The following is a 55,840-nucleotide window of genomic DNA, read 5'->3' as shown; positions in this document are numbered from 1 at the left end:
CGACCTCGTCAAGGAGCTTGTTTGCCTGATCCTTGTCATGCGCGATGAACGCATCCGCATATTCCTGCCGGAAGAGCGGGCTGTCGGGCAGTACGGTGTCGGCGCTTGCCTTGCCGAGACCGTAGAAGGCTACCATGTTGATCTCGTGCCGGTCGATCGCGAGCGACAGGGCGCGCCTTACGCGAGTTTCGCGGAAGAGCTTGCGCCAGACATCGTCGGCACAGTTTAGGTTCGGCAGCAGCGCCACGCGCGACCCACGCACCTGCTTCCAAAGGTTGACCTTTACGGGGAACCGCTTTTCTGCATCCTTCAGGAAGGTGTAGTCGTTGAAGTCGACGCCGGTGGCCTGCAGGTCGGATTCACCGGCACCCGCCTTTGCCGCGATGATCGAGGACGAGCTGACGTTCAGGATGAACTTGTCGATATAGGGAAGCTGTACTCCGTTCTCGTCAACCCGGTGGAAGAAGGGATTGCGCACGAACACGAACTGTTCCGAGGGCAGGGGGGTGGTGTTCTGCCATGGATCGAGCGTCGGCAGCTCGGGATTCTCGGGGCGCGATGCCCGCGACATCTTGATGTGCAGGTCCGCCCACTTCTTGACCCGGTTCTGCTTCATCAGCGCCGAGAGACGAAAATCGTCCTGGTACTTCTTGTGAAACTGCTTGAGGTAGTGGCCAGGCCCGAAAATCACGAGAGGCAGCGGGCCGGCGAGGGCCGGCATGAACATCGGGTTCGGCCGCTCCCAGCTGTATCGTACCGTCAGGTTATCGACGACCTCGAATTTCGGCAGGTTGCCATGCGGCCTGAGCTCGAGCGCGCCACCGCCCGGTGTCAGGTTCTTGTCGAGGATCACGTCCTCCCACCAGTATTGGAAATCGTCGACCGTGAACGGGTGGCCGTCGGACCAGCGATGTCCCTCGCGCAGGTGGAAGGTGAAGACCGTATCGTCGGTCGATTCAAAACCAAGCAGGATATCGGGCTGGAACACCAGGTGCTTGTCGTAACCGACCAGGCGGGAATAGCCATAGACGGTCATGTAGCGGATGTCCTTCTGGCTGCCGATGATCGTGCGCACCGTGCCGCCATAAACGCCGGGTTGCCGCCCCGCCGCCCTCATGTTGACGATCCGCGGATGTGCCGGCAGCCGGTCCGCCATGGGAGGAATGCGACCGGCCCGTAGCCAGTCCCGCAAAAACTCCGGCTCTATGTCACGGTCTTCCGAGGCCGCCTTCACGGCAGCGGGAAGGACGGTCGAGCCAATCAGGCCAGTCAGAAATGTGCGTCGCGTTACCATGAGCGGAGCTCCTTTGCGTCCGCACCCTTGCGGGCCCTGACAAGGTGACCGTTGCCGAGATCGGCGTAGTCGAGCTCGGAAGCGTCGTCGTGTTCAGCCGTAAAGGTGACACCCCAGTTCTGCTTGTCGGCGGCGCCGTTCCTTCGCAGCGCCTCGAAGTCGAGTGGCCGGTCGAGGTCGGGGAAGGGAACGGCTGCCAGAAGCGACTTCGTGTAGGGATGGACAGGATCGCGCAGAATGATCGAGCGGGGCGCGATCTCGACAATGCGTCCCTTGCACATGACGGCGATCCGGTCGGCCATGTAATCGACGACCGCAAGGTTGTGCGAAATGAAAAGGTAGGTGAGCCCGAGTTCCTTCTGCAGGTCCTTGAGCAGGTTCAGGATCTGCGCCTGGACCGAGACGTCGAGCGCCGACACAGGCTCGTCGAGGATGATGAGCTTCGGCCCGAGCGCCAGTGCGCGGGCAATGCCGATGCGCTGGCGCTGGCCTCCGGAGAAGCTGTGCGGATAGCGGTTCAGGTAGCGCCGGTCCAGTCCGATCGCCCCCATCAGCGCCTCGACGCGCTGCTTGCGCTCGTCGCTGTTGCCGCGGTCATGGATCTCCAGCGGCTCGCTGAGGATGTTCCGGACCGTCATGCGCGGCGACAGCGAGGACACCGGGTCCTGGAACACCATCTGGACCTTCGTACGCAACTCCTGCAGGTCGTCGCCGTTGACAGAGAGAACATCGATGACGTCCTTGCCGTCGTTGAAGATCACCGAACCGCTATCGGGTGTCACGGCCCGCATCAGGATCTTGCTGACGGTCGTCTTGCCGCATCCGGATTCGCCGACGAGCCCGAGGCATTCACCCCTGCGGATGTCGAAGCTGACATCATCGACCGCGCGGACGACAGCAGCTTGGCGGGTTCCGAACAGGCCGCGATTGCGCGTCTTGAAGCTCTTCGAGAGATTGTTGACCGAGAGCAGCAATTCCGGTCCCTCGGCCTTCACCTTCTTCTTGCCGATCAGGGATTCCAGATTTACGGGAACATCCCTGAGCGCCTTGAGGCGCTCGCCTTCCCGCATGTCGAAATGCGGCACTGCAGCCATGAGCCCTTTGAGATAGGGATGCTGCGGGTTGCGGAAGATCGGACCGACCGGTCCCGCTTCCATGATCTCGCCGTGGTAGATCACCACGACCTCGTCGGCCATGTTGGCGACGACGCCGAGGTCGTGGGTAATCAGAAGCATTGCCATGCCGAGCTTGTGCTGCAGGTCGCGCAACAGCTCGAGGATCTGCGCCTGGATTGTCACGTCGAGCGCCGTCGTCGGCTCGTCGGCAATCAGAAGCGCCGGGTTGCAGATCAGGGCCATCGCGATCATCGCGCGCTGCCGCATGCCGCCCGAAAGCTCGAAGGGATACATGTCGAAGGTTCGCTTCGGATCGGCAAAGCCAACGAGGCCGAGCATTTCCTCGGTCTTCTCGCGAGCCTCCTTCTTGTCGGCTTCCGTATGGATCAGAAGTGCTTCACTGATCTGGTTGCCGACCGTGTGCAATGGCGACAGCGATGTCATGGGCTCCTGAAAGATCGTCGCCATGCGTCGACCGCGCAGGTCACGAATTTCCTCGCTGTCGCGCGAATACCTCAGGATGTCGGTGGTCTTGCCGTTCAGGGGGTCGGTAAACAGGATACGGCCTTCAGCCGTCGCGGCATTCGGGAGGATGCCCATGACGGCCTGGCTGATGACGGATTTTCCAGAGCCGGATTCTCCGACCAGGGCCGTCACCTTGCCTGGCAATATGCGAAGATTGGCGTTTCTTACGACGCGCAGTCGATCGCCGAAAACCGAGAATGAAATGTCGAGGTTCTCGATGCGCAACAGATCCGAGGCGGACGCCATACCAATGATATTCCCCAGTTTTTCTTTGTTCCCGTGCAGGCACACTACCGTACCGCAATGAGGGTGTCCAGTTGATGACGGACACGCAAAAAATGGGGCGTTTCAAGGGATTGAAAAGGCCGGCGACCGGCCCTTTACCGCGCGTCGGGACCCTGCTGGACGAACGTCTCGACAGCCGGCTTCACGGCCTGCCGGCGTGCGTCGCGATGAAGCATGATGACCTGCTCGGCTTCCGAAAGCGCTGCCGGCGCCACCTCGTGAAAGCCTTCCTCGACATGGATCGCCGGTGCCGCAATGCGGGGCTGCAGGACGGTAACCTTCTGGCGGACCCCGCGCAGCTTTTCCTCGCCGAGCGTATGCCATTCGCCGCCGCAGTAGCCGGCAAAAGCCTGGCTCGCCACGACCTCGCTCGAATATTTCTTTGTCAGCGACTGCAGGCGCTGCACTTCGTTGACCGCGGAGCCGAAGGCCGAGAAGGTCAGCCGGTCCTTGAGACCGACATTCCCGAACATCACGTTGCCGACGTGCAGGCCGATGCCGTAGGAAACCTTGCTGAGGCCCTGCTCGAGACGCTCCCTGTTCAGCTCGGCGACACGCGCCTGCGCCTGGTGAACAGCCGTCAACGCCGCCTGGCAGGCAATCTTGGAGGGGTCCTTGTGCCGGCCACAGGGATAGACCGCCAGGAACCCGTCTCCGAGGAAGCTCAGGATTTCGCCACCATTGCGGTTGAAGGGCGCGGCGATTGCGTCGAAGAACTGGTTCAGCGTGTCGATATAGGCCTGCCGGCCCTCCTTCTCGGCATAGACCGTCGATTGCCGCATGTCGCCCATGACGAGCGCGGCGCGGATCGTCTCGCCGTCGCCGCGCCGGATCTGGCCGTTCAGCACCCGCTTGCCGGCATCGCCGCCCAGGTAAGTGGTCAGCATGTTATTGGCGAGCTTGCCGAGGACGGCCATCTTCGCTGCGACGGCCAGGTGGTTCTGCATGCGCAGGAGCGCCTCGATCATGTCGTCGGAAAAGCCGACATGGCTGTCCGTCGACCATGACCCCATCATCCCCTGCACCGACCCGTCGCCGAACGGCTGGACGAAGGCGAGGTAGTCGGTGATCCCCTCCTGCCTAAGGTCGTTGAACACCGGAAATTCCGCCGGACCCTCGGCCGGGATGCGGCGTCTTATGTGCTGCAGGTTGTTGTCGAGGAGATAATAATACGGGCTCTGCAGAAAGCGGTCCGGTTTCTGGCCGACGGTGTGGCGATAGCCTTCGATCGTGACGCCGCTCGCACGCCGCCAGGTAAAGCTCAAGGCATCGTAGAGCGGGTGCAGCATCGAGAAGGTCAGGTGCACACGCGCGATCGGCAGGCCAGCGGAGGCGATCCGCTCACAAAATCCGCGAACGATGGTCTCGAGATCATCGCCGGCAAGGGAGGAATTGGTCAGCCATTCGGCAACCCGGTCCAATAAAATAGACGAGACGCTGGATTCGATCGTGCCCATTCTCGGTAATATCCTCATAGAGCACGTCCACCCAAAAAAACGCCAGAAACCCTGCCTGCAGCATCTTTTGCGCAAGAGGGGGAGGAGGATGGACGAGCGGTAATATAGTGTCAACGATCTGCCGGGAGCACGGCAGTGGCACCTGTCAACCCGTTGATGTGATGGGCAGGGCAGGCAATCCTTTCTCGTTTCGTTACTCCAGGTAAATAGGCAGCGCGCAGGTTTCGAACAATGGTCTTGGCGCAGTTTTTGAGGCCCGACCGAATCTCCCGGGACGGGCTGAGTCATTTTTGTCACACTCACCGCAGGCGACAGGATCATCTCGCCGCCCCGGCGCAAGGCCTGTCAGAGTGGCTCTGTCAAAGCCGGTTTCCGGCATCGAACCATGTCGATTGAAGGCGGGTTTCAATTGCCACGGTCTTCCATTAGATCAGGAGAACCTTCAGCATTCACGCGAGATCTTCCTTGCCACGTTCCCCCGCCTATGACGCCCTTTCACGCAAGATTGAAGCACGCACCGCCCGGGCTGGTGTCATCGGGCTCGGCTATGTCGGCCTGCCGCTGGCGATCGCCATTGCCCGTAGCGGCTTTGCCGTCACCGGTTTCGACATCGACCCCGCCAAAGTCGTCTCGCTCGACGCGAAACGCTCCTATATCGATGCCGTCACAAGCGGCGACCTTGCGCTCGCGATCGACGAGAAGCGCTTTTCGCCCACCACAGATTTTGGAGAGCTTGCCGGCTGCGACGTCATCATCATCTGCGTTCCGACACCGCTCACCCGCCACCGCGATCCTGATCTTTCCTTCGTCGAGGCAACGGCCCGGTCGATCGCAGTGCATCTGAGAAGCGGCCAGCTCGTGGTGCTGGAATCGACGACCTATCCCGGCACGACCGACGATGTCGTCAAGGTGATCCTGGAGACCACCGGCCTCAAATCGGGCACCGACTTCTTCGTTGGTTTCTCGCCGGAACGCGAGGATCCGGGCAATCAGCACTTCAACACAGCGACCATCCCGAAGATCGTCGCCGGCGACGGCGCGGATGCCCTCTCGCTGATGGTTGGGTTCTACAGCGCCGCGGTCAAGACCGTCGTTCCGGTCTCGTCCAACGCAACGGCCGAGGCGGTCAAGCTGACGGAGAACATCTTCCGCTCCGTCAACATTGCCCTTGTCAACGAATTGAAGACGGTCTACGCCGCCATGGGGATCGATGTCTGGGAGGTCATCGACGCGGCCAAGACCAAGCCGTTCGGCTACATGCCATTCTATCCCGGCCCCGGCCTCGGCGGGCATTGCATCCCGATCGACCCCTTCTACCTGACCTGGAAGTCGCGCGAATACGAACTGCCGACCCGCTTCATCGAACTTGCCGGCGAGATCAACTCGGCCATGCCGCGCTACGTGGTCGCCAAGCTCGCCGAGGCGCTCGACATGCGTGCCGGCAAGGCGCTCAGCCGCTCGCGGGTGCTGGTTCTTGGTCTCGCCTACAAGAAGAACGTCGCCGACATCCGCGAAAGCCCGTCGCTGCGCTTGATCGAGGTCATCGAGGAGCGTGGCGGGAAGGCTGACTATCACGATCCGCTGGTCGGCGAGATTCCCTCGACACGCGAATACCAGCATCTGAAGGGCCGCGCGTCGGTCGACCTCACCCCCGAAACCATCGCGTCCTATGACGCCATCCTCGTCGCGACGGATCATGACCAGCTCGACTATGCAGCGATCACCCGCAACGCGCCGCTGATCGTCGATACGCGCAACGTCTTTGCGCGGCTCGGCCTTGCCGGAGACCACATCATCAAGGCGTAATGTCGGCGGGGGAAAGCGTCTTGCCTGAGATCTGGCTTGCGGCGACAGCGTAGCCGCCGCTGGCCCCATCGATGAAATGCACGTGGTCGTGCGACATCGGCGTCGGCACGAAGCAGGTCATCAAGGCGGAGGACTGGCGATGCAGCCCATAGCGGGCCACGCCCTTTGCCTCTCCCTCCTCGAGCAGCGCCTCGATCCGGGCAAGGTGCGAAGCATCGACGTCGATCGTCATTTTCAGGCCGTCGTCGAACTTGCGGAAATCGGAATTGCCGGACACCTCCTCGGTATAGCGGCGGGCGTCGAAACGGCCAAGCTTCAGGCCGAACGTGTGCAGCAGGACGATCATGATACTCTGGAACAGGATGAAGAGCTTCGTCCAGAGCCGCTTTCCAGGCGCTGCCAGGGCACGTGCCTCGCGATCGAAACCCTTGAACGAAAAGGAAAACTCGGGGCCACCTGATGGAACCGGGTGGCCGCCGCGCCCCTGTTCTGCCGCCAGCGCAATCACCTCCGTCACGAGCTTGCGGAATTCCGGGCTCGGCCTGCCATCTTCTGCCGGTATGGCTATGATCGAGACGATCTCGCCGTTGTGGGCCTTGATCGGATTCCACCGGCAGGACAAGCCGGTCAGATCGGGCCGAGCCCCTGATGGCGCCGGCTCGATGCCATAAAGACCGTTCTTCATCTGCCGCTCGGCCCAGGACGCGCCGCCGCCGGCAAACATCGCATAGGCGACGTTTTCGCTCGCCGCATGGCGCGCCACACGCACGTCGAGACCCTCCTTGCGAATATCCGCAAGCGGCACGATCGCGATTCGCAGCGCAAGGTCGAGTTCTTCATCCACCCATCGCTGCGTTGCCGCCAACGCGGCGCGCGCTGCCGTCTCGAACTCCTGTGGGAGTGCGACAACGGCACCGTCGCCGCCGAACACATAGGGATAGTCGCCCCTGTCCACCGCGTTCAGGACCGCGGAAATGACGCTGGCGCCGGCCATGTTCACGTCCTTGTAGCGGCCAGCGCCGATGGCCTTGGTCGATCCGACAATGTCGGCAACCGCCAGGAACCAGCCCTCCGGCAGCGGCCGGTAATTGCTCGTGTCGGTCACCCGCTCGAAGTCGGCAAAGACTGGCACGTCGGCGTAGAATCGATCGTTGGAGAGGTCGCTCATCTTCAAAAACCTAGCACAGACCCATGCTCTCACCGCAATGCGATTTTGCATCTACGGCAATCGACGGCCTGGGGTTTCATATGATAGCACCAGACCGAAAATTTAAGTGAATGGACAAGGGCATAGATGAGCCGCCTGGACAGTTTCATCCGCCGCCTGACGGCTCAGCGCGACATTTTGAATGCCGTGGTCGACCTGGTGAACGGGGCACAGGGCCCTGTGCTGGAATTCGGCCTCGGCAACGGACGGACCTATGATCACCTGCGCGAGCTTTTCCCCGACCGGCGCATCATCGCCTTTGACCGCGAGGTCCGCTCCTATTCCTCCTCGACACCACCGGAAGAAAATATGGTGACGGGCGATATCCGGGAGTCCGGCCAGGCCTTTCTCGGCATCGGCGCAGCACTGGCGCATGCCGACATCGGCACCGGGCATGACGAGATCGATGCCGTCACACTGACATGGCTGCCGCAGCTGATGGTGGGCGTGCTTGTCAAAGGCGGGATCGCTGTGAGCGGCCTTCCGCTTGACCGGCCAGAACTCGAGCCCATCGCACTGCCGACTGGTGTCAAAGAGGGGCGCTACTACCTTTACCGACGGATCTAATTAGCGCTGCTGGTTTGAATCTGTCGAGACGCCGCCGGATCTTTGCCATATCTGATGCCCGCCGAAGGTGTTCGGCGAACTCGCAAAGCGCAGCCGCGAGGGTATTACTCAAGTTCCAGCGTGGCAGCACGATGCCACTTACAATCAAGATGAGTTTGCAGGGTAGTTCGCAACATCCACAATCGCCCCGGCACCGGTCTTAACCAAACGCACCGGGAGCGTCGATCGCTCGTTCTGGATCAGGGAAGGAAGAGTACGTCGTACTGCTCGACGCCGCCGGGGAGATCGACGACACGCATCTCGCGGGGCAGTTGCTCGTCGTCGAAGAAGACGAGGCAGGTCTCGTAGTAGCCTGCGAGCATCTCTACGAATTCTCCAGTCTGCTGCGGGCCGTAAAAGAGCGGCGTGAACTCCATGTAGAATGGCACGCGCCGGGACAGGAGAGGTGTCATGGACCGGCAGGCGACAGGTTCGTAGCCTTCAATGTCCATCCAGACGAGACCGACATCGGCAGGATTGATCAAAAGCTCCTGGAGAACCTCAGTCACCGGCCTCACCGGGACACTGATTTTTCGGTCGCTGGGGCTTTTCCTGAAGGCACTGCTCTTGCCGTGGTTGTTTTCGTTCATGAAGAAGTCGATCCGGCCCGTGGTCGCTCCCGCGGCACAGTTGACGACCGTCACCGTCCCATCGAGGCCGTTCTGGTCGATATTCTTCCGAAGCAATTCGACGTTGCGCGGGTCGGGCTCCATGCTGACGATGCGCCGGTAAGCCCCGCTGAGCGCGAAGTAGACGGTCTGCGTGCCGATGTTGCCACCGATCTCAAGCAGACAGCTTGGCTGGTGCGAAAGTCCGCGTTCCCGCAGCACCGCCAGCAGCCGGTCGACATGCTGGCGCTCGAAATGTCCCTTGCGAAACACCTTCCGCCCGATGTAGTCGGCCGGCGAAAACGTCATCAGATGATCGCCGGCATCAACCGTCATCGACACCACTCGCGGGCCGATGTTCTCGATCAGCAGCCGCCGTCCGGTGCGGGTGTCGAAAAGCCTGGTCAGGACAGCATTGCGCGCCTTGCGAAGGCGCCTGCTCCAGAATTTCGCCGTCAGCCAGACGCGGCCGCTCATCTGTCTTTTCCTTCGATGAGGTTGACGGCCTTGTCGCTCGAAATGACGTAGACTTTCAAGGGCAGGGCGCGGCCGCGGACGCTGATTTCGCGGCTTTCCGCATGGGTGGTGTCGGCACCCGCAAGGCTTGCGACCGCATCGGAAATGACGATCGCAGCGTTGAACTCCTTGGCAGCAGTCTCCAGGCGGCTTGCGACATTGACCGTATCGCCGATGGCCGTGACGCTGCGCGTGCGGCCATAGCCAAGGGTTCCGACAACGGCGGGCCCGGTATGAATGCCGATAGCAATGTGAAGTGGCATGATGAGCTCGTCTCTCAGCTCCGCATCGAGCTTGGCGATGTCACGGACGATCGTGGCAGCCGCTTCGATCGCCTGGCGACACGCGTCCTCGGCCGAGTTGCCGATGCCGAAAAGCGCCATGGCGCCATCGCCAATGAACTTGTCGATGCGCCCGCCAGCCTTTTCGACGGCATTGCCGACCAGCGCGAAATACCGGTTGAGCAGAAAGACGATATCGAAGGGAAGCCGTGTCTCGGTGAGCGAGGTGAAGTGGCGGATGTCGCAGAAGAGCACGGTGATCTCACGCTCACGCCCCGGGCTCGTCTCCTGGGTGTTGGGCGGTAATGTGTTTTCCGGCGCGGCCACCAGCAACGGCGCGACGGTGATGTCGTGTGTGGGCCGCAACTGGCAGGCAAGACGCACGTCGGAGGCCGCCTTGATCCTCTTGAGAGTCGACTGCTCCAACTTATCGGGAGGCGGCAGGTCGTTGTCGTCGCTGAGGATCTGGACGCGGCAGGTCGAGCATTGCCCCTTGCCGCCGCAGACAGAGTAGTGCGGAACTCCGCCAAGACGGCTGGCCTCCAGAACCGTGAAGCCGCGCGGGACGCTTATCGCCTCGCCACCTGGATAGCGCACGGTGATCTGGTCGACGCGCTCGCGCCACCGTCTCAAGGTCCTGGCACCGACAACGATCAGGAGCGCTGCGGAAAACGAGCCATAGAGACCGGCCCGGATCATGGCGATCGTCTGCTGCGCCTCGGGGTTGGAGTAGTAGCGCGTGTTGAGGTTGTCGCGATAGCGATCGGTATTGACCATGCCCTCGTAGGCCGGCTCGGCGATCGTTCGACCCATTTCGATAAAGCCGAGAATGGCGAGTACCGGCAGCAGGATCGCGACGGCTAGGAGCATCGCGGCGACACGGTCATACCAGGGCCGGTAGCGCAGCCAGAAATGCAGGCCGATGCATCCGTGGGTCCAGACGAAAAGAAGGGCGACGACCTGTCGCCAGCCGGCGCCCGGAGAGGTGACCCAGAGCAGGCGAACGATCGTCTCGTAGTCATCGCGGTAGTGGAAGAGGGTATGGGCGATCCGGGTACCGATCACATGGTCCATCAACAGCAGCGGAATGGCGAGCCCGAGCACCATCTGCGCCATCTCCGCTGCCGGCATGACCAGGCTGCGGCGCTTGTAGACGGAGCGAAGGACAAGGCAGATATGGACGAACACCGCAGTGTAGAACACGAAGGTGCCCACGGGGTTGCGCCAGATCGCCAGGAAGATGCGTCGCCCGTCGTCTGCGGCCGACACTGAAATCAGTCCGAGCGCGTGGTTGGATAGATGCAGCAGGACGAACAGGAACATGACAAGCCCGGAGCCAAGCCGGGCCCTTCTGATCGAGCGCTCTGAAAAAATACCGGTGGCAGCGACTGTCGCCATTCATTCCCGTTCTTGAATACCAGGTGCCAAATACAATAGAGAAGACGGAATTGAGGTTGAATTGCCGCCGCTGCGATTGCGAACGCCTTTCACTCTATCAGCAGAAAGCGGGCATGCTGACAATAACGTATTTTCCGGCGGCAGGCCCGAGCATCTGTTGTAAACAGTGTGTCTCGGCGGAGACATGGTGATGCGGGTTGCATTCTACGCGCCGCTGAAGTCCCCGAACCATCCCGTGCCGTCAGGCGATCGCCTCATGGCACGCCTCCTTGTGCAGGCTCTCGAGCTCCGCGGCCATTCCGTCGAGGTCATCTCCGAATTTCGGAGTTTTTGCGCGACCCCGGAAGAGACCGTCAAGCGTCAGGCTGCCGCGCGCCAGGAGCTGGCGCGATTGCGCAATGTCCTGTCTGGCGGCCTTCGGCCCGATCTCTGGTTCTGCTACCATCCCTATTACAAATCGCCGGATCTTTTCGGACCAGTCCTTTGCCGGGAGTTCTCGATCCCCTATGTCACGGCCGAGGCGTCTTATTCGAAAAAGCGCGACGAGGATGCATGGGCCTCGTTTCAAAGGCTGGTTATCGATGGTCTCGGACAGGCTTCCGTCAACATCTCGCTGACCGAGCGTGACAGGAGGGGCCTGTCGGAGGCTTTGCCCTCCGGTTCGTTTGCCATTCTGAGGCCCTTCATCGATACCGCACTTTTCCAGGGATCGCCGCATGCCCGGGAGCCTGGGCGTCTGATTGCCGTTGCGATGATGAGGAGCGGGGACAAGATGCGCAGCTATGTCATGCTTGCGCAGGCACTGGCCGGTCTGCAGGACCGTCCCTGGACACTGGCGATCGCCGGCGACGGGCCGATGCGCAGCGAGGTCGAGCAGCTGTTTTCCGGCTTCGGTGAGCGCATTGAATGGCTGGGACAGCTTGGAGCCGAGGAAGTTGCCCGCGAACTGTGCCGCTCCGGTCTCTACATATGGCCGGGCGCAGGGGAGGCCTATGGCCTTGCCTATCTCGAGGCACAGGCAGCCGGCCTTCCCGTGGTCGCCCAGAAGACGGCGGGTGTTCCCGAGGTGGTCGTCGACGGCGAGACGGGCCTGCTGACAGCGGACGGCGACATCGAGGCGGTTTCTGCAGCGATCGCAAGGCTGCTCGACGAGCCCGACAGGCAACAGGCGATGGGCGCAAATGCCCGCCGCTTCGTTCTTGAAGAGCGGTCGCTCGAGATTGCGGCGCAAATGCTTGACCAGATCCTGCAGACCTGTTTGACACGACAGTCATGAGCGATGACCAAACCTTTGCGGCCTTGCGCCAGGAACTCGACCGCTGGCGGTCCGCCGGCCGGACAGCGCGCCTGTGGCTGCGGGACGACGATGCCGTCGAGGTTACGGGCGCGCTGGAACAGTTGCTCGATACCACCAGGCAGGCCACCGTTCCGCTGACCCTTGCCGTCATTCCGGCCTTCACAGGCGAGGCGCTGGTGGCACGGCTTGCACGGGAAGATCATGTGCTTGTTGCCGTTCACGGCTGGTCGCATGAAAATCATGCGGGTCCAGACGAAAAGAAGCAGGAACTCGGAAGCCATCGGCACGCCGACGTCGTGTTGGCACAGCTCCGCAACGGTCTGGACAGGCTCCGGCTCCTTCACGGTCCGAAGCTTGTTCCCATGCTGGTGCCGCCATGGAACAGGATCAGCGCGGAGCTTGTCCCGCGCCTTGAAGAGCAAGGCTTCGAGGTGCTGTCTGTGTTCGGCAGAATGAGGGACAATAGCCCGATCCGGCTCCTTAACACGCATGTCGACGTCGTCAATGCCCGGGGCCAGCGGGGCGACCGACCGCATGCGGATCTCGTCAGGGAACTGGTTGGCGAATTGCTGACCCGTTTTGCCGGCGGAGAGGACCCTTGCGCGCGGGAGCGGCCCGCCACGGTTGACGAGCCGATCGGCATCCTCACCCACCATCTTGTCCATGGCGCCTCAGAGCGGGCGTTCCTTGCCCGTCTATTCGAAGAGACGGTGGATCATTCGGCCGTGTCCTGGATGTCTGCGACGGATCTGATCGGCGGGCTGAGCCTTCCACAAGGGCGGGTAGAGTGAAGGGGAAGCCGCGCCCATATCGGCCTTTCTGTCGATGTGCCTTCGGGCATGGGGTAACTATCCGGTCAGGACCGCAGCAGCCTGGGCACTTTGCCGTGCCTTTTTGACACCGGCTCCCGCGGAGTCGGGTCGCAAATGCCACGTGTGTTGCGAACAATCTGCTGAAGGGATCCCGCATTGGGTGAACAGGATTATGTGCTCGCTGAGCTCGGAGGCCGGATAGTCGTCATATGCACAGAAGCAGCCGTCTTCAGAAAACATCTCAATGAAACATTCCCGCAAAAAGCCTTCGTCCTCATTGAGCATCGCTGCAACGTATTTCAGGGTAGGCTCCAGTCGCGGTAGTTCATGCTGCCCTGCTCCTTGAGATTTGATCAGTGCTGCCGGTTTTTGCTCTTCGCGAAACCAGCTTTTCCAAGCGTCCGACGGCGAGCGAGTTTGCCGATTTGATCCTGAACGCGATCAATGCTGATGTCTTTGGGGTCAAAGTCGCCTCCGTACCAGCGCTTCAATCGTCGGTGCTCCGGATGCCTTGGCTTCGCCATCACCTTCAGGAACTCCTCGAACCCTGATGTGCTGCCGACATCCTCGGGTGGCGCTCTGCGCTCTCCATTTATGAAGCGCGGATATTCGAGCAATGGATCAACCTCCTCAACGGCTTCGACCGTGATTGTGTGTTCCCAGTTGTCACCGAAATCATATGTGTAACGAAAGGTCGAAATCCCGCGCTCGATCAGCGCGGCGATCCGGGCGTTACTGGCGGCGTAAGTCTTGCGCCCATAGAACTCTTCCGGATCCGGCACATCGTAATACCGCCCACCAGCCTCGAACTCGAAGAGATGATAGCCTTCGAACAGCATTACCGCTTGAATGACATCATGCAAGGCTTTGAGGCTGCTTGTCAGAGGGACTTCGACCCTTCGCCATATTGGAGGTTCGAGATCGTTCAGCTGAATATGCAGCCTGGCAATTCGATCGGCGCTCATGGTGTCATGGCCGCTTTCTGGCGCAGTTCCTCGCCACGTTGGCGGTCGAGACAAGCCGCCGCAGGTCTTTGTCTACCCCAAGGTTCGTTCGGCAGTTCCGACTCCATCACTGAACTCGTTCCGGTCTTCAGTGCAGGGTACATCGATCGAGTTGACCAGAGAAGACTGGAGCAGAGGGTTGCTAGGCGGATTTGAGCGCACGCTGCATTTGAAGAGGTGAATCTGGTGAAGCGGTGCATCTGGTCTGTTCGCCTGGGCGGCCGCGCAGGTACCGGCTCGCGCCTCGCCGGAAAGTGCGACGCCCACAACCCAGAACGGACGGATTCGGCTGTCCCTTAAGCTTATCCGCATTCACGTTCCAAACGCTCGCTTGCCGCGCGAGTTCAATTAAATAGCAAAGTGATATTCCCGCAGCTCCGCTACTGTTTTAGGAAGCCCCTGGCGCTCGAGGGTTTCCAAATACTCTACTGCAGTCCTCGGTGGATTTTTTAGCCGGGCGCGACAGCGTTGCGCTGCGATTATTACACCAGCATTGTTCAGGCCGAATTGGTGAAAGATAAAATCGTCGGGGTGAAGGACTTCGATACCGTACTTGGAGGCGGCCTTCTTAGGAAAATCAGAGAGATTGAACGTTACGATGGCGTCGCTCGACGAGACTATTGCTGCGGCTAGAATGTGCCGATCGTCGGCGTCGGGAAGCGAGAGAGCGGGTACAAGGTCACCATAACCCTCAACGACACTGTCCGGCACCGCTGAGTTCATAAGTTCCTTTGTGCGGTTGAGCTGTTCGAGCGTTAAATCCTCGCGGTTCTTAAGAACATTGCGGATCCATTCATCATGGATCTGCTCTGACCACTTCGCTCGGAACAGCCCTGCCGCCGCGAGCTCCATGAGGAAATCTCGCAGCGGCGCTGGATAAAGGACGCAAGCGTCCAGGACGACGGTGTAGCTAGACTTCTTAATAGCCCATCCCCAAATCTTGGGCCTGGCTCGTCAGCTCGTCCATGAGCCGCTTTCTTTCGTCTTCGGTCTTTCGACGGTAATCGTCGAGGTCGCTGAATTTAATACGGCGATGGCTTCCGACCATATGGAAAGGGATTTTTCCTTCTTCCAAAAGCTTGATTAGGTAAGGGCGCGACACGTTGAGGTGATCTGCTGTCTCCTGAGTTGTCAGCTCAGCATGTACCGGTATCAAAGTTACAGCATTGCCCTGAGCCATTTCGGTCAGGAGGTGATACAGCAACTCACTGACAGCTTTGGGGAGCTTTAGGAGCTCTCCGCCGTCAACTTGGACTCGAAGTTCGGCACCTTCGTGCTTCGCGCGCGAAATGTAGCGACTAGCCTCAGCGGCCAATTCAGTATCGTCAGCCGACGGCAATATTGGGCGTTCTAGTAGTTGCGACATTGGTGACATCCTTCTTTTAATTTTTAGGAGGATATAGCAGTGTGAATCACTATTCGCAATATCCGCAACGACTGCAATATTCGCAACAAGTAAACTTTTTACGATGATGTTGGTTCCGCGAGCATCACGGCGGCTTTGGCTCCAAACGCGACGTAACGAAACATTAAACTGTCCGGGCCGGAACAGGTCTGGGGTTGCGCACGGCCGGAGAGCGAATCTCGCCCACGCTTCGCCGGTGCTTCCCCGAGAAGATGGGGACCTGACGCCAAGCGGGATCGAACCACTGGCCTCTTGCATGCCATGCAATGGGCCATCGTTTCCGGGTGTTTCCGTATGCCGTCGCACGTTGCCGTAACACCATCCATTTCAATGAAAATCTAGCACCATGCCTCCGTACGTTTCCGCTGGTTCCGATTTCGTGCTGTCGGCGGGATTATGGCTGAGATAGCCAGTTTCGTTCAGTCGTCATAAACCTTGCCCCGAAGTCGGTTGCCATCCACGTCGCTGATCTCGACAAGGTGGCCTCATGAACTCGCACATCCGAGTCCTTCAATTCAGCCGCAAGGCGGTAGCGGCTAAGATTGAGAAACTTATCGCGGCTCCTCGATCAACTCGACGGCGATGTGGATCTTGAACACGGCGCCGACAATGAACCATCTGTCGGCTCTGCATGGGTAGGAAATCGAGTGGTAGACGACATTGAGTTCGACGAGGCGGAGCGAGGCATCGCTGATAAGGACGCGCTTGAACTTTTCCAGAGTGATGGTGGGTTCGGGGAAGGGTTCCACTTCGACGGTTCCGGGCAGGCGATAGCGCGTCAGATGCTTGCAGGTAATCGTTAGCATCAACCTTGACGCCCCTTCCTTTCAGTGTCAGTTCGCTCTGGCGGCACTGAGAGGAACGAATGTCCAAAGACCAGAAGCCGCCGCATATCCACCTTGCCGTCGAAAATGACCGACTTGAACTGAATCGGCGTAATGCTGAGTTTGATCTACGCTGGCCTCTCAAGAGGTTGGCCGCCAACGTCCTTCGGATTGTGCGAGGCGCTGGCCGCCCGGAAGAGCTTGGGCGCCAGTGTGCTGAGGTAGTGAAAGCCTATCGCGACTATCATGATGCCCTGGGCGAATGGCCCAGTTCCTTCCTGATCTCTGACATTCTCCCCCTTCGCCATCGGGAGTATCACGCGCAGACCGACCGAGCGTGGGAATGGGAGGATGGGGTTCGGCAAATGGTCGCCGGGGTCTGCAGATTGCTGCGTCGCAACTGCTGGCTCAGAATACCCAGGAGCGCGCTGGGGAGAGTGAGATGTTTGATAGGCTGCGTATTATCGAAAAGCAGCGAAGTGAGAACGCCGCCGCTCGTACTCCCAAGCTGAGGAAGCCCGCAAAGCTCAAAGCGAAGCCGCAGGAGGGCCGCGGCTCCTAGAAGACCACAGATCGACTAATCCTAGGTTCCTGAAAGTTAAAGGTTATCGGCACTCAGAAACGCGTCCAGATCAGCAACTAGGGACAGAATGGGTGCGCTTTCTGCGTGGTGTTAGCCTGTGGCCTCGTTCAGAGAAGCTGCTATGTCCTTAGTCGGCAGAATGAGACGCCGCTCCATGTTCTTCGTCTCCTGAAAGCCGAATTTTTTATAGAAAGTGACGGCCTCATCATCGAGAGCGTGGATTATCACGGCGCGAAAAGCGACTACTTGCGCGGCGGACACCACACTCATGAGCGCGTTTCTGAGGAGCGCTTTTCCAAGGCCATTACCTTGATATTCGGCATCGACCGCAAGTCGGGCTAGAACTGCAATCGGAATTTCGGTGGGAGCTTTTGACCCCTTCACCGATCGGGAAACATCGCTTCGGTGTATCATGCCCGCACAAACCGAATGGTAACCTACGACTTTGAAGTTTTCGTCCGCAATTACAAATGTACGGGTGTATCCCTGCTCCTGATTATGTAAGGCCATTTCCTTTAGCCACGAATCCAAGGAGGGCTTCCCCGACGAGAAGCCCTCAATGATGTGCTGATTTGCAATAGGGCAAGGTTTCCGATACGGCAAACGTCAGTCCATCCAATCTACTTTGATCTGAAAAAGCTTGACCAAGTTGTCTCTGGCGACGCCTGGAGCAGCAAGCTGCTCACTTACAGCTTCAAACACGTCAGCGGAAACGCCTATGAATCGTTGATCTAGCAACTCTTCTTGCGCGGCATACACAGAGGCTTCGGTCATGAACGCAGTTATGCTCTTTCCACAAACCTCAGCAGCACGTGCAATTAGATCATGCGTTTCCGGTTCAATCCGAAGATTGACGGTTTTGGTTTTCCTAAGAGCGGACATCATACTTCTCCATCAATCGCACAGTTGATTTTGATTTGTGCGACGTACTTGATGAACGTTCGAATACGATCATGTGTAGTCAATGTACACACATTTCTATAATTTTCAATTACTGAAAAGCTTGCATTTCCGCTAATGCGCTGAATCCATTTCTGGATTTTTGTCATTCCGTAGCTTCGCGCGCCGACTATATGAGCACAGAGGAGGATACTGATTTCAGACATCAGCGCTTGTACTTCCCTGGTGCTTCCCCGGAACGAAGTCAATTTTTCGTCACGACCCAAGCCAATCCATATGGAATTGATTTTACAGGCAAGAATTTGGTGGAGCTAAGCGGGATCGAAGTTTCGAGCGGCTATCCCATTGAACGTACTGGAATATAAGGATAAATACCCGTGTTCGTTGGTCAGAATGGTTGGTCAGAATGGCGGGAAAAAGCAATAAAGGGTCTAAGCGTCTCCTCGATCTGAGGGGGCAGACGTGGTGGTTTCGAATAGCCATCCCCGAGGCGTGTCGAAGCTACTTCAACGGCACGACCATGTACCTCCAGAGCTTGGAGACCGGCGACATTAAGTTAGCTATGGCGAAGCGCGATAAGTTGGAACTGGAAGTCAGGGGGCTGTTTGCCCGCGTCAAGGCAGGAGAGGTTATCAGTTCAAGTGAGGAGTTGGCAGAGTTTCGGGGTGAGCTTTCAAGGGCTGCCATCGCTGAGGCGCTGACCGAGGGCGGTGAGGCGTTGGAGGACGCGGTATGGGCCGCAGAGGCTGAGGCTGAGAGCTTACGAGGAAAGGCCCGTGAGCGCTTCACTAGAGCCGTCGCAGGTGATCACTCTGTTGACCATTATCTCGAAGCGTACCTCTCAGCCATCAAGCTCGCTGCTAAGACGACGAATGAGCGGCGGGGCCTGATCAATCGCTTTGCCCGCTGGTGCATAGGCGAGAAGTACCGGCTTCCCGACATCACCCGTAAGGCTGCCGGGCGCTATGTGACCGAGGTCATCGAGCCGATGGATAGAAGCACCGCGAAGAAGCACATGACCGCTCTTCGGGGCTACTGGGAATATCTGATCAAGCGCGACCATGTGACAGGAGCTGTTGAGGATAACCCGTGGCTTGGACAGGAGGTAGCCAACGCACGCCGACGAGTCGAGCGAGGTGACAACGCAACTGAGCGGCCCTTTACTGAGGCTGAGCTGAAGACACTGCTCTATGCGCCGTATCCAAAGGGCATGAAGGAAGGTTTCAAGCAACAGATAGCCGATGCCCTCCGCATTTCATGCTTGTCTGGGATGAGGCTCGCTGAAGTCCTTACCTTGTGGGTTGAGGAGGTCCATGACGGTATCTTCGATATTCAGCAGGGAAAGACTCGCTCGGCGGCTCGAAAGGTTCCCATTCACCCCGATCTGAAGGAGATCATCACTCGAAGGGTGAAGGACAAGCAGCCCAAGGATTGGCTATTCCATGAGCTGACCGATGAACGTGACCCCGGCGACACCTTCGGCAAGCGCTTCAATAACTACCGCGAGAAGCTCGGTGTTGATGACAAGCGACCCGGGAAGCGCAGGAGCCTCGTCAACTTCCACTCGGCACGGCGTTGGTTCATCTCTCAGGCCAGACACGCGGACCAGCCTCTTGAGACCGTTAAGGACGTGGTCGGTCACGTGTCAGACAAAAAGAAGGACATCACGTTCGGCGTCTACACCCAAGGGGCGTCTGAGAAGCAGATGAAGGAATGTGTCGCGGCGGTCGTGCTACCGAAGGAGTAGTGCGGCGTTACTGTGAGTTGGCAGCAAGTTCGATTGCAGAATCAAAGCCTCGCAACTATCACTTTAGCATCTTATGTCGAAGGGGGCATTCAGGTGCAGGCTGTGGGGGCATTGTTCAAGGTAATATTGGGGCTGGTCGGGGGTCTGGTAGCGTTGGCGCTTGGCATCATCTTCCCTGTTGGGGGCCTTTACTGGATGTGGGTCGCTATCCAGATCGGCAGTTTTTGGATGTTTGTCCTTGGGGTAATCCCGCCAGCTTGGCCGGTGACCAGCATCGTGGGAGCGTACTCCCTGTTGTTCGGGGTTCCGCACTGGGTCTTTAACTGGTTCGCTTAGCGGCTAAGTCGCATTGACGAGTTCAAGAGAAGCTGGGGGATATTAGATGAACACTTTTTCTATTTGGCATTGGGCCATCGCTTTGCTGATCGGCGCTGCGCTCGTTTACATGGTCATTTCCACGCGAAAGAGAACGGCAAATATCAGAACGTCAGAGCAATCGCCCGAGCTGTCCGGTTTCGGTGGCTGGCTTATTCTGCCAATGATTGGGCAAACCCTCGCCCCGTTCTATTCCATCGGCACCCTCGTAAACAACGCGAAGATGTACGACCAATTCCTCGCAGTCCCTAACGGGCTGACTGCATTCTACGGTGAGAACGCTTTGACTGTTGGCCTCCTTGCCCTTCAATTGGTCACTGTGGTCGCGATGTACACAAAGCACAGGCTTTTCCCGAAGCTGTTTCTTTACCAGTGGCTTGGGACAATGGCTTTCGCCGTTGCGGACACGGTGCTGGTTTCGGCAGCTCTAAATGTTTCAGCCGCTGAACTCGTCAACCCGAAAGGCGTTGCACCGTTCATCGCCACTGGCATCTGGGTGATCTACATGTTGAAGTCCGTTCGGGTGAAGAATACCTTCGTGAGGGGCGCGACTGCCGCAGAGTTCGCGTAGAGCATCCTTGGTAAGGACGGTACCTTCGAGAGCGAGCGCCTACCCGTTGCCGATGATCTTGCCTGCCTGATGCTCAACAGTGGCGCTCTCAGGCTCCTTAACAGCAGCCTTGCCTTCCGCTGACTTCTCTTCAGCGTGACGCTTGCGCTCTGCCTCTTGGTCGTGGGCCTTGTGCTGATCGTGGTCGTCCTTACTCGGCATGGTGATGTCCTCCTCCTCCGAGAGTACAAATTGTCTCACTACGCGTGGAGGCTGTCCATTCAGTTCGATTGAAGACAGTTGGCGTTCGGAATAGGATATGATCGCCAAAATTTAAACTTAGGGGGGAATGTATGCGTAAAATCTTTGCTGTTATTACTGGCGCGACTGCACTCATTTGTTCTTCTGCTGCCGATGCGGTGGAGCTTAAGATCAAGCCTACGAATGGCATGTGCATGATCACTGGGTCGACCGCTGAAGAAGTTAGCGTTCTTCAGGTATTGGACCGCTCCATCGATAAGAATCAGTTCTACTATTCTGACGTCTTCGTGCCGTGCGAGACGCTAGACGAGCTAAAGGCAGGCAAACGGGATAATTACTATCCGATGTTCATCGTTCTGGCGGGAAAGACGGGCGGCAAGCTGCTGCCGTTTGCAACAATGACCATTCAAAAGCTTAAAGAGCAAATGGAATCGATGCTCAAGCTTTACGATTTTAGCAAAGATGCCGCAAACGCTTCCGCTACGCTCAACGACATGTCAAAGGCCGCGTATCAGTCCACGACTTTCGACATTAAGCCCCATGAGCAAGCGATAGTGGACGTAACCGACACGACGATCTCGGTCGCTCAGAAAAATACCATAACGACCAATGGCAAGCCCCTTGAGGTAACGACCATATCGACCTCCATTATTGTCGATGGCTACGTGGCTACACTGCAAGGTGTGGACCTCGTGATGACAGCGAAAGACTTCTGGCGACTACAGTTTATGACCGAATGGGGCGCACGACAGATAGAAGTGGTCAAATAGCGGGTATCAACGCACTGGGCCTAAACTGCGGCCACGCGCTCGGTAAGGGGAAGATCAGGTCTGGCTCGAGTGAGGCGGGACGGGCCGCCCTACGTTCCGTCGAGTTGCAGCATTCGCGGAAACACTCCTTTAGCGCTTATCATTTTACATTCAAATTGATCGGCATAGAGGCCCCGAAAGAGCAACCGTGGACACCGACACAACAAGCCTAATATCGAGGATCAACGCCACGCTTGCCACAGCCCGTCTCAGCGCTTGGCAGAGGAATTTTCTCACCGATATGCAGTCGCGACTGGCGCGCTACGGCAGTAACACGCGTCTAAGTGAAAAGCAGCGCCGCAAGCTTGAAGAGATCGTCGGGAGCGGCTCCCCGGTGAACGTCGTTGCGTTCGTTCCCAAAGAGACGGTCAAGCAGCCGATACGCTGGCAGCGGCGGAAGAGATCGTTCCTTGTGCGTGAGGGGCGCTGGTGGGCAAGGCGTTTTCTGCGGGACTTTGCATTCGCTGCTGCGCTGGTCGTTGGCTTCCTCATCTACTCTGCTTTCGAGAAGGTACCATTGTCATTGCCATTCAACTCGGGCGAGCGCACCTCCGCCGAGACAATCGATCATCAGACTTTCTCGGTGACCGATGGCGACACGATACGGATCAATGGAGAGGTAAGCGGTACCCGCCTTGTAGGCTTCAACACACCCGAAAAGTTCTCGCCCAAGTGTGATCGTAAACGTGATCTGGGAAACCGCGCCTCTGCTCGGCTGGCAGAGATTGTGAGCAAGTCAAGCATGCAACTGACGAAGGTCCGATGCTCTTGTTCGCCAGGGACCGAAGGCACAGACCGTTGTAATTATGGGCGAAGCTGCGGGGTACTTCGGGCTGACGGACGGGATGTGGGCGAAATCCTGATCTCCGAAGGCTTGGCCGTGCCCTTCAACTGTGGTGCGACAGGTTGCCCCCCAACTCCCAGACCCTGGTGCAATTAGAAACTGGGCCTGCTGGGCTGAGCATTTCAAAAAAAGGTATCCCTCCGTCGCTCCCGGCATGGGGCTGCACGCCAAGTTTAACCGAGACGCGCACCGGCGAAGAAGCAACGGAATTACCACTACCATTCGGAAAGAACGACGCCCAAAAGACGCGGGCGATACTTTTGCTGCTGTCGAAAGGCTGCGGGCGATTACCCCCACCAATCGGATAGATTGGACACCGCTCGCCATTACGGCGCTACGCCGACACGAAGCCCCTTGGCAATTACCGCCCACTTAAGGAGAACCACGCGCCAGCGTTGCGACCCGATCACCGGGAGTTGGTTCTACCGCTCACATTCATCCATGACCTTCCCAGCCCCGTGGCCACAAGCTGCGGGGTTTCTTTTTGGTGCGGTCATGGATGCCTTCAAGAATAATATGACCATGGATGAAACATGAACCTGACAGAACACACGCTGATCCATGACAAGCGGATCGACGATAAAAAATCTCCTTTATTATCAGATGATTGCGAGGAAGACCCTTATAAGAATATCGAAACGTCGGTGATCACTCGGCAGCAGCGACACAAGGTCCAGATCATCGATCGTCCATGTGGAACGGGTAAGACCACTGAAATCCTTGGGTCGTTCAAACAGGGTGAGCGATATCTGGTTGTCGTACCCCTCTTGAGTGAGGTCGAGCGTGTCATCCTACGTGCGGTCGTCAACTTTGTGCAGCCGACACCAGGAGGCGAGAACGACACGAAGTCAGAACATCTGATCACCCTCCTCCGGGAAGGCGTCAACGTTGTAACGACACACAAGCTCTTCACAGAGATTGCGAGTGCTGCGAGCCTCGGTCTTCTCGATGACTATCACATCATTATCGATGAAGTGCTGGACGTAGTGAAGGGAGTGGTAGGCAAGAGCGCCCGAAGCTTCGACCAATTCTACATCGATGACGGCTATGCCACAGAAGATGACGATGGTCTTATCACGCCCACCGTCAAGTGGGATGAACACTACCGAGAGGTCTCCGACACGCTCGACCCTCGGCTCTACAATCTCGCCAAATCCCAGACGCTCTACAGGGTCGACGGCAGCTTCTTCCTACGGGCTTTACCCGCGCCTCTGCTACAGTCTGGTCGTTCTTTCACGGTCTACACCTACATGGCCGAAGGTTCCCTGATGTTGGCGTACCTGAGGAAGATCGGGATCGACTTCCACCACGAGAGGTCCGCTGACGAGGACACCTTTCGAAATAATGCTCGGCGTCTGATAGACGTCCGAACCATTCCCGCCATCGAGGGCCAGCCGCTCAGCTACAGCGGGCAAACTCGCAGCAAGGGCAGAACGCGGAGGAATGAGTCGATAAGCATTGCCTTGAAGAACACGAAGCAGCGTAGCCTAAAGGGGGTCGACATGAACGATGTCATCATCACCTGTGCCAAGGAGAACTGGTTCAAGAGCGGAACCTCAAACAAGGCTGCCGCCTTCGCGTGCGGTTCAAGAATGGTCGATGCAAATTGGCTTCCCAACACAACGAGGGGGACCAACGACTTCGCTCATGCCAGCGTATGCATCTACTTGTATGATCAGTATATTAACCCGTTCATCAGGCGATGGCTCGGCATGGAAAACGCCGCTGAAGCTGACGACCGGTACGCACTGGCAGAACTCATCCAGTGGGTCTACCGGTCGAGGGTCAGGCGCGGGGAGCCAATCACACTCTACCTGCCATCCAAAAGGATGCGTAGGCTCCTCCATGATTGGCTTGAGGGTGGAGCAATCGCCAGCGATTTCGAGACGTTGTCGTTGGCCGCATAAAGGACGCTTGGGTTGCAGATGGGGCGGAGCGCCTTTACCCCGAATGTTTGACGACAAAACGTGAGACGACATTTGAGAAAAGAGGCTGGCGGAATTCCCCCCGCCGGCCCCTCCTGCTCGTAATCGTATTTCAGCCTCGTGCCGTGTTGTCCTTCCTCAATGCGAGGTACGCCAAAAGGGCGGCGACAGCCAGGTCAATAGGAAGCCACAGAAGCCTGCTAAGGGCCACAACGATGAACGGATTGAACAGGAGCGCCACCAGTCCAAGAGCCACGACCTCATAGCTCAATGACTGCTTGGCTTTATATATTGTCAAAGCAGTTAAGGCGGATGCCACGGCTACAACGAGACGAAGAAACATGTAGTAGCCATAGGGGAACGGGAGGACAGCCAGCACAAGCAATCCGGCCGGTATGAGTAGATACCTTCTTGTTTGTGAATTCATGCTCAGCTCCGCACTTTAAGCGCCGAGCAGCGCAAGCACGCCGACTACCGCAAGCAAAATCGCCGCTAACACAAGACGATGAACAATGCTGTACCCGATTCTTCTCCCGATGCTGGCGCTTTCCGCGGTCGGCAAGATTTTCTGCGCCGCTGGGTTGCTGACAAATACTTGAAATAGGGCGAAAGCTATCCCCGCACCCACGATGACCAACAAAACGCCCATGCCAAACTGCTCCCAAGTCCCCAAAAATATTGGATGATTTCATCACATGGCATGTGGCGACGTGTAAGTGGGGACTATTGCTCTCCACAGTTATTTATTCCGTTGCCTTGGTTGTGCGATTTGTACGAAAAGGTATACCACAGCGGACAGGATGAAATAGCCAGCTATTGTGTCCGATAGGGTTGACATCAAGCGTTCGGACACATATTCATTCGGACGCAACCCTATCGGACACATGGAGCGACTAATGGCGACCTTCCTCTACGCCCGCGTATCGACCTCAGAGCAGACCCTTGGTCATCAGAAGACCCAAGCCGAGAAGGCTGGTTTCAGCTTCGACCATGTAGTCGCTGACCACGGTGTCTCTGGGGTGTCAGTCCTCATGAAGGACAGGCCCGAGGGCAAGCGCCTCTTCGACATGCTGAGAGCCGGTGACACACTCGTGGTGCGCTGGGTTGACCGGCTGGGCAGAAACTACGCTGACGTGACTGATACCATCAGGGAGTTCATGCGTCGGGGCGTGTTGATCAGGACGGTCATCAACAACATGACCTTTGACGGCTCGACCTCCGACGCCATGCAGATGGCCGTGAGAGACGCCATGATCAGCTTCATGGCTGCCTCTGCGCAGGCTCAGGCCGAGGCCACGAAGGAAGCTCAGAAGGCTGGTATCGCCAGTGCGAGAGACAAGGGCGACGATAGCTACAAGGGCCGGAAGCCGAGCTACACCCGAGAGCAGTATACCACGGTGACTGACCTCCTCGGGAAGAACGCCAGTGTGTCAGAGATCGCCCAGGCATCAGGCCTAACCCGCCAAACGGTCTATAGGATCAAGGAAGACCCAGCCGCTGCTGAGAAGGCGCTGGCTGTCTGGTCTCTTTAGGCTGGCTTCCTGCGAGGATTTGCGGGCGTTCGTTTCTCTTACCCTGATTATGCTTTTTGGCCTATGAGCGGCGGGTGGCCCTCAGGTTGAATCGCCCCGCCATCCAAGTTTCCGCCTCGCCATTGGGTGGTCCACTTCCAGCTGCACATGGGCTTGTTCCGCACGTAACCGAACATAGCCTCGGATGACCTTCTCGGTGAACTCATACCAGCCGGTCCTGTTGGCTGATAAGATCGCACCCGCACTTGGTTGTTTGAGGCTGTTCATCCTCGTGTTGAACTTATTTCGGTCGAGGGCTTCGATGTTTAGGGCCGTTGTAATTCGCGTGTAGGAGCCGAAGATGTCGGTACTTCTCCGCTGCAGCTCGTGGCCATCGGCAACAGCAAACAGAATGTACTGGTTGTCGTTGCTGTATTTTCTCGTCGCCGTGTCATAAGGAGCTTTCAGCTTCATTTCCATAGCATCACTGGCGTCCCGCATAGCGGCTTCGAAAAGCTCCCCGGTGACCCTGCCCCCATTTTGCGCTTCAAAAACCTGCCAAAACAACTTTTCAGAGATTAGGTGGACGTAGTGCGGGAACCCGTCAGATATTTTGGCGATGCGGTATGCGGTCGTATCGTCGATCTCGATACCGAGACGCTGCGCCGCGACCGACACGATCTCGATCCTCGCGTCCCAACCGAGTCGATCAAGGCTTACGGTGTGGAAATATCGATCAGCGCTGGCATGGGCTGACATGATGGCGTCAACGGTCTCACCAATCCCGCAGAAGATGAAACGAGCCGGGACGCGCTTGTCAGACAGCTGCTTTATGAAGTTAGCAAAATGCTCCTGCTCGACCTTATCCTTGATTTGGTCGAACTCATCTATGACGACAACAAGTTGCTCGCTGTATTTCTCGCAGAGGAAGCCCACAAGCCTCACAGCCTCATTGATGGTGCTTGGTTGCGGTACGGTCCCTTCTTGGGTTGAAACCTTCAAAGACCCTGTAAGCCAGCCGAGGTTCAGGCCACCGCCGCCTTCCCTAATCGTTTTCTCGACTACAGGGCTTCTACCCATCACCTCTTCAAAGAGGTCGCGTATGATGCTCGTGAAGCTATTGCTGTTGTCGCATCCCAGAATAATTGGGTCGTGCCGTGCTGAAGACAGGGAGAAGGCCGCGGTTTGTGCGAGGGATGATTTTCCCACGCCCCTAAATCCATGGATGAAGACGTGACGCCCGGGCGCATAGAGGGCCTTACGTATCCCATCCAGCTGTTCTTCACGACCGCGCAGGAACTCTTCCGATTGAAGAGGCTGAGAGGGGGATAGAACGTGGGCGAGGGCCTTGCCAAAATCGCCCTCTGGTTGGGTTACAACCGCTCGCAGGTTCCACAGTTCATCAACCATCATACTGCCTCGTCAGGAACCTCGATTCGCGCAGTAACAATTATAGGATGCTGAGTAGAACCAGTGCAAGGTACGGCTGCCGCTGCAGTACCCAGCGAAGCTGTCATACGCTATTGCCGCACCTTGTTGATTACCTTCTCCATCTCCACCTGAAATTCACGCTCTGTTTGTGGTGGGTCGTTTGGCCAGACAGCAAGAAGCTTCTGCACGTTCGGATTGCGCTTGGCCATCGCTACGTCTGCGGTGAGCGAGTCGGTCCACTCCTGGACTTGGTTCAGGACGGCGTCGTTGACGTTACCACCTCGGCTAAACAAGCTACTATTGCGCCACATAACATGCGCCTCAGACACTGCGAACAGGCCGCCCGTATACGCGAGGCTCCCAAGGTCAATCTTGGAGAAGTACTCCACACTCATCGCTGCTGAGGCGACACAAGGACCATCCCCGATTTTGAACCCGAGGACTGTGACAACCAATTTAGGGCTGAATGGCAGCGAAGCAGCGAGAGGTTCGCCGTAGACTGCGATCTTAGCGTTTTCGAGTTGTGCGCGAATACGGGCGGATATAGCGCTTGCGTTGGTGAAGCACTTATCATCGACCTGATCACTAACTTGCAACTCTACAGCACGTATGAGACCAATCGCATATTGAGCCTGTATTGAGGTTGTGCGGTCGAACCTTTCCTTCAGGTATTCGCCTTCGTTCGCATAAGGGCCTGTCGGCGTTTCGTCTGCGAGGGCCGTAGCGAACTGGGCGCTGGCCAACATACAACCGATTGCAAAGATTCGTATGCGTCTCATGAGTGTCCCCTTTTGATTATAGGGAAGCCACGCATTGAGGGAGCCGTCAATGCCAGATGCCCAGTCAGCTATGATTCACGTCCATTGATTTCGCAGACCGCAGGCCACGCATCGTGCTATATCGGCGGTTGGTCAGAATGATTGGTCAGAATGAAAATCAGCGTTCTCTGTAACGCGTTGATATAAAATCAGAAATTATGGTAATGAAATGATTGGTGGAGCTAAGCGGGATCGAACCACTGGCCTCTTGCATGCCATGCAATCGCTCCCCATCGATACCGACCAGCGAACGGGTCCCGAGATGCGCCGCGCGCTTTGATTAGCTCAGATCTCGACGAGCTGATTGTCATGCGCCGCAAAGGCGCCCGAAAATTCCGCCCTGGCATCGCATTCCATCTGATCCAGCTGTGTGTCCGTGCGCGAGGGCGCATGATGGAAAAGCGCGAACTTCTTGGCGCCCGCCATCTTCGCGAGTTCGACGCCGTGTTCCCAGGTGGAATGGCCGAAACCCTTGAAACGCTGCATCTCGTCTTCGTTGTAGGTGCAATCGTAGACGACGAGGTCGGCGTCCTTCATCATCTCCAGCGCAACCGGATCATGAACGCCCGGGATATGCTCGATGTCGTAAATCAGTGCGACCGAGCGACCGTTCCACTCGACGCGGTAACCGATCGCCCCACCCGGATGGTTCAGTGTGTAGGTCTTGATCTTGACGCCGGGACGCGGTTCCAGCGTCTGGCCGGCATGAAAATCGCGGAAGTTCATCGTCGCCTGGCAGATGTCGGTCTTCACAGGGAACCATGGCGGGCTGATGAACTGCTCGATCATCTCGCGCGTGCTCATCTTGCCGTCCAGGTGCCCCGACCAGATCGTCAGATCGATGGTCGGGTAGTAGATCGCCTTGAAGAACGGCAGGCCAATGATGTGGTCGTAGTGGCAGTGGCTGAAGAACAGGTCGACGTTGTGGACGTCCTCGCTGAGCATGGCAAGGCCGGCTTCGCGTACGCCCGATCCGGCGTCGAAGATCATCCGGTATTCACCGCAGCGGATTTCGATGCACGAGGTGTTGCCACCGTAGCGGACGAATTCGGGACCCGAGACCGGGATGCTGCCGCGAACGCCCCAAAACTTTACCTGAAACTGATCTTTACTCATCGCGTTTTCAAAATGGGCCGACCTAACAACGCTATCGTAATCCTATCACGATTAGCAAGCGACGCGTTGTTTTCCATGGACTTCCCTGTGTCGTTGGTACCGTTTCTAACCCTATCCGGTGAAGTGGTAGATTTTCCTAAGCAATCTGTTTTCGTTCCGGAAAGCAACTGCCTATGGTTTGTATTCGGTAAACGGACCCTGATGCCCGGCAAGGGACGCGGCAGGGTTCCGCAGCCTTCCTGCATTAAATGGTTGCTCGGCCCTGAAAATACAAATCCCGGCTCCTTACCCATTCGTCTTACCGGATCACGGCAGTATCGATCTTCGCCGGATGCCGCCGTCGTCTCAGTGCAACCCGCCGACACCTAGAAGACGCTCAACTGCATCCTGATCCTCAAGCAACGTTTGCGGCGCACCGGTAAACGCCAGGCGGCCGCGTTCGAGGACGATCACATGGTCGGCAAAGTCAAGCGCGCTCTGGATCCGCTGCTCGACAAGCAGGATTGTGATGTCGCCCGTGCGTGCCAGCTCGGCGAAGGCCGTCATCAGCTCCTCGCAGATGACGGGCGCCAGCCCCTCAAGCGGCTCGTCGAGCAGAAGCACCGACGGCCGGCCGAGAATGCTGCGTGCCGTCGATAGCATCTGCTGTTCGCCGCCCGAGAGCTGACCGCCGAGGTTGCGGCGCCGCTCCTTCAGGCGTGGGAACATCCCGTAGGCTTCCTCCAGTGCGCTTCTCGGGCGCCCCTTCAATCCGACGAAAAGGTTTTCCTCCACGGTCAATGTCGGGAAGATGCATCGTGCCTGCGGCACGTAGCCCAGTCCGGTGTGGGCGCGTGCTGCACTCGCCATTGCGGTCACATCGGTAGCACCGATGCGGATCGTGCCCGCGTAGCGCCTGGTCTGGCCGGCAAGTGTGGCAAGCAGCGTCGTCTTTCCCATGCCGTTTCGACCGAGGATCGCAAGGCGTGCGCCGGCCGGAACCTTGAACGAAACGTTTTCGAGGACGCGGGTCGGCCCATAGCCGGCCGACAGGTTCTCGACGTCAAGCGGCGTGGCTGGCATTGGCATAGCTCCCGAGATAGGCCTCGCGAACGCAGGCATCCTTGGTGACGTCAGCGGGCGACCCGTCGAAGATGATCGCGCCTGCAGCGAGGACGACGACGCGTTTGGCGAAGCGGAAGACGAGGTCCATGTCGTGCTCGATCATCAGGACGGCGAGATCGGCGGGCAGGTCGGCGAGCGCCTGCTCGATCCGTCCGGTATCGCTTTGGGGAACGCCGGCCGCCGGCTCGTCGAGGAGCAGTACCTTCGGCCTGAGAGCCATGGCAACGGCGATTTCGAGAAGCCGTTGCTGGCCATAGGCGATCTCGTTCACCCTGCGGTGCATCAGATGCGCAATGCCGAGTGTGGAAAGAAGGTCATTCACCTCGTCCATCACATCAGGCATGGAAAGGAAATTCCCGAACATGCGACCAGAACGTCTGCGGCGCTGGAGGATGGCAAGGGCAACGTGCTCGGCGGGCGTCATCTCCAGGAACAGCCGGGTGACCTGGAAGGATCTAACCAGGCCACGCTGGACGCGGCCGTTGGCGCCAACCCTGGTGACGATTTCGCCAGCAAGCCGGACATCTCCGGAATCGGGCTTCAGATTGCCCGTCACCAGATTGACGAAAGTGGTCTTTCCCGCGCCGTTTGGTCCGATCAGCGCCACCCGGTCGCCTGGCTCCATCGACAGGGAGACGTCGTTCGTCACAGCAAGCCCGCCGAAGGACTTCCTGAGGTTGATGACTTCGAAGACGGCGCTCATTCTCCCGCCTCCCTTCTGCGGCCGAGCAGGGCTGCAACGGAACCGTAAAGCCCCTTCGGCGCAAACAGGACCACCGCGATCAAAAGCACGCCCACCATGGTCAGCCAGTGAAACGGGTTTGCCGCCGAGACATAGTCCTCAAACAGCATGAAGATGACGGTTCCCGAAAGCGCGCCGAACAGCGAGCCCGTTCCACCGAGGACAAGCATGACCAGCGATTCGGCCGACAGCGTGAAGGAGAGACTGTCCAGACCAACCACCTGCGTGGTGATGGCGTTCAATGCCCCTCCGACGCCCGCAACGGCGCCGGAGACGACGTACATCTTCAACAGCGCTGCCTTCGGCGAGGCACCCATGGCGCGGATGCGCACCGGATCCTCCTTGATCCCGCGACACAACATGCCGAAGGGCGAGCGTACGAGAAGGCGCAGAAGCACGAAGACGAGAACAAGCAGGACGATCGCGAAAACATAGGCGGTGTGGCCGTAGAGATCGAATTCGAACGTACCGAAGATCGGGTCAGCGGAAATGCCGGACAGGCCATCACTGCCGCCGGTCCAGCTTGATGTCTTGTTGGCGAATTCGTGGAAGAGATGGATGAGGGCGATAGACAGCACCAGTTGGGGAAGGCCATGGCCACGCAGGATGACCACGCCGCTGACGAGCCCGGCGAGCGCGCCGCCGAGGACGCCTGCCAGCGTCATCAGCAGGGGATCATTGATGCCGTAGTGCGCCGACAGGATGCCGGCCGCATATGCGCCCGATCCGAAGAGGGCTGCATGGCCGAGCGTCGCGATGCCACAATAGCCGGTGACGAGGTCAAGCGACAGGACAAGCAGGGCGACTGCGACGATGCGGGTGAGCAGGGCCAGATTGTCTGGGAAAAGCAGGTAGCCGATGACGGCAGCAATGGTAATGACGGCAACGCCCGCCAGATCCCGTCCCGCCTGACGGCGCGGGCGGGCTTGAGCAAGCAGGGCTCTTTCGGTGTTCATGACGGCAGCCAATCTATTTCATCCTCCCCGCAAGGCCACGCGGAAAGATGCAGATGATGGCGATGACCGCGAGGTAGAAGAAGAATTCGCCGAATTCCGGCATGAGGTAACGCCCGGTCGTGTCGACAGCACCGAGAAGCAGGCAGGCAACGAGTGCGCCGGGGATCGAGCCCGCGCCGCCGACCGAGACGACGACAAGGAAGGTCACCATGTACCTCAGGGCATAGTAGGGTTCGACGGGCAGCAGTTCCGCGCCGACCACGCCGCCGAAGGCGGCAAGGCCGACGGCAACGGCAAAACTTAAGGCATAGATGATTTCGGTGCGCACCCCGAGTGCAGCCGCCATGGCGGCATTGTCGACGGAGGCGCGCAGCTTGACCCCGAAGCTGGTTCTTTCAATCGCATACCAGAGACCGGCGGCGACAGCGAGCCCGCAGAAAATCGCGAAGAGTCGGTGAACGGGAATTGTCCGGAACCCGAGATCGGCCGAGCCCTGAAGATCTTGCGGCAGGGGGATCGTCTTCAGCGTCGGGCCGAACACATAGTTGGCAATGCCTATGATGCAGAAGGTGATGCCGATGGTCATCAGCACCTGCGTCAGCTCAGGCGCTCCGTAGATGCGCCGGTACAGAAAGCGTTCGATAGGAACCGCGATAATGACGGTGCCGACAACCGCCAGAAGGACAGCGATGCCGTAGCCAAGCCCGAGGTCGCGCGCAGCATAGGAGGCAATGTAGCCGCCGATCATGGCGAATGCGCCGTGCGCGAGATTGACGACCCGCATCAACCCCATCGTCACCGACAGACCGATCGAGATGACGAACAGTACCATGCCATAGGCGAGCGCATCGACGGCTATGCTGAAGACAGTTTGCATGAGGCTATCCCGATGCTGTTTGGGCGCGGCAGGCAAGCCCGCCTGCAGCTTTTGCGCTGCAGACTTTCCTCTCCGGCCGCAGGATCAAAGGCCTTTACTTGGCGGCCGCAAGGCCAGGGTCGCCCTGCTTTTCGAACGTCTGGATCTCCTTGTTGTAATAGGTGCCATCGTCGGCCTTCGTCACCTCGCGCAGGTAGATGTTCTGTGTGATATGGCGGCTCTCGGGATCGATCGTTACCGGACCGCGCGGGCTGACCCAGGTCAGGCCTTTGACCGCTTCGACGGCCTTGGCCGCATCCTGCTTGCCGCCGGTTGCCTCGATCATCTTGTAGATGACATTCATGCCGTCATAAGCACCGACGGCTGGAAAGGAGAGTTCCGCCTTGTTGCCGATCGCCTTTGCCGCAGCCTCGACGAAGGCCTTGTTCTCGGGCGAGTCGTGCGAGACGGCATAATGGAAGGTCGTCTTGATGCCGAGAGCGGCATCGCCGAGGGCCGGAAGGTCGGATTCCTGCGTCAGGTCGCCAGGAGCAAAGAACTTGATGCCGGCAGCCTTGAGGCCGTTCTCGTTGTAGGCCTTGACGAAGCCGAGCGTAGTCGGGCCTGAGGGCAGGAACGCAAACACCCCTTGGGCGCCCGAGTCCTTGATCCGCTGCATGATAGGACTGAAATCATTGGTCGAGAGCGGCATGCGGATCGCCTCGACGACCTTGCCGCCTTCCTTCTCGAAGGCAGCCTTGAAGGCGTTCTCGGCATCGACGCCCGGACCATAATCGCTGACCACCGAAATAACTTTGCTGACGCCGTCGTCATGGGCAACCTTGGCGATCGGTGTCGAGGTCTGCCACGTGGTGAACGACGTGCGCACCACCAGTGGGCTCTTCGTGACGATGGCCGATGTTGCCGCATTCATGATCACGAGCGGCGTGTTCGCCTGCTTCAGGATCGGTGCCACGGCCATGGCGTCGGGCGTGAAATAGAAGCCAGCAAGGTACTGCACCTTCTCCTTGACCACCAGTTCCTGCGCCAGGGCCTTCGACTGCGCGGGATCGGCGGCCGGCAGGTCGCGATAGATCACCTCGACGGTGTTGTCTGCGACCTTGGCGCCGTTGATCGCCATATAGGCGTCAATGCCGGCCTTGAAATTCTTACCCTGCAGGGCAAACGGACCCGAGAACGGACCGACCACGCCAACCTTGATGGTCTCTGCATAGGCCGCCGTGCTCATGACGATCGCCGCGACGGCAGCCAGGACAAACCGTTTCATAAAATCCTCCCAATAACGATGGCGCACTCCCACGCCGGATTAGCAAAGAGCCAAAACCGTGGCGATAGTGTCTCACCCAAAACGGTGATGTAAAATGAAATAAAAGCCGCAAATCATAGTTCAGGGGTTATGGTTTCGCGCCGATCCTTTCGATAGTTCCTGCCAGTTGAAGGCCGAGCCGAAGGGATGCGGCCGATGCCATAACCATTTGCGGCAGGATCAACCATTCCAGCATCCAGGCAGCACCCGAGCGCTCCTGTTCGTGCACCAGCGACTGGTGGCATCCAGACAGCAGGGTTGCATTGAACCGCGCAAGCGCCACCAATGCTTCCGCAGCCACCGGGTTCTGCTTGTGCGCCATGGCGGAGGAGCCGCCTCCGCCCGAAAGCTCGATCTCGTCGCCCGCCTGCGCAAGCAGCGCGACATCCTGGCCGACCTTACCGAGGCTGCCCGAGATCAGCGACAGCAGACCCGCATAGTCGGCAATAACAGCGCGCTGGCTTTGCCATTGCGGGATGTCGGAAAGGCCGATTTCCCTGGCAAGGGTCGCGCGGATCGCATCTGCCCTGTCATCCAGCCTGTCCAGCGTGCCCGCGGCACCCCCGAACTGCAAGGGCAGACGCTGCTCGGTCAACCTGTCGCGATAGCAGTCGATGGGTGCCCGCCAGGCGCAGATGCGATCCGAAACGGTAATCTTTATCGCCGCCTGCATGCGCGTCCGCCCCATCAGCGGATTGTGTCCAAAGGACCTGTCGAGATTGTCAAACGCGGTCGACAGGTCAGAGAGCCGGTTGGATAGCAGGAAGGCGACAGCCTTCAGGCGGACCATGAGGCTGGTGTCGATGACGTCCTGGCTGGTGGCGCCGAGATGCACGAACTCGGAATAGGGATCGCCAACGACCTTCCGGAGCTGTTTGACGAGATCGGCAACGACCACGCCGTCGCGGGCTGTCGCGACCCTCAGCTCCAGAAAATCCGGCCTGAAGGTCTTGCAGGCGTCGCCGATGTGGTGGGCAGCTTCATGCGGAATGAGGCCCTCGGCCGCTTCGGCCTTTGCCAATGCAGCCTCGAAGGCAAGCATGGTGCTGATATCGGTCTCTACCGAAAAATAGTGGCCAATTTCTTCGTCGCCGAGAAGCCCGGACAGTAAAGGGTGGTCAAAGGCTGAGACGGTCATCTGTGGTTCCCTTCCTCAAATATCGAGGAACACGGTCTCCCGCTCGCCCTGGAGACGGATATCGAAGGTCAATGTCGACCCCTCCCTCGTCGCGATCAGTGTATCGACACGGTCCCGGTGCTCGATGCGCAAGAGCAGCGGGTCTGCCTGGTTCGCCTCGACCTCCTCGGGAAAATACATGCGCGTGTGCAGGCCGATGTTGATGCCGCGAGCGACAATCCAGACGGTTAGGTGCGGTGCCATCTTTCGTCCGTCCTTGAACGGGACGACACCTGGCTTGACGGTTTCGAAGGTGAAGACGCCATCCTCCGCGCGGGTTGCGCACCGGCCCCAACCGGTAAAGTTCGGATCGGCAGTGCCGCGCATTTCCGAGGGGCTGTTGTAGAGGCCGGCGCTGTCGGCCTGCCAGATTTCGATGACGGCATCGCGCACCAGCGCGCCCGCACCGTCGAACACGCGGCCTGTCACCGTGATGCGCTCGCCGAGCGTCTTGTCGTTGACCATGACCGTGCCGAGGTCGGTGTCGTAGACCCCTTCGATCGCACAGAAGTTGGGGGTGAGCCCGATGTGAACGTAAGGGCCCGCCGTCTGCGACGGCGTTTCCTTGAGGTAGCCGAGTTCCTGTACCATCAGTTTCCCTCCGGGCGGTTTTCGAACATCGTCGAGCGGCGTCCGCGCAGCACGATGTCGAACTTGTAGGCGCGAGCGTCCATCGGGATCGTGTTGCCCCAGTCGAGCGGCGCAATCAACTGCTCGATGGCGCGCTTGTCGGGGATGGTGCCCACGATCGGACATTTCCAGATCATCGGATCCCCCTCGAAATACATCTGGGTGATCAGGCGCTGGGCAAAGCCGTGGCCGAAGATCGAGAAATGGATATGGGCCGGCCGCCAGTCATTGACCCCATTCGGCCACGGATAGGCGCCGGGGCGAACGGTCCTGAAGGCATAGCGCCCCTCGTCGTCCGTTACACAGCGCCCGCAACCGCCAAAGTTCGGGTCGATCGCGGCAAGGTAGGTTTCCTTCTTGTGTCGGTAACGGCCGCCGGCGTTGGCCTGCCAGAACTCGACGAGGGCACCCGGTACCGGGCGCGCGCGCTCATCGAGGACACGGCCGTGGACGACGATACGCTCGCCGATCGCACTTTCACCCGGCCGGGCATAGTTGTGGATCAGATCGTTGTCGAGCTCGCCGATCATCGATTGCCCGAAGACCGGGCCAGTTATCTCGGAGATCGTTCCTTCGAGCGACAGGAGCGCGCGCTGCGGCGAGCGCAGGACGGAGGTCTTGTAGCCCGGCGTGAGGGCTGGTGCATGCCAAGCCCGGTCACGGGCAAAGAAGGCGCCTGTTTCCGGCTTGCGATTGGTGAGGTCGGACATCCCTTAAGCCTTTCGGACTGCCGTTCCGGCGTCCATCTGTTCGAACACGTGCTTGGCAATCTTGATTGCGTGATTGGCGGCCGGGACACCGGCGTAGATCGCCACATGCAGCAGCGCCTCGCAAATATCGTCGCGCGATGCGCCGGTGTTTTCGGTGGCACGCACATGCATCGCCACCTCGTCGTCCTGACCGAGTGCTGCAAGCAGAGCGATGGTGACGATCGACCGCTCGCGACGCGACAAGGTCGTGCGCGACCAGACATGTCCCCAGGCAGCTTCCGTGATCAGGTCCTGGAACGGCTTGTCGAACGGAGTAGCGTTTGCCTCGGCCCGGTCGACATGGGCATCACCGAGGACGGCGCGGCGCGTGGCCATCCCCTGCTCAAACCGTTCTGAGGGCTGGTGGGGTTCGTTCATGGGCTCGTTTCTCCATGCAATGCGCTATCGATGAATGCCCGGATCAAGACCGCCAGGGCCTCGGGCTGCTCTACACAGGGGATATGACCGGCGTCGTGAATGACCTCGAAGCGCGCGCCAGGAATGAGTTTTGCAGTCGACTTCACCAGATCAGGCGGAGTTGACCCGTCCTCTTCCCCGACGACACAGAGCGTCGGCACCGTGATCTTTGCCGCAGCATCGGTGTAGTCGGCATCGCGGATGGCCTCGCAGGTGGCGATGTATCCCTCGACGGGCTGGCGAACGAGCATGTTGTGGTAGCCGCGGTAGGCGGTGTTCTCCGGCCGCCTGAAGGCCGGGGTGAACCAGAGCTTCATGACGCCGTCGACGATGCTTTCGATGCCCTTGCTTTTGACCGTCGCAATCCTTGCGTTCCAGCTCTCGGCCGTGCCGATCTTGTGCGCGGTATCGCAAAGGATCAGTCCCTGCACGAGGTCCGGCCGCGTGCTGTAGAGCGCCTGCGCGATCAGTCCGCCGACGGAAAGTCCGCAGATGATCGCCTTCCTGACCGATAGAAGCTCGAGCAGGCCAGCAAGGTCAGAGGCATGGTCTTCGATCGAATAGGGAACCTGGCCAACGTCAGAAAGTCCGTGCCCACGCTTGTCGTAGACAATGATCCCGTAGTCACCGGCCAGGCGCACGATCACATCCCGCCAGATGCGGAAATCGGTGCCGAGCGAATTGGAAAAGACGATGACCGGCTTGTCGGCGGGGCCGCCGATCAGCTGGTAGTGGATCGCGATGTCGTTGATGCGGGCAAACTGCACGGCTTTCTCCTCCCTACGGCAATCCCGGGCAAGCCGCGGGTCGACTTGATGGAGGATCTGCGCGGGCCCGGGATCAAATTGGATGTTTAATCTGGTTAGGTAAAATGATATTTCATGGCATTCCGATAACCCACAAGTTATGAGAACCATGATCGACAACCGGGTCAAGTTTCGTCATCTGCAGACATTTGTCGAGGTCGCGCGCCAGAAAAGCGTCATGAAGGCGGCTGATCTCCTGAATGTCAGCCAACCCGCTGTGACGAAGACGATCCGCGAACTGGAAGAGGTGCTGGGCGTTGCCGTTTTCGAGCGCGATGGTCGCGGCATCAGGATCACCCGTTACGGCGATGTGTTTCTCAGGCATGCGGGCGCAGCACTGACCGCGCTTCGCCAGGGTCTCGATTCGGTCAGTCAGGAACGCTTCGGGGAAGCGCCGCCAATCCGCATTGGGGCACTGCCAACAGTGTCGACGCGCATCATGCCGCGAGCGATGGAGCTGTTTCTCAAGGAAAACACCTGGAGCCGCATCAAGATCGTCACGGGCGAGAATGCGGTTCTTCTCGAGCAGCTGCGCGTGGGCGACCTTGACCTTGTCGTCGGCCGGCTTGCCGGGGCCGAGAAAATGGCCGGGTTTTCCTTCGAGCATCTCTATTCGGAAAAGGTGGTGTTCGCCGTTCGGGCGGGTCATCCGCTGCTGAAGACCAGACAATCGCTGTTTTCGAGCCTCAGCGAGTACACGGTGCTGATGCCGACGCGGGCATCAATCATCCGCCCCTTCGTCGAAAGCTTCCTGATCGCCAACGGAGTCGCTAGCCTGCCGAACCAGATCGAAACGGTTTCGGATTCCTTCGGGCGCGCCTTCGTGCGCACGAGCGATGCCATCTGGATCATTTCGACGGGCGTCGTTGCCACCGACATTGCCGATGGCCTGCTTTCGGTCCTGCCGATCGATACGAGCGAGACGCAAGGGCCGGTCGGACTGACAATGCGTACCGATGAAATCCCCTCACTGCCGCTGTCGATCCTGATGCATACCATCCGTGAAGCGGCAACCGAGGCAACCGCAGCCTAGCCGGCCTGTTCCCTGGAATGACCGCGTGTTATCGTGACACGCGTGCAACTGCGCCGGGGAGCCAGACGATGGGAAGTGCAGCCGCATTACATGGGACATGGCGAATGATTTCCTGGACGCGTCGGGCCGTCGCGACTGGAATGGTCACGAATGCGATGGGACCGGATCCGGTCGGCTATCTCTCCTACCATCCGGATGGGAGGGTGATGGCTGTCGTGGTTAGCCGCGAGCGGCCGGCGATCAAGGGAGAGGTGCCTACTGACGCGGAAAAGGTTGCGCTGTTCGATTCCATGCTCGCCTACGCCGGCACCTACACCTTCGAGAACGGACGCGTCGTGCACCATGTCGATGCAAGCTGGAACCCCGCCTGGGGCGTTAGCGACCTGATCCGTCCGTTTTCCATCGACGGCAACAGGCTGAAGATCAGCGGCGCCCCCGGGGTCGATCCGAAGACTGGCGAGGAAGTTGTCTACGAACTTGAGTTCCGCAAGGTATGATCTCGGATCCGAATGAAGTTCATCTTCAGAACTGAACACCATTCGCGCTCAGACGCTGCGATGGATAAACTGCTGTTTGCGCAGAAGAAGGCTGATGACATCCTTGGCATGATCCAGGCCGGGGCAGCACTCGTTCCGCTTTCAATGCAATAAGACCGATCCCGCTGTCGTACTATCGGCACAGCCCGTGGAACACCGACTCCAATGGCTAAGGACCCGCGACGGGAAAGAGAGACGCTTCCCAAACGGCACTCAGTTGATCCTGGTTGAAATTTTGTTTTCCTAAAGCAACTGCGCAGTGCAGGGCATCGCCGACCGCTCATTCAGTCGCGCATCTGGCCCTGTTACCGGGGCGAGCAGCGGTGGGACGCATTTACCACCGCCGCTCTCCATGCACCCTTCCGTGGATGTCGGAAGGGATCTAGTAGGGAAGGCCGACGTAGTTTTCCGCAAGCGCAGTCGCTGCTGCTCTCGAATGCGTCAGATAGTCGAGTTCGGCTTCCTGAATCCTTTGGTCGAAGTTACCGGCGTCGGGAAACCGGTGCATCATTGTTGTCATCCACCAGGAGAACCGTACCGCCTTCCACACCCGAGCAAGCGCTCGCTGGGAATAGGCGTCGATGCCTGCGTTCGAACGATCCTGGTAGTGTTCGAGGAGGCCCGAGAAGAGATAATGCACGTCGCTCGCGGCGAGATTGAGACCTTTTGCACCGGTCGGCGGAACGATGTGGGCGGCATCGCCGACCAGGAACATTCGGCCGAAACGCATCGGCTCGGCAACGAAGGAACGCAGCGGCGCGATCGACTTTTCGAATGAGGGCGCCGTCTGAAGTGCCTCTGCATGGTGTACTGGGAGCCGACGACGAAGCTCGTCCCAGAACCTGTCATCGCTCCAGTCTTCAATCCTCTCGGTCAGCGCACACTGGATGTAATAGCGGCTGCGGTGCGTTGAGCGCATCGAACAAAGCGCAAAGCCTCTGGCATGGTTGGCGTAGATCAGTTCGTGGCTGACGGGGGCAACCTCGGCCAGTATTCCAAGCCAGCCGAAGGGATAGACCTTCTCGACCGTGCGCAGCGATCGCTCCGGCGCCGCCTTGCGGCTGACGCCGTGGAAGCCATCGCAGCCGGCGATGAAATCGCAGTCGATCCGATGAGAACTGCCGTCCTTCTCGTAGGTCAGGTAAGGGCTGGCGCCATCGAAATCATGCAGGAGGACATTCGCTGTCTCGTAGATTGTCACAGCCCCACTTGCCTCGCGTCGCTCCATCAGGTCGCGGGTCAGTTCGGTCTGACCGTAGACCATGACCTTCTTGCCGCCGGTCAGGGCAGATAGATCGATGCGGTGATCGCGTCCGTCGAAGGCAAGGGAGAATCCTTCATGCGGAAGGCCTTCAGCGTGGATGCGGGCGCCGGCCTTCGCCTGGTCGATCAGGCCGACGGTTCCTTCTTCCAATACCCCGGCGCGAACGCGGCCCAGAATGTAGTCTTTTCCGACGCGGTCCACGATGACGTTGTCGATGCCGGCCTCGGTCAAAAGCTGCCCGAGAAGAAGGCCAGACGGGCCCGAGCCGATGATGGCGACCTTCGTGCGCATGCTCTCCTCCCGCACTTGCCTTTGGTCAAATTTTGACGATGCAAGGCGCGGTCAGCAATGGACAATTCCATCATCAGATTGCACAGTTCGAACATGCTGAGGGAGGCGGCCGGGATGGTGCGGAATATTCCGACATATGAGCTGTACGGCGAAATGGCCGCCGGAAAGCCGGATTTCTGGCTGCATTGCGAGACCATCGTCTCTCGCAGCAGTCTGCATCACTTTGAAATTCGACCGCATCGCCACGACAGTTTCTTTCAGATCCTGTACATTGCCGGCGGTGCGGGAGAAGCGATGTTCCAGAGCCTCTGGCACCCGATCAGGCCGCGATCGGTCATCACGGTTCCCCCTGGCGTCGATCATGGCTTCCGGTTCTCAAGGGATATCGACGGTTTCGTCATCACGGTTTTGAACTCGCATCTGAAGGCGATCCCGGGCGACCGCAGCCGGCTCGGTGCATGGATGGCATTGCCGCATCTGACTTCGCTTGATCCGGATGACGAGGATGCCGGGCATATCGCCGCCTGCCTGATGCGGCTCGGGCATGAATTCCCGCATCGGCGGGCCGGGCGCAACGATCTCCTGGAATCCTATCTGACATCGGCCCTGCTTCTGACGGCACGACTTTCTTCCAAAGTCCGGGAAGACGATACTGCTGCCAGCGAGAACGAGCGACGTATCGAGGCGCTTCAAGACCTCATCCACCGGCATTTTCGATCGCATGAACCGGCTGCCTTCTATGCCAGGGCAATCGGAATTTCGCCGACGCACCTGAACCGCATCGTGCGCGCTGCGACCGGCCTTGGCCCTCACGAACTGATCGCGCGCAAGCTTCTCGATGAGGCGAAGCGCGAACTCGTCTTCACCTCGGGCAACGTGCAGGAGATCGCCTATCGGCTTGGCTTCTCCGATCCTGCCTATTTCTCGCGGTTCTTTCTGAAGGAGACCGGCAGGACCCCGCGCGCCTGGCGCATAGCGGAACGCGCAAGGCTCGGGGTCTAGCGCAGCACCAGGCGCAGCGCCTGTTGGGTCTCCTTCAGCAGCGGCAGATACAGTGCCGGCATGTCGGCGGCCGGCACGTGGGCGGCCGGAGCTCCGATATTGATGGCGGCGACGGTCTGGCCCCCGTTATTCTCGACAGGCACCGCAATCGAGCAAAGTCCGATCTCCAGCTCCTGGTCGATCACGGCGTAGCCCTGTTCGCGTACGCGCCGGAACTCGGCAACCAACTCCTCGATATCGGTCTTGGTATTCTTCGTATTCGCCTTGAGCTCGGTGCGGGAAAGGATTGCCCTTGCCTCCGTCTCCGGCAGTGCCGCAAGCAGGACCCGGCCCATCGACGCACAGTAGGCGGGCAGGCGGCTGCCGGGGGTCAGGTTGATCGACATGACACGACGCTGGGAAGCGCGCGCGATATAGACAACCTCGGTATTTTCGAGGACGGATGCAGAGGCGCTCTGGCCTGCCTTTTCGGACAATTGGTCAAGATGCGGCTGGATCAGAACGGGCAAGGGCGTCGCCGAAAGATACGCATGCCCGAGCCTCAATATCTTTGGCGTCAGAGCAAAGAACTTGCCGTCATAGTCCGCATAGCCGAGTTGGGCGAGCGTCAGCAATGACCGCCTCACCGTGGCGCGGTCGAACCCGGTCAGCTTTGAGGCCTCCGCAATCGACAGGCGCTGGCGCGTCTCCTCAAAGGCCTCGATCACCTTTAGTCCCCGTGCGAACCCGCTGACAAAGTCGGTCTCTCTCATGGCGTCCTCCGTTCGCTTCAATTTGTGCGATATACGAACAAATGTCAAATAGCGCACAAAAACATTTGACGGTTGCCGTCGCAGGGCGCTTATTGACCCGCATTCAAGAGCTCACTGCGGGAGGCCATATGGCGAAGATCGTATCGTTGAAGGAAGCTGTCGCCGACAATGTCAGGGATGGCGACACCGTCGCCATGGAGGGCTTCACCCACCTTATTCCCTACGCGGCCGGCCACGAAGTAATCCGTCAGGGCAAGAAGGATCTCTTCCTGATCCGGATGACACCCGATATCATTTATGACCAGCTAATCGGTGTAGGTGCTGCGCGCGGCATGAAATTTTCCTGGGGCGGCAACCCCGGCGTCGGCTCCCTGCACCGCTTTCGCGATGCGGTGGAGAACCAGTGGCCCCGGCCGCTTGAAATCGAAGAGCATAGTCATGCCGCGATGGCCAACGCCTATGAGGCTGGTGCCGCAAACCTTCCGTTTGCGACGTTCCGTGGCTACCTCGGCGCCGATCTTCCGAAAGTCAATCCCAACATCAGGTCCGTGACATGCCCCTTCACGGGCGAGGTGCTTGCCGCCGTTCCAGCCATTCGGCCCGATGTCACGATCATCCATGCGCTTCGCGCCGATCGTAAGGGCAATGTCCTCCTGGAAGGCATCGTCGGCGTCCAGAAGGAAGCAGTCCTTGCCGCCCGACGCTCGATCGTGACGGTCGAGGAAATCGTCGACGAGCTCGACCCGCCGTCGCCGAACTCCGTCGTGCTGCCTAGCTGGGCTGTCACGTCAGTTGCCCATGTGCCGGGGGGAGCATTTCCGTCCTATGCGCAAGGCTACTACGCCCGCTCGAATGCTTTCTACATCGCATGGGACGCGATCGCGCGTGAACGCGATGCCTTCCTGACATGGATTGATGAAAATGTCCTGCGGGCAAGTCCTGACGATTTTGCCAAGCATGCGACGAAGGTTGCGTAAGGAGACCCGGGATGAGTGACTTTACCCCCACTGAGATGATGACCATTGCCGCAGCCCGCGCGCTCACAAACGACGACGTATGCTTTGTAGGCATCGGCGCGCCGTCCGCCGCCTGTAATGTCGCCCGCCTGACGCATGCCCCTGACATCACGTTGATCTACGAGAGCGGCACGGTTGGCACCAAGCCCGACGTTTTGCCGCTTTCGATCGGCGATGGCGAGCTCTGCGACACCGCGCTGTTTACCGTCTCCGTGCCGGAGATGTTTCGCTACTGGCTGCAGGGCGGCCGCATCACGACAGGCTTTCTCGGCGGCGCGCAGATCGACAGGTTCGCCAATCTGAACACCACTGTTGTCGGTCCCTACGATCATCCGAAGGTCCGGTTGCCAGGCGGCGGTGGCGCACCCGAAATTGCCAGCAATTGCGGGCAGATATTCATCACCATGGCGCTTTCCAAGCGTGGTTTCGTCGAGAAGCTCCCCTTCATCACCTCCATGGGCCATGGCGAGGGCGGCAATCACCGCGAGCGTCTGGGGATGAAGACAAAAGGACCGACCCGGGTCATTACCGATCTCTGCATCCTCGAGCCGGATCCGGTGACGAGGGAGCTCACCGTCGTCTCTATCCATCACGGCGTCACTCGCGAACAGATCACCGACAATTGCGGCTGGGCAATCCGCTTCGCAGATCAGGTAATCGAAACGCCTGTGCCGACAGAGACGGAACTCGCAACGCTCCGCGACATCAACACACGTACCAAGAAGGCCCACCAGGGCAACAAGGAGGCCGCATAAATGGCTGACGCTTTCATTTGTGACTACATCAGGACGCCAATCGGCCGCTTCGGCGGCTCCCTGTCATCGGTTCGCGCCGACGATCTCGGGGCGGCGCCACTGAAGGCACTCACCGAGCGCAACCGGGACGTCGACTGGGAAGCGGTTGACGACGTGATTTTCGGGTGTGCCAACCAGGCGGGTGAGGACAACCGCAATGTCGCCCGCATGTCGATATTGCTCTCAGGCCTTCCCATGTCCGTGTCAGGGACCACCATCAACCGGCTCTGCGGCTCGGGCATGGACGCTGTAATCGCCGCCGCCCGGGTGATCCGCGCCGGCGAGGCAGACCTCATGATTGCTGGAGGCGTCGAAAGCATGTCGCGCGCGCCGTTCGTCATGCCGAAGGCTGAGACGGCTTTCTCACGCAACGCCGAGATCTATGACACGACGATTGGCTGGCGTTTCGTCAATCCGCTGATGAAACAGCAATATGGCGTCGATTCCATGCCGGAGACCGGCGAGAATGTCGCTGCTGACTACAAAGTCTCGCGCGAAGACCAGGACACCTTCGCTGTCCGCAGCCAGGCCAAGGCCGCCGCCGCACAGGCCAGCGGTCGGCTCGCAACAGAAATCACCTCCTTGACCATCCCGCAGCGCAAGGGCGATCCCATTGTCGTCGGCAAGGACGAGCATCCGCGGGCAACCACGATGGAGGCACTCGCGAAACTCTCCACGCCCTTCAGAAAGGAAGGCGGAACGGTCACTGCAGGAAACAGCTCCGGCGTTAATGACGGCGCCGCCGCTCTCTTGATCGCCAGCGAGGCTGCCGCGAAAAGATACGGACTGAGACCGATCGCACGAATTCTCGGGGGAGCCGCCGCCGGCGTCCCACCGCGCATCATGGGCATTGGTCCTGTGCCTGCATCCCAGAAGTTGATGGCCCGTCTTCACATGAAGCAGGACCAGTTCGACGTCATCGAACTCAACGAAGCCTTCGCGTCGCAAGGCCTTGCCGTGCTCCGGGAACTGGGGATTGCCGATGATGATCCTCGTGTGAACCGCAATGGCGGGGCGATCGCTCTCGGCCATCCGCTCGGCATGACCGGTGCGCGCATTACCGGCACTGCCGCGCTGGAACTCAAGGAAACCGGCGGACGCTACTCGCTGTCCACAATGTGCATCGGCGTCGGCCAAGGCATTGCGATCGCTCTCGAGCGCGTCTAAGCCCATCGAAACCGGGAACCGGCGTCGAACAGGCGCCGGTCACCAAATCCTCAGTGCCGCATCAAGGCATCAGCTGGCCACCGTTGACCTCGATGATCTGGCCCGTCACGTAGCCTGACAGTGTTGGCGATGCGAGGAAGAGGTAAGCGCCGACGCAGTCCTCCGGCGTCCCAACGAAGCCCATCGGTATCGACTTCCGCTGCAACTCCATCTGTTCGTCATTGGTGTATCGCTCGTGAAAGGGGGTAGCGATAACCCCAGGAGCGACGGCATTGACGCGAATGCGATCCGGGACGAATTCCTTGGCCTGTCCGCGGGTAATGGTCGAAACGAAGCCCTTTGATGCGGCATAGAGCACCGCGCCATTGCCACCGCCGTTGCGTGCCGCGATCGAAGTCGTGTTGATAATGAAGCCACCCTGCTTCTTCAGCCACGGGTGGGCCGCGCGTGTCGCGGCGAGAACCGAACGGGCATTCAGATCCATGACTTTCTCATAGTGTTCGTCGGTATACTCCGAGGTTGGTTTGCGGCCGAGCATACCGCCGGCATTGTTCACCAGCCCATCGAGATGGCCGAAGGTCCTCGCGGTCTCCTCGACAACGCGCTCCGTTTCGCCCTCTTTCGACACGTCGCCGTGCACGAGGTGCACCGTGCCGCCAGTCGCCCGGATTTCCTCCGCGAGCGCTTCGGCCGGTTCCCGGCTTGCATTGTAATGAATGCCAACCTTCATCTCCTGGGCGGCAAAGGCGCGCGAAAGCGCAGCACCTATGCCGGTCGACGCACCGGTGATCAGCACGGCCCTGCCGGCGAGGTCCGGGATCTTGATGGATGCAAGCAATTGAGCAAGGTTTGCCATGGCAGCGATAGCCTCCGAACATGAAGCGGGATTGATTTGGCGAGTGGGGACGAGCTTAACAGCCGGAGGCTGACCGGAGCAATGCCGATCCTGTTACGGTGTCGTGTCGAGCTCAGGGTAGTGCCGGAAGATCCCATCCTCATTGAAGGCAAGCCTTCGCTTTGAGCCCAGGTAGGCGGCAATCTTGGGGCGGACGGCGACGGCGTCGTGCAAGGCAATCAGGCCGGGATAGTCACCGTCTTGAGCCTTCATCGCCTTTGGGAAGGCATAGCGAAGACCCTCGATCACCTGGAACAGAGACAGGTCGACATAACTCAATGCATCGCCAACAATGTAGCGCGATCCCCCGGGATTCTGTTGCAGCACCTGTTCGAAATACCCGAGGAACTTTGGAATCCGTTCGCCGATGAAGGCTTTCGTGCGGGCTTTTGCCGCATCCTTCTGATCTTCATAATAGAGTGAGGTCGCGATCGGGTGGTGGGTATCATGCACTTCCGCCACGAGATCGGTGATCGTGAGCTGCAGGCCGTTCACAATGTAACGCAACGTTTCATTGTCAGGGACAAGGCCAAGCTTCGGGCCGAGATAGAAGAGAATGTTGGCGACATGCGAGACGATCAGGTCGCCATCCCTTAGGAACGGCGGCGCGAACGGAATGTGCGGCTCGCTCTTGCTCTTCATCAGTTCCAGCATGGCGCCTGTGCCCATGCCCCGGCCGGACTGGCGTGCAACATCGACATAATCGACGCCGGCTTCTTCCAGCGCCAGGCGAACGAACTCGCCCCGTCCCTGAATTCCGTCCCAGTAGTAAAGTTCATAGGCCATCGATCCCCTCCCGGTAGCCATTCCAGTCTGGATCAATCAGTGATGCGAATGGTGCTCGTTACGCTTGCGCGTTGCGGCTGCCTTCTTCGCGGATGCAGAGCGCTCAGCTGCCGACCGCGATGCGGAGGCGGCGCCCCCCTTGCGTCCACCCTTCTCGGATGACTCGTGGGTATCCTTCTTGCCGCGACCGGATCCCGATTTGTTGCCGCCACCGCTTTCCTTGTTGACAGTCGCCCAGGCCCGACGTTCGGCTTCCTTGGTGGAGACGCCGCGGTCCTCGTAGCCTTCCTCGATATGCTCGGCCTTGCGCTTCTGCTTGTCCGTGTAAGCGGATTTGTCGCCTTGTGGCATGATTGCCTCCATGTCTTGAACGAACAGGCAACTTGCTGGCACACGAAAAGTTCCAGTCATTTGCTGGGGTCGTCAAACCGACGCCCCTTCCCGGGGTAGCAGGCTACTTGCGATAATATTTGCGGGAAACAGCGATCATCTTGCTGAGGGTGATGAGCCCGAATGAAGCGGAACGCGTCGCGGGAAAAAACAGCGCGACCATGTTGTCGATCGCATAAACAAGGACAAGAGCCAACGCGAGATAGGCGATAGTTGCCACGATGAGTGCGGTCATCTCGGCCTCACATGGGCGCCACGAGGAGGTAGCAACTCGCTACGGCGAGGGAAAGGAGGATAACGTCGAAATAGCTTCTGCTCATGGCGAATACTCCAGTTGCCGCTATGAACAGCGGAACTGGATTTTGGTTCCATCGCGAAAGGCTGCCTCAGCAGATTTTTTGCGAGGTCGGAACAGTACGCACTCATCTGTGGTCTTTCCCTCAAAAGGCGCTGCGCGCGCCTCCCCGAAAAATCAATAGAGCAGAAGCAATGCAATCATGTGACGAAGGCGTCACGCATGACGCCTTCTCTATCTGAAGTCAAAGGGTTAGGCCGATTTACCGTTGGCAGCCTTTTTCGTTGTCGCGGGCTTTGTGACACTGCGGGTGGCTGGAGCCGTTTTCGGGGGGGAGACCGTGCGCTTGCGCGTCTTGACCTCCTTGCCGTCGACCGAAGCCGCCGATCCTTCGAGCGAAAGCCGCTCTGACCGGGCCTGTTCCCAATGAGCGACTTCTCGCCCCGCGGGGTGCCCTTCCTCTTCCCAAAGCGCATAGGCGCGCTTTCTGATCCACTCGTCCCGAGTTTCCGTCATCGCCGATCTCCAGTCAGGGTAAAGCCCGTTGCGTAACTAGATCCTAATATTCAAAGTTCCAGACCACGACGAATGTTTCAAGCTTTTTTTGACACACTGCAAAAAGAAATTGCGCATTGCAGCATCAGGCCGGCTATTTGACCATGCTGTAACCGGATCCACCAACATTTGGTCGCCGGCCCGAGCCGTAAATCTCCCCATTGGCGCCGGATTGAACGTTGCCGCTTAAGCGTTATAGTTCAGCTCAATGTTTTATCTCATATCGACCTACTGGCCTCATATTCTATTCATTGTTTCGCTGGCCATGGGTGCAGCGGCAGCGATCCATGCCGCAATGACCAAGGAAGAGGTCAGGGCCGCAATCGGCTGGGTCGGCGTCATCATCCTTTCGCCAATCGTTGGCGCTGTTCTCTACGCCATCGCCGGCATTAACCGGATCCGACGGGCGTCGCTCAGCCTCCGGCGTGATGCGCTCATCCCGGAAGCGGACCTCGACGAACTGGAGAGCTTCGACGCCGATACCGAGATCGTCATCAGCGGCTTCGGGCGTCGTTTTGCTGCCCTGCAGACGCTCGGCGACAGGGTTGCCCGTATTCCACTCGCGACTGGCAACACGATCGACATGCTCGAGACGGGCGACGATTGCTATGCAGCCATGAAAACCGCGATGGAGGCTGCGGAGCGAAGCATTCTTCTGGAGACCTATATTTTTGATCGCGACCCGATCGGATTGAGGATTGCCGACGCGCTCATCGCCGCCGTCAGGCGCGGCGTGGAGGTCCGCGTCCTGATCGATGCCGTAGGCGCCCGCTATTCCGTGCCAAGCATCCTCGGCTACCTTGCCGATGGCGGCGTGACCGTCTCGGTATTCAATGGCAACGTGATCATGGGCTTGCGCCTGCCCTATGCGAACCTGCGCACTCACCGCAAGATCCTGATCGTCGATGGGCGTATCGCCTTGACAGGGGGCATGAACATACGGGCCGGGTTCACCCGCGAAATGGCGGGGGACGATTTCGCCCGCGACACCCATTTCAGCGTAACCGGACCTGTTGTCGCCGATCTCTTCAACGTCGCAGCCGAAGACTGGCGCTTCACGACGGGCGAAATCCTTGAGGGGCAAGCGTGGCGCACCGCAATGCCTGAGAGAAACCCGGGCGACCCGGTCTTCATGCGGGTGGTGGCATCGGGTCCTGACAGAAGCGTCGAGACGAACCACAAGATGCTGATGGGCGCCTTCTCGATCGCCCGAAAATCGATCCGCATCATGTCTCCCTACTTCCTGCCAGACCGGGAACTGATCAGCGCGCTGGCGACTGCGGCGCGGCGCGGCGTGGAGGTCGACATCGTGGTTCCCTCGGTCAACAACCTCGTCCTTGTCGACCGGGCAATGACGGCACAGTTCGACCAGATCCTCAGCAGCTATTGCCGGATCTGGCGCTCGAGCGGAGCATTCAGCCACTCCAAGCTTCTGTCGATCGACGGGGTCTGGTCCTATGTCGGATCCTCGAACCTCGACCCGAGATCGCTGCGATTGAATTTCGAGATCGACCTCGAGGTGCTGAACGAAGGCTTTGCCAACGAGATCGATGAGCACATCGATGAGGCCATCAAATCGGCGTCTCCAGTGACGCTGGAGGGACTGCGATCACGCCCTTTCCTGGTCCGGCTGCTCGAGAAGGTGCTTTGGCTGGGCTCGCCATATTTGTAGCAAATTTCTGGGGTGAAAACGGTGGCAACTTGAGGTGCCGGGCCTATAATCCCGACAGAGTCCTTCGATCAACGGAGCCCATGCGAAACTCCGATGCATGCCAGAAACGACAGTCTGCCCGCCAATATTCTTGCCTCGATCCGCAATCGAAAAAAGCGGCTCGATGCAGCGCATCTGGAGCAGAAACCCCGGTCCGATGGCACGCTGATTGCCTCCTACAACGTCCACAAGTGCATCGGAAACGACCGTCGTTTCGACCCCGAGCGCACCAGCCGCGTGATCCACGAAATCGATGCCGACGTCATCGCGTTGCAAGAAGCAGATACCCGGTTTGGTGAGAGGACAGGTATCCTGGATCTTGGCCGGCTTGAGCGGGAAACAGGACTGATACCGGTCCCCATCAGCGGTATGGCCAAGGCTCACGGCTGGCATGGCAACGTCGTTCTCTTCAAGAGGGGATTGGTGCGGGATGTCCACCAGATCAACCTGCCGGGGCTGGAGCCGCGCGGTGCCCTTGTTGCCGAACTCGATCTGGAAAACGGCGGAGCCTTGCGGATCATCGCGGCGCATTTCGGCCTGCTACGCCACTCGCGGGCCCAGCAGGCCAAGACGCTTGTCCAGCTGATGGCCGACAAAAGAGAGGTCCCAACCATCCTGCTCGGCGATCTCAACGAATGGCGGCTTGGCGACCGATCGTCGCTGCACACATTTCAGTCGGCCTTCGGACCACAGCCGACGGCCGTGCCGAGCTTTCCCGCGCGACTTCCGGTCCTGGCACTTGATCGGATCATGGCAAACCGAAGGGGTGTTGTGACAGCCGTCGAGGCGCATGATACGCCGCTTGCTCGGGTCGCTTCAGATCATCTGCCCATCAAGGCCGTGGTCAATCTCAAACGTGTTGAGGAGCTCACCGCGAAAGGTTGAGCACCTTCCTGAGCCCGTTCGCAAACTTGTCGTGCCGGAACGAGCCATCCCCTTTACCTCTGCGATGACTTGACACTGCCTGATGCCGTGGCAGGCTCTGCCCATCTCGAGATAGCTTTGATAGGGAGCTGGATGGTGCTGCAATTGGCCGGGGGTTCGCAGGACAAAGACGCCTCGAGGCGCTTGGCACCGATTTCAAAAATTACCTTGATGACGTGGCTAGCCGCATGTCTGATCGTCGGGATCTCATCAAGCGCAGCGATGGCCGCGGGTCCAACTCCACAGACTGAGGGATCCAAGGAACAGGTCCGCAAGCTCGTCGACACCATCAAGAAATACTACGCTGACGCCGACAGTCTTCGCGACCGCCGTCGGGCCTTCGAAGATCTCATGGAATCCACCCCCGAGCCAACACGAGTGCAAATCAGATCGGTAGATGTCGGCGGTGTCGATGCACAGCTTATCTGGCCAGCAAGGCTGCATCATCCGCTCGGGCGGCGCGCCATCCTCTATCTTCACGGTGGCGGCTTCTATAGCGGTTCATTGCGCACACACCGTGCGATCGCTGGGTCGCTCGCGAAGGCGGCTTCAGCGGACGTTCTTCTGGTCGACTATCGCCTCGCGCCCGATAGCCCTTATCCCGCCCAGATCGACGACGCACTTAGTGCTTACAGATGGCTTCTCGATTCCGGCTATGAGAGCGGCAACATCGTCATCGTCGGCGATTCCGCAGGCGGAAATCTTGCGATCGAAGCCACGCTGCGGCAAATGCGGGTGAGCGGACAGCTACCCGCTGCAGTGGTTGCGATGAGCCCGATCACCGATCTCGTGGCCACAGCTGCGTCCTTGGCAGCAAACAATACTGATCCACTCATCGGCAAAGATCAACTTACATTGATCCGTAACGCCTATCTCGGCACCCGCTCACCCAGCGATCCCCTTATATCGCCGCTTTATGCGGACATGACGGGATTTCCCCCACTTTTATTGCAGGTTGGATCTGGTGACGCCCTTCTGGACGATACCCTGCGTCTAGCTGACAGAGCGAAGACGGCCGGCGTGGACGTCAGGACGGAGATCTGGCCAGGCATGGTTCATCAGTGGCAGTTATTCCCCTCCCTGCTCGATGACGCAAGGAAATCGAACCAACAGATCGCAGACTATGCGATCGAGCATTTCGCGGACAAGCCCAAGTAATAGGCAGCGGGCTCAGGCTTCTCGTAAACTCCATCAGTTTTTTCAAAAGTCCTACGCGGCCGATAGAATTCGCTCTCGCACGGGTACGCAGGCCGCTTCTATCTACACGCTGCGACCAAGCGAAGGCAGATGCATAAATCGGACGACTTTCACGCAGGTCGGCAAATAACATCGTTTTTTAAGATCCTGCTTTCGAGACTAGCCTGGGCGTCCCCACGGGTTTCGAGTGCTGAACAATCGGGAAACAAATCCCCAAATCCATCTGACCGTCACCAATGAGCCCTGCAAACAGCCTTGCCTAGAGAGCGCCGTTGCGGCAACGAAGGAAGGCGCCAACGTGCCGCGGCAACTGTGAAAAACGCACTGCTCTGGCGACGGGCCGGACGGTCGCCGACCTCCTGTAAGAGCCAACTACACCTAAGCCACCGAAACCACTGGGCAAACGGCTATAAGCGACGAAATCCCGAGCTGGCAGCCATAGCCGATTGGCTGTCTTGACGAGAAAGATCCGGGATCTGAAAGTCGAAGCGGCTCGCATCACTGAAGCAGGCGATTGACCCGCTGCTGAAGGTCGCTGCCGTCTTGGGTGACTCTACAGGTTCAAACGCTCAATATCATGGACGAATTGCTGACGTCGTTTTCGACGTCGCCGGAAAGGACCGCGATCGAGCGGGTGGACAAGGATCGCGCCGGAAGAAGGGGCGATCGATGCTCCAAAAAACCAAGGGTAGCGGCAACCTCGAAAGCTCCTAGTGGGGAGACCAGACATGAAAACCGCGATTGCGTCAGTTCTAGTTGCCGCGTGCATTTCGGCAAACGCCAGCGCCATGTCCATCGAACTGCGCGGTGAGCGCGGCGATCGGCGTCGGGTTATTCACCTCGAAGGGGATATCAAGCCAGGTGATGTTAAGCGCATTCGCAAGGTAATTGCTGATCTGCGGAAGCGACACGAAGTGCTGCGCGGTTTCGTGATCATGAACAGTCCGGGGGGTGAAGTACTGGAAAGCTTCTATTTAATGGACTTGTTCGCCAACACGCAGCAGCCGATCTTAATCAAGGGCGATTGTCTAAGTGCCTGCGGCTTCATAGCAGCTGGGCTGGCAGCGACTGGAAATCTCTACCTCGACGAAACTGCCGCCGTTGCCGTCCATCGGGTCTATGATCTGCACGGGAGGGATGACCTGCAAGCATCTTTGGAAGCGGCGCAGATGTTGGCTGAGGATGGCGTCCCCCCATCGATCGTATACAAGATCGTTTCGACGTCATCGACGAGGTTGTCCGATATCACCGGCGACCTACGACTGATGCTCGCGACACGCGTGAGAAACTGACGACGCCATCGAACGATCCAACCTGCCCTCGGCTATCTTCTTTACCGAGAGGCCAAGCCCGGGGGAGGCCGAACGCCAATGCCGAGCTGGATCGAAGGGCAATCCATCACCGACAATTGCGTTTAGCATCGGCCCTGTCGTCAGGAGCCTGGCGGTTTGGTTCTGTCGTCAAGGTCCCGACCGCATTTACGACGTAACTGACTCGAATTGAGTTCAGACAAAGACGCCTTTGCCTCGGCTGAAGAAGTCAAACGACCAATCTCGATCGGTGGTGGCACTATCGCAGCGCGACTGGGACCCAGCTTCGCGGCTTCGCCGAGCCTCAAGATTGCACGAGCCCAACCTCAGGCATGCAAGAGCCTATGGTCACCGAGAGCACCGCCTCTGCATCAAGACCATCATTCTCAAGACTCCGCCACACGTCAGAAGGGCGGCCCCGCAGCCTTGGTCAAAGTCACTTCGGTACGTCTCTCGTGTCAATGATATCTGCGCCGCGGACACTCCCGGTCAACTGCGTGGTGTCGCCCGACATGACAACCCCAAAGACGTAGAGCATCACTGCAAGTACTGCGACAAGAGCAAGTACCGACGCATTCAAAATAGCCGGCGAAGGGAAGGCTTGATTTTTGTCACTCATGTCGCTCTTTCCGTTGCTACGGAAACTCAACGTGCGTTCTCATGGAGCGTTCCCGCCCTAGGACTTAGGTCCGTCTCCAATCTGACTTCAGTTGTACTGATGAGTTGGCGATTCTTGCCAGCCCCTCGGTTCCTTGTTCACCGCTATATTTGAACTGTTCGATAGATCACGGGCTGTTTTCGGCGATTGTCAGTGTTTCGCGACTAGCAGCGCGATCAGCGTCGAAGCGTTAGGGTTGTACACTACGGCTTCTGCCACGACGATCACGTCCGATCCCGTGGCCGCAGAATTGAACCATCAGCGCGCCGAACAAAACCCCCTCGCGATGTGCCGAGTCACCCAACTGGAGAGGAGTGAGCGAGACCAATGTCTGATATCTTCGGCGCGAAGGCGATCAATCGCGTCGATAGCTTCTTCGGCAGACCACCCGGCGCGCACCGCTGCGGCAACCAGGCGCGCTTCAGTCTCTAGTTCCAGGGACAAATACAACCCTTCAAGGGCCTCCTTGGCGGTGACGACGTGATCTTCGTTTGAAGCAACGTCTGAAACTCTGGCAGTCAAAGGCACGGCGGAATCCTATCCTTGACGATTCTTGCAGATTTTCGACGTGAGGAGGCGGTGCCTCGATAGGCATTACGCTGTCAAAAATCGTTTGTTCCAGTCATTAGATAGACTTGCGCACTGTCTTCAGTGACCGGTCAACAGCAGTTCATCTGGTGAGACCCAAAGCTTGAGCGTGCCAAACCTGTCGCCTCCTGGCAATCAGGGCTGAATGCAGGCATGCATCGTCCTTCCGCTCTGGCAGCCGCAGGCAAATCCCTCGTCTTCGGATTACGGTCCGGCGATAGCGATGCTCCCGCCGTCCTCTCGAATGCGCTGCTGTCAGTCTGCCGTTCCTGAGGGTCGGCCTTCGTGAGGCCCTTCCTGTACCTCTCCTCCGGTCATGGCCGCGCCTCGCGTCCTGCCCCGGCTGTTGGTCCTGCCAGGCCCCGCGCAGTCCCGCAACAGCTTTGCCGTCCTCCACCTTCGTTTCGGCCCTTCGGGTGCGGATCAGCGCTTGCGGGTCCGGCTGTCGGACCGCCGTAGCAGGTCGCGATGGTCGCGACTTCAAACGGAGGTTCCAACATGAGCAGACAGCCCATTCACCAACGATCCGATCTATACAGCCGCATCACCGACAAGATCATCGCCGAGCTCGAACAGGGCGTGCGACCCTGGATCCAGCCCTG

Annotated in this window: 58 protein-coding genes (1 of these 58 cut by a window edge); 21 read left to right on the top strand and 37 right to left on the bottom strand. The window is 58.9% G+C overall.

Going from position 1 to position 55,840, the window contains the following annotated elements:
* The 3 genes from FHT97_RS23625 to FHT97_RS23615 all read right to left on the bottom strand — a co-directional run.
* Positions 1–1,294 carry the 5' portion of an ABC transporter substrate-binding protein gene (locus FHT97_RS23625; RefSeq protein ID WP_183757336.1) on the bottom strand. Its footprint begins 620 nt before the window's first position, so only the first 1,294 of its 1,914 coding nucleotides appear in the window; the start codon lies at positions 1,292–1,294; its stop codon lies off the left edge, out of view.
* The gene (locus FHT97_RS23620) at positions 1,288–3,180 is read right to left on the bottom strand and encodes an ABC transporter ATP-binding protein (RefSeq protein WP_183757335.1); all 1,893 of its coding nucleotides are present in this window, start codon (positions 3,178–3,180) and stop codon (positions 1,288–1,290) included. Before FHT97_RS23620 ends, FHT97_RS23625 begins: the two co-directional genes overlap by 7 nt.
* A gap of 134 nt (positions 3,181–3,314) precedes the next feature.
* On the bottom strand, positions 3,315–4,676 hold the full coding sequence (locus FHT97_RS23615; RefSeq protein ID WP_183864452.1) for an adenylate/guanylate cyclase domain-containing protein: 1,362 nt from the start codon (positions 4,674–4,676) through the stop codon (positions 3,315–3,317).
* Between the two features lie 465 nt (positions 4,677–5,141).
* Here FHT97_RS23615 and FHT97_RS23610 point away from each other — a divergent pair, with 465 nt between their 5' ends.
* On the top strand, positions 5,142–6,482 hold the full coding sequence (locus tag FHT97_RS23610) for a nucleotide sugar dehydrogenase (RefSeq protein ID WP_183864451.1): 1,341 nt from the start codon (positions 5,142–5,144) through the stop codon (positions 6,480–6,482).
* On the opposite strand, the gene FHT97_RS23605 is transcribed toward FHT97_RS23610, so the two are convergent.
* Positions 6,472–7,650 carry a DUF3095 domain-containing protein gene (locus tag FHT97_RS23605; protein WP_183757332.1) on the bottom strand — a complete coding sequence of 393 codons (1,179 nt, stop codon included), beginning with the start codon at positions 7,648–7,650 and terminating at the stop codon, positions 6,472–6,474. The genes FHT97_RS23610 and FHT97_RS23605 overlap by 11 nt on opposite strands.
* Positions 7,651–7,776: 126 nt before the next feature.
* Between FHT97_RS23605 and FHT97_RS23600 the strand changes: the two genes are divergently transcribed.
* Complete coding sequence (locus FHT97_RS23600; RefSeq protein WP_183757331.1) at positions 7,777–8,256, top strand: class I SAM-dependent methyltransferase; 480 nt, start codon at positions 7,777–7,779, stop codon at positions 8,254–8,256.
* A 239-nt stretch (positions 8,257–8,495) separates the two neighbouring features.
* Here FHT97_RS23600 and FHT97_RS23595 read toward each other — a convergent pair whose 3' ends face one another.
* Together FHT97_RS23595 and FHT97_RS23590 are read right to left on the bottom strand one after the other, a co-directional pair.
* Positions 8,496–9,380, bottom strand: coding sequence for an FkbM family methyltransferase (locus FHT97_RS23595; RefSeq protein WP_183757330.1), 885 nt, complete (start codon positions 9,378–9,380; stop codon positions 8,496–8,498).
* A complete protein-coding gene (locus tag FHT97_RS23590; protein WP_183864450.1) occupies positions 9,377–11,098 on the bottom strand; it encodes an adenylate/guanylate cyclase domain-containing protein in 1,722 nt (573 codons plus the stop codon). Before FHT97_RS23590 ends, FHT97_RS23595 begins: the two co-directional genes overlap by 4 nt.
* 190 nt (positions 11,099–11,288) lie before the next feature.
* Between FHT97_RS23590 and FHT97_RS23585 the strand changes: the two genes are divergently transcribed.
* Together FHT97_RS23585 and FHT97_RS23580 are read left to right on the top strand one after the other, a co-directional pair.
* Entirely contained in the window at positions 11,289–12,374 is a 1,086-nt protein-coding gene (locus tag FHT97_RS23585; protein WP_183864449.1) for a glycosyltransferase family 4 protein, read from the top strand.
* A complete protein-coding gene (locus FHT97_RS23580; RefSeq protein ID WP_183864448.1) occupies positions 12,371–13,186 on the top strand; it encodes a polysaccharide deacetylase family protein in 816 nt (271 codons plus the stop codon). The genes FHT97_RS23585 and FHT97_RS23580 overlap by 4 nt, the downstream gene beginning before the upstream one ends.
* A 374-nt stretch (positions 13,187–13,560) precedes the next feature.
* Here FHT97_RS23580 and FHT97_RS23575 read toward each other — a convergent pair whose 3' ends face one another.
* The 6 genes from FHT97_RS23575 to FHT97_RS23550 form a co-directional block, all read right to left on the bottom strand.
* The gene (locus tag FHT97_RS23575) at positions 13,561–14,172 is read right to left on the bottom strand and encodes a plasmid pRiA4b ORF-3 family protein (RefSeq protein WP_183757326.1); all 612 of its coding nucleotides are present in this window, start codon (positions 14,170–14,172) and stop codon (positions 13,561–13,563) included.
* A gap of 387 nt (positions 14,173–14,559) precedes the next feature.
* Positions 14,560–15,108 (bottom strand): PIN domain-containing protein, encoded by a 549-nt coding sequence (locus FHT97_RS23570; RefSeq protein ID WP_210281015.1) that lies wholly within the window; start codon positions 15,106–15,108, stop codon positions 14,560–14,562.
* Between the two features lie 22 nt (positions 15,109–15,130).
* On the bottom strand, positions 15,131–15,577 hold the full coding sequence (locus FHT97_RS23565; protein ID WP_183757325.1) for a helix-turn-helix domain-containing protein: 447 nt from the start codon (positions 15,575–15,577) through the stop codon (positions 15,131–15,133).
* A 590-nt stretch (positions 15,578–16,167) separates the two neighbouring features.
* Positions 16,168–16,422 (bottom strand): hypothetical protein, encoded by a 255-nt coding sequence (locus FHT97_RS23560; protein ID WP_183757324.1) that lies wholly within the window; start codon positions 16,420–16,422, stop codon positions 16,168–16,170.
* 691 nt (positions 16,423–17,113) lie between these two features.
* The gene (locus tag FHT97_RS23555; RefSeq protein WP_246712747.1) at positions 17,114–17,554 is read right to left on the bottom strand and encodes a GNAT family N-acetyltransferase; all 441 of its coding nucleotides are present in this window, start codon (positions 17,552–17,554) and stop codon (positions 17,114–17,116) included.
* 75 nt (positions 17,555–17,629) lie between these two features.
* The gene (locus FHT97_RS23550) at positions 17,630–17,908 is read right to left on the bottom strand and encodes a DUF1778 domain-containing protein (protein ID WP_183770363.1); all 279 of its coding nucleotides are present in this window, start codon (positions 17,906–17,908) and stop codon (positions 17,630–17,632) included.
* 421 nt (positions 17,909–18,329) lie between these two features.
* Here FHT97_RS23550 and FHT97_RS23545 point away from each other — a divergent pair, with 421 nt between their 5' ends.
* Together FHT97_RS23545 and FHT97_RS23540 are read left to right on the top strand one after the other, a co-directional pair.
* Positions 18,330–19,670: a tyrosine-type recombinase/integrase gene (locus FHT97_RS23545; protein WP_183864447.1), complete on the top strand. Its 1,341-nt coding sequence runs from the start codon at positions 18,330–18,332 to the stop codon at positions 19,668–19,670.
* Positions 19,671–20,052: 382 nt separating this feature from the next.
* Positions 20,053–20,616, top strand: coding sequence for a DUF2569 family protein (locus tag FHT97_RS23540; protein WP_183864446.1), 564 nt, complete (start codon positions 20,053–20,055; stop codon positions 20,614–20,616).
* Positions 20,617–20,655: 39 nt separating this feature from the next.
* On the opposite strand, the gene FHT97_RS23535 is transcribed toward FHT97_RS23540, so the two are convergent.
* The gene (locus FHT97_RS23535; protein WP_183864445.1) at positions 20,656–20,817 is read right to left on the bottom strand and encodes a hypothetical protein; all 162 of its coding nucleotides are present in this window, start codon (positions 20,815–20,817) and stop codon (positions 20,656–20,658) included.
* Between the two features lie 131 nt (positions 20,818–20,948).
* Between FHT97_RS23535 and FHT97_RS23530 the strand changes: the two genes are divergently transcribed.
* From FHT97_RS23530 to FHT97_RS23520, 3 genes are all read left to right on the top strand, one after another.
* Positions 20,949–21,626, top strand: coding sequence for a hypothetical protein (locus FHT97_RS23530; RefSeq protein ID WP_113489502.1), 678 nt, complete (start codon positions 20,949–20,951; stop codon positions 21,624–21,626).
* 187 nt (positions 21,627–21,813) lie between these two features.
* Complete coding sequence (locus tag FHT97_RS23525; RefSeq protein WP_348649637.1) at positions 21,814–22,605, top strand: thermonuclease family protein; 792 nt, start codon at positions 21,814–21,816, stop codon at positions 22,603–22,605.
* 437 nt (positions 22,606–23,042) lie between these two features.
* Positions 23,043–24,416: a hypothetical protein gene (locus tag FHT97_RS23520; protein ID WP_183864444.1), complete on the top strand. Its 1,374-nt coding sequence runs from the start codon at positions 23,043–23,045 to the stop codon at positions 24,414–24,416.
* Between the two features lie 130 nt (positions 24,417–24,546).
* Here the strand turns inward: FHT97_RS23520 and FHT97_RS23515 are convergent, their stop codons facing one another.
* Both FHT97_RS23515 and FHT97_RS23510 read right to left on the bottom strand, forming a co-directional pair.
* Positions 24,547–24,861 (bottom strand): DUF6804 family protein, encoded by a 315-nt coding sequence (locus FHT97_RS23515; RefSeq protein ID WP_113489500.1) that lies wholly within the window; start codon positions 24,859–24,861, stop codon positions 24,547–24,549.
* Positions 24,862–24,876: 15 nt separating this feature from the next.
* A complete protein-coding gene (locus FHT97_RS23510) occupies positions 24,877–25,083 on the bottom strand; it encodes a hypothetical protein (protein ID WP_183864443.1) in 207 nt (68 codons plus the stop codon).
* A gap of 247 nt (positions 25,084–25,330) precedes the next feature.
* Here FHT97_RS23510 and FHT97_RS23505 point away from each other — a divergent pair, with 247 nt between their 5' ends.
* Positions 25,331–25,966: a recombinase family protein gene (locus FHT97_RS23505; RefSeq protein WP_113489498.1), complete on the top strand. Its 636-nt coding sequence runs from the start codon at positions 25,331–25,333 to the stop codon at positions 25,964–25,966.
* An 81-nt stretch (positions 25,967–26,047) separates the two neighbouring features.
* Here FHT97_RS23505 and FHT97_RS23500 read toward each other — a convergent pair whose 3' ends face one another.
* The 13 genes from FHT97_RS23500 to pcaD form a co-directional block, all read right to left on the bottom strand.
* Positions 26,048–27,358 (bottom strand): ATP-binding protein, encoded by a 1,311-nt coding sequence (locus FHT97_RS23500; RefSeq protein ID WP_113489497.1) that lies wholly within the window; start codon positions 27,356–27,358, stop codon positions 26,048–26,050.
* A 107-nt stretch (positions 27,359–27,465) separates the two neighbouring features.
* Positions 27,466–28,155 carry a hypothetical protein gene (locus FHT97_RS23495; RefSeq protein WP_162764138.1) on the bottom strand — a complete coding sequence of 230 codons (690 nt, stop codon included), beginning with the start codon at positions 28,153–28,155 and terminating at the stop codon, positions 27,466–27,468.
* 324 nt (positions 28,156–28,479) lie between these two features.
* Positions 28,480–29,310 carry an MBL fold metallo-hydrolase gene (locus FHT97_RS23490; RefSeq protein ID WP_183757322.1) on the bottom strand — a complete coding sequence of 277 codons (831 nt, stop codon included), beginning with the start codon at positions 29,308–29,310 and terminating at the stop codon, positions 28,480–28,482.
* Positions 29,311–29,655: 345 nt separating this feature from the next.
* Positions 29,656–30,372 (bottom strand): ABC transporter ATP-binding protein, encoded by a 717-nt coding sequence (locus FHT97_RS23485; protein WP_183864442.1) that lies wholly within the window; start codon positions 30,370–30,372, stop codon positions 29,656–29,658.
* Positions 30,353–31,117, bottom strand: a complete 765-nt coding sequence (locus FHT97_RS23480; protein ID WP_183757320.1) for an ABC transporter ATP-binding protein — start codon at positions 31,115–31,117, stop codon at positions 30,353–30,355. Before FHT97_RS23480 ends, FHT97_RS23485 begins: the two co-directional genes overlap by 20 nt.
* On the bottom strand, positions 31,114–32,112 hold the full coding sequence (locus FHT97_RS23475; RefSeq protein ID WP_183864441.1) for a branched-chain amino acid ABC transporter permease: 999 nt from the start codon (positions 32,110–32,112) through the stop codon (positions 31,114–31,116). Before FHT97_RS23475 ends, FHT97_RS23480 begins: the two co-directional genes overlap by 4 nt.
* Before the next feature lie 13 nt (positions 32,113–32,125).
* A complete protein-coding gene (locus tag FHT97_RS23470; protein ID WP_183864440.1) occupies positions 32,126–32,989 on the bottom strand; it encodes a branched-chain amino acid ABC transporter permease in 864 nt (287 codons plus the stop codon).
* Between the two features lie 94 nt (positions 32,990–33,083).
* Positions 33,084–34,256, bottom strand: coding sequence for an ABC transporter substrate-binding protein (locus FHT97_RS23465; RefSeq protein ID WP_183864439.1), 1,173 nt, complete (start codon positions 34,254–34,256; stop codon positions 33,084–33,086).
* Positions 34,257–34,383: 127 nt separating this feature from the next.
* Positions 34,384–35,433 (bottom strand): 3-carboxy-cis,cis-muconate cycloisomerase, encoded by a 1,050-nt coding sequence (locus FHT97_RS23460; protein ID WP_183864438.1) that lies wholly within the window; start codon positions 35,431–35,433, stop codon positions 34,384–34,386.
* Between the two features lie 15 nt (positions 35,434–35,448).
* On the bottom strand, positions 35,449–36,063 hold the full coding sequence (pcaG, locus tag FHT97_RS23455) for a protocatechuate 3,4-dioxygenase subunit alpha (RefSeq protein ID WP_183757315.1): 615 nt from the start codon (positions 36,061–36,063) through the stop codon (positions 35,449–35,451).
* On the bottom strand, positions 36,063–36,812 hold the full coding sequence (gene pcaH, locus FHT97_RS23450; RefSeq protein WP_183757314.1) for a protocatechuate 3,4-dioxygenase subunit beta: 750 nt from the start codon (positions 36,810–36,812) through the stop codon (positions 36,063–36,065). Before pcaH ends, pcaG begins: the two co-directional genes overlap by 1 nt.
* Before the next feature lie 3 nt (positions 36,813–36,815).
* On the bottom strand, positions 36,816–37,229 hold the full coding sequence (gene pcaC, locus FHT97_RS23445; protein WP_183757313.1) for a 4-carboxymuconolactone decarboxylase: 414 nt from the start codon (positions 37,227–37,229) through the stop codon (positions 36,816–36,818).
* Positions 37,226–38,035 carry a 3-oxoadipate enol-lactonase gene (gene pcaD, locus FHT97_RS23440; protein WP_183757312.1) on the bottom strand — a complete coding sequence of 270 codons (810 nt, stop codon included), beginning with the start codon at positions 38,033–38,035 and terminating at the stop codon, positions 37,226–37,228. The genes pcaC and pcaD overlap by 4 nt, the downstream gene beginning before the upstream one ends.
* A gap of 148 nt (positions 38,036–38,183) precedes the next feature.
* Between pcaD and pcaQ the strand changes: the two genes are divergently transcribed.
* Together pcaQ and FHT97_RS23430 are read left to right on the top strand one after the other, a co-directional pair.
* Positions 38,184–39,107, top strand: coding sequence for a pca operon transcription factor PcaQ (pcaQ, locus tag FHT97_RS23435; protein ID WP_183757311.1), 924 nt, complete (start codon positions 38,184–38,186; stop codon positions 39,105–39,107).
* A 68-nt stretch (positions 39,108–39,175) separates the two neighbouring features.
* Positions 39,176–39,604: a lipocalin-like domain-containing protein gene (locus FHT97_RS23430; protein WP_183757310.1), complete on the top strand. Its 429-nt coding sequence runs from the start codon at positions 39,176–39,178 to the stop codon at positions 39,602–39,604.
* A 421-nt stretch (positions 39,605–40,025) separates the two neighbouring features.
* Here FHT97_RS23430 and pobA read toward each other — a convergent pair whose 3' ends face one another.
* Positions 40,026–41,198 (bottom strand): 4-hydroxybenzoate 3-monooxygenase, encoded by a 1,173-nt coding sequence (pobA, locus tag FHT97_RS23425; protein WP_183757308.1) that lies wholly within the window; start codon positions 41,196–41,198, stop codon positions 40,026–40,028.
* Positions 41,199–41,312: 114 nt separating this feature from the next.
* Here pobA and FHT97_RS23420 point away from each other — a divergent pair, with 114 nt between their 5' ends.
* On the top strand, positions 41,313–42,200 hold the full coding sequence (locus FHT97_RS23420; RefSeq protein WP_183864480.1) for a helix-turn-helix domain-containing protein: 888 nt from the start codon (positions 41,313–41,315) through the stop codon (positions 42,198–42,200).
* Here FHT97_RS23420 and FHT97_RS23415 read toward each other — a convergent pair.
* The gene (locus FHT97_RS23415; RefSeq protein WP_183757307.1) at positions 42,197–42,952 is read right to left on the bottom strand and encodes an IclR family transcriptional regulator C-terminal domain-containing protein; all 756 of its coding nucleotides are present in this window, start codon (positions 42,950–42,952) and stop codon (positions 42,197–42,199) included. The genes FHT97_RS23420 and FHT97_RS23415 overlap by 4 nt on opposite strands.
* 128 nt (positions 42,953–43,080) lie before the next feature.
* On the opposite strand from FHT97_RS23415, the gene FHT97_RS23410 reads away from it, so the two are divergent.
* Genes FHT97_RS23410 through pcaF form a run of 3 tightly spaced genes read left to right on the top strand, consistent with a single transcriptional unit; the run spans position 43,081 to position 45,929 of the window.
* Complete coding sequence (locus tag FHT97_RS23410) at positions 43,081–43,929, top strand: CoA transferase subunit A (protein WP_183757306.1); 849 nt, start codon at positions 43,081–43,083, stop codon at positions 43,927–43,929.
* An 11-nt stretch (positions 43,930–43,940) separates the two neighbouring features.
* On the top strand, positions 43,941–44,723 hold the full coding sequence (locus FHT97_RS23405) for a CoA-transferase subunit beta (protein WP_183757305.1): 783 nt from the start codon (positions 43,941–43,943) through the stop codon (positions 44,721–44,723).
* Entirely contained in the window at positions 44,724–45,929 is a 1,206-nt protein-coding gene (pcaF, locus tag FHT97_RS23400) for a 3-oxoadipyl-CoA thiolase (RefSeq protein WP_183864437.1), read from the top strand. It abuts the gene before it with no gap.
* Positions 45,930–45,990: 61 nt separating this feature from the next.
* Here the strand turns inward: pcaF and FHT97_RS23395 are convergent, their stop codons facing one another.
* From FHT97_RS23395 to FHT97_RS23375, 5 genes are all read right to left on the bottom strand, one after another.
* On the bottom strand, positions 45,991–46,785 hold the full coding sequence (locus tag FHT97_RS23395) for an SDR family oxidoreductase (protein ID WP_183757303.1): 795 nt from the start codon (positions 46,783–46,785) through the stop codon (positions 45,991–45,993).
* A 93-nt stretch (positions 46,786–46,878) separates the two neighbouring features.
* Positions 46,879–47,610: a glutathione S-transferase gene (locus tag FHT97_RS23390; RefSeq protein WP_183757302.1), complete on the bottom strand. Its 732-nt coding sequence runs from the start codon at positions 47,608–47,610 to the stop codon at positions 46,879–46,881.
* Between the two features lie 36 nt (positions 47,611–47,646).
* Positions 47,647–47,961 carry a plasmid stabilization protein gene (locus FHT97_RS23385; RefSeq protein WP_183864436.1) on the bottom strand — a complete coding sequence of 105 codons (315 nt, stop codon included), beginning with the start codon at positions 47,959–47,961 and terminating at the stop codon, positions 47,647–47,649.
* Between the two features lie 103 nt (positions 47,962–48,064).
* On the bottom strand, positions 48,065–48,235 hold the full coding sequence (locus FHT97_RS23380) for a hypothetical protein (RefSeq protein WP_183864435.1): 171 nt from the start codon (positions 48,233–48,235) through the stop codon (positions 48,065–48,067).
* Positions 48,236–48,547: 312 nt separating this feature from the next.
* A complete protein-coding gene (locus tag FHT97_RS23375) occupies positions 48,548–48,811 on the bottom strand; it encodes a DUF2934 domain-containing protein (RefSeq protein ID WP_183757299.1) in 264 nt (87 codons plus the stop codon).
* Between the two features lie 247 nt (positions 48,812–49,058).
* On the opposite strand from FHT97_RS23375, the gene FHT97_RS23370 reads away from it, so the two are divergent.
* The 4 genes from FHT97_RS23370 to FHT97_RS23355 all read left to right on the top strand — a co-directional run bounded on the left by FHT97_RS23370 (position 49,059) and on the right by FHT97_RS23355 (position 53,974).
* Positions 49,059–50,522 (top strand): phosphatidylserine/phosphatidylglycerophosphate/cardiolipin synthase family protein, encoded by a 1,464-nt coding sequence (locus FHT97_RS23370; RefSeq protein ID WP_183864434.1) that lies wholly within the window; start codon positions 49,059–49,061, stop codon positions 50,520–50,522.
* A 93-nt stretch (positions 50,523–50,615) separates the two neighbouring features.
* On the top strand, positions 50,616–51,446 hold the full coding sequence (locus tag FHT97_RS23365; RefSeq protein ID WP_183757297.1) for an endonuclease/exonuclease/phosphatase family protein: 831 nt from the start codon (positions 50,616–50,618) through the stop codon (positions 51,444–51,446).
* Positions 51,447–51,656: 210 nt separating this feature from the next.
* Positions 51,657–52,643 carry an alpha/beta hydrolase gene (locus FHT97_RS23360; RefSeq protein WP_246712745.1) on the top strand — a complete coding sequence of 329 codons (987 nt, stop codon included), beginning with the start codon at positions 51,657–51,659 and terminating at the stop codon, positions 52,641–52,643.
* A 767-nt stretch (positions 52,644–53,410) separates the two neighbouring features.
* Positions 53,411–53,974 carry a hypothetical protein gene (locus FHT97_RS23355; protein WP_183757295.1) on the top strand — a complete coding sequence of 188 codons (564 nt, stop codon included), beginning with the start codon at positions 53,411–53,413 and terminating at the stop codon, positions 53,972–53,974.
* Positions 53,975–54,428: 454 nt separating this feature from the next.
* On the opposite strand, the gene FHT97_RS23350 is transcribed toward FHT97_RS23355, so the two are convergent.
* Together FHT97_RS23350 and FHT97_RS31055 are read right to left on the bottom strand one after the other, a co-directional pair.
* Entirely contained in the window at positions 54,429–54,611 is a 183-nt protein-coding gene (locus tag FHT97_RS23350) for a hypothetical protein (protein ID WP_183757294.1), read from the bottom strand.
* Between the two features lie 297 nt (positions 54,612–54,908).
* Positions 54,909–55,178: a hypothetical protein gene (locus FHT97_RS31055; protein ID WP_348649636.1), complete on the bottom strand. Its 270-nt coding sequence runs from the start codon at positions 55,176–55,178 to the stop codon at positions 54,909–54,911.
* A 558-nt stretch (positions 55,179–55,736) separates the two neighbouring features.
* Between FHT97_RS31055 and FHT97_RS31050 the strand changes: the two genes are divergently transcribed.
* Positions 55,737–55,840: ArdC-like ssDNA-binding domain-containing protein (locus FHT97_RS31050; RefSeq protein WP_183864432.1), on the top strand; the 104-nt coding region annotated here is incomplete at its 3' end.

This window comes from Rhizobium sp. BK399 (assembly GCF_014194695.1).
Lineage (GTDB): Bacteria > Pseudomonadota > Alphaproteobacteria > Rhizobiales > Rhizobiaceae > Rhizobium.
This window is presented reverse-complemented; position numbering and strand designations above follow the sequence as displayed.

Bases quoted from the DNA above. Each gene is read 5' to 3' on its own strand.
- FHT97_RS23395 (WP_183757303.1), bottom strand. From the start codon at position 46,785: ATGGCAAACCTTGCTCAATTGCTTGCATCCATCAAGATCCCGGACCTC.
- FHT97_RS23510 (WP_183864443.1), bottom strand. From the start codon at position 25,083: ATGGGCGTTTTGTTGGTCATCGTGGGTGCGGGGATAGCTTTCGCCCTA.
- FHT97_RS23375 (WP_183757299.1), bottom strand. From the start codon at position 48,811: ATGACGGAAACTCGGGACGAGTGGATCAGAAAGCGCGCCTATGCGCTT.
- FHT97_RS23405 (WP_183757305.1), top strand. From the start codon at position 43,941: ATGAGTGACTTTACCCCCACTGAGATGATGACCATTGCCGCAGCCCGC.
- FHT97_RS23530 (WP_113489502.1), top strand. From the start codon at position 20,949: ATGCGTAAAATCTTTGCTGTTATTACTGGCGCGACTGCACTCATTTGT.
- FHT97_RS23600 (WP_183757331.1), top strand. From the start codon at position 7,777: ATGAGCCGCCTGGACAGTTTCATCCGCCGCCTGACGGCTCAGCGCGAC.
- FHT97_RS23350 (WP_183757294.1), bottom strand. From the start codon at position 54,611: ATGAGTGACAAAAATCAAGCCTTCCCTTCGCCGGCTATTTTGAATGCG.
- FHT97_RS23415 (WP_183757307.1), bottom strand. From the start codon at position 42,952: ATGAGAGAGACCGACTTTGTCAGCGGGTTCGCACGGGGACTAAAGGTG.
- FHT97_RS23430 (WP_183757310.1), top strand. From the start codon at position 39,176: ATGGGAAGTGCAGCCGCATTACATGGGACATGGCGAATGATTTCCTGG.
- FHT97_RS23565 (WP_183757325.1), bottom strand. From the start codon at position 15,577: ATGTCGCAACTACTAGAACGCCCAATATTGCCGTCGGCTGACGATACT.
- FHT97_RS23500 (WP_113489497.1), bottom strand. From the start codon at position 27,358: ATGATGGTTGATGAACTGTGGAACCTGCGAGCGGTTGTAACCCAACCA.
- FHT97_RS23560 (WP_183757324.1), bottom strand. From the start codon at position 16,422: ATGCTAACGATTACCTGCAAGCATCTGACGCGCTATCGCCTGCCCGGA.
- FHT97_RS23490 (WP_183757322.1), bottom strand. From the start codon at position 29,310: ATGAGTAAAGATCAGTTTCAGGTAAAGTTTTGGGGCGTTCGCGGCAGC.
- FHT97_RS23605 (WP_183757332.1), bottom strand. From the start codon at position 7,650: ATGAGCGACCTCTCCAACGATCGATTCTACGCCGACGTGCCAGTCTTT.
- FHT97_RS23485 (WP_183864442.1), bottom strand. From the start codon at position 30,372: ATGCCAGCCACGCCGCTTGACGTCGAGAACCTGTCGGCCGGCTATGGG.
- FHT97_RS23480 (WP_183757320.1), bottom strand. From the start codon at position 31,117: ATGAGCGCCGTCTTCGAAGTCATCAACCTCAGGAAGTCCTTCGGCGGG.
- FHT97_RS23545 (WP_183864447.1), top strand. From the start codon at position 18,330: ATGGCGGGAAAAAGCAATAAAGGGTCTAAGCGTCTCCTCGATCTGAGG.
- FHT97_RS23535 (WP_183864445.1), bottom strand. From the start codon at position 20,817: ATGCCGAGTAAGGACGACCACGATCAGCACAAGGCCCACGACCAAGAG.
- FHT97_RS23365 (WP_183757297.1), top strand. From the start codon at position 50,616: ATGCATGCCAGAAACGACAGTCTGCCCGCCAATATTCTTGCCTCGATC.
- FHT97_RS23410 (WP_183757306.1), top strand. From the start codon at position 43,081: ATGGCGAAGATCGTATCGTTGAAGGAAGCTGTCGCCGACAATGTCAGG.
- FHT97_RS23385 (WP_183864436.1), bottom strand. From the start codon at position 47,961: ATGCCACAAGGCGACAAATCCGCTTACACGGACAAGCAGAAGCGCAAG.
- FHT97_RS23585 (WP_183864449.1), top strand. From the start codon at position 11,289: ATGCGGGTTGCATTCTACGCGCCGCTGAAGTCCCCGAACCATCCCGTG.
- FHT97_RS23370 (WP_183864434.1), top strand. From the start codon at position 49,059: ATGTTTTATCTCATATCGACCTACTGGCCTCATATTCTATTCATTGTT.
- pobA (WP_183757308.1), bottom strand. From the start codon at position 41,198: ATGCGCACGAAGGTCGCCATCATCGGCTCGGGCCCGTCTGGCCTTCTT.
- FHT97_RS23615 (WP_183864452.1), bottom strand. From the start codon at position 4,676: ATGGGCACGATCGAATCCAGCGTCTCGTCTATTTTATTGGACCGGGTT.
- FHT97_RS23505 (WP_113489498.1), top strand. From the start codon at position 25,331: ATGGCGACCTTCCTCTACGCCCGCGTATCGACCTCAGAGCAGACCCTT.
- FHT97_RS23460 (WP_183864438.1), bottom strand. From the start codon at position 35,433: ATGACCGTCTCAGCCTTTGACCACCCTTTACTGTCCGGGCTTCTCGGC.
- FHT97_RS23515 (WP_113489500.1), bottom strand. From the start codon at position 24,861: ATGAATTCACAAACAAGAAGGTATCTACTCATACCGGCCGGATTGCTT.
- FHT97_RS23360 (WP_246712745.1), top strand. From the start codon at position 51,657: ATGACGTGGCTAGCCGCATGTCTGATCGTCGGGATCTCATCAAGCGCA.
- pcaQ (WP_183757311.1), top strand. From the start codon at position 38,184: ATGATCGACAACCGGGTCAAGTTTCGTCATCTGCAGACATTTGTCGAG.
- FHT97_RS23465 (WP_183864439.1), bottom strand. From the start codon at position 34,256: ATGAAACGGTTTGTCCTGGCTGCCGTCGCGGCGATCGTCATGAGCACG.
- FHT97_RS23470 (WP_183864440.1), bottom strand. From the start codon at position 32,989: ATGCAAACTGTCTTCAGCATAGCCGTCGATGCGCTCGCCTATGGCATG.
- FHT97_RS23575 (WP_183757326.1), bottom strand. From the start codon at position 14,172: ATGAGCGCCGATCGAATTGCCAGGCTGCATATTCAGCTGAACGATCTC.
- FHT97_RS23355 (WP_183757295.1), top strand. From the start codon at position 53,411: ATGAAAACCGCGATTGCGTCAGTTCTAGTTGCCGCGTGCATTTCGGCA.
- FHT97_RS23475 (WP_183864441.1), bottom strand. From the start codon at position 32,112: ATGAACACCGAAAGAGCCCTGCTTGCTCAAGCCCGCCCGCGCCGTCAG.
- FHT97_RS23580 (WP_183864448.1), top strand. From the start codon at position 12,371: ATGAGCGATGACCAAACCTTTGCGGCCTTGCGCCAGGAACTCGACCGC.
- FHT97_RS23550 (WP_183770363.1), bottom strand. From the start codon at position 17,908: ATGATGTCCGCTCTTAGGAAAACCAAAACCGTCAATCTTCGGATTGAA.
- FHT97_RS23390 (WP_183757302.1), bottom strand. From the start codon at position 47,610: ATGGCCTATGAACTTTACTACTGGGACGGAATTCAGGGACGGGGCGAG.
- FHT97_RS23540 (WP_183864446.1), top strand. From the start codon at position 20,053: ATGAACACTTTTTCTATTTGGCATTGGGCCATCGCTTTGCTGATCGGC.
- pcaF (WP_183864437.1), top strand. From the start codon at position 44,724: ATGGCTGACGCTTTCATTTGTGACTACATCAGGACGCCAATCGGCCGC.
- pcaC (WP_183757313.1), bottom strand. From the start codon at position 37,229: ATGAACGAACCCCACCAGCCCTCAGAACGGTTTGAGCAGGGGATGGCC.
- pcaG (WP_183757315.1), bottom strand. From the start codon at position 36,063: ATGGTACAGGAACTCGGCTACCTCAAGGAAACGCCGTCGCAGACGGCG.
- FHT97_RS23590 (WP_183864450.1), bottom strand. From the start codon at position 11,098: ATGGCGACAGTCGCTGCCACCGGTATTTTTTCAGAGCGCTCGATCAGA.
- FHT97_RS23495 (WP_162764138.1), bottom strand. From the start codon at position 28,155: ATGAGACGCATACGAATCTTTGCAATCGGTTGTATGTTGGCCAGCGCC.
- FHT97_RS23420 (WP_183864480.1), top strand. From the start codon at position 41,313: ATGGTGCGGAATATTCCGACATATGAGCTGTACGGCGAAATGGCCGCC.
- pcaH (WP_183757314.1), bottom strand. From the start codon at position 36,812: ATGTCCGACCTCACCAATCGCAAGCCGGAAACAGGCGCCTTCTTTGCC.
- FHT97_RS23520 (WP_183864444.1), top strand. From the start codon at position 23,043: ATGAACCTGACAGAACACACGCTGATCCATGACAAGCGGATCGACGAT.
- FHT97_RS23595 (WP_183757330.1), bottom strand. From the start codon at position 9,380: ATGAGCGGCCGCGTCTGGCTGACGGCGAAATTCTGGAGCAGGCGCCTT.
- FHT97_RS23380 (WP_183864435.1), bottom strand. From the start codon at position 48,235: ATGACCGCACTCATCGTGGCAACTATCGCCTATCTCGCGTTGGCTCTT.
- FHT97_RS23620 (WP_183757335.1), bottom strand. From the start codon at position 3,180: ATGGCGTCCGCCTCGGATCTGTTGCGCATCGAGAACCTCGACATTTCA.